This is a genomic window from Zoogloea sp. LCSB751, assembly GCF_002028455.1.
Lineage (GTDB): Bacteria > Pseudomonadota > Gammaproteobacteria > Burkholderiales > Rhodocyclaceae > Zoogloea.
Genome location: NZ_MWUM01000002.1, coordinates 229,803 through 286,066, shown reverse-complemented (window position 1 = coordinate 286,066; position 56,264 = coordinate 229,803). Strand labels below are relative to the sequence as shown.

General features: G+C 63.8%; 58 protein-coding genes and 1 tRNA gene (2 of these 59 cut by a window edge). 32 read left to right on the top strand and 27 right to left on the bottom strand.

Annotation, left to right across the window (positions count from 1 at the left end):
* The 3 genes from radC to rpmG form a co-directional block, all read left to right on the top strand.
* Positions 1-117, top strand: partial view of a DNA repair protein RadC gene (radC, locus tag B4920_RS04220; protein ID WP_079433362.1) — the 3' portion only. The gene continues 567 nt to the left of window position 1, outside the view; 117 of the gene's 684 nt are visible here — the last part of the coding sequence; its start codon lies off the left edge, out of view; it ends in the stop codon at positions 115-117.
* Positions 118-229: 112 nt separating this feature from the next.
* A complete protein-coding gene (gene rpmB, locus B4920_RS04215) occupies positions 230-466 on the top strand; it encodes a 50S ribosomal protein L28 (protein WP_079433361.1) in 237 nt (78 codons plus the stop codon).
* Positions 467-493: 27 nt separating this feature from the next.
* A complete protein-coding gene (gene rpmG, locus B4920_RS04210) occupies positions 494-661 on the top strand; it encodes a 50S ribosomal protein L33 (RefSeq protein WP_015434855.1) in 168 nt (55 codons plus the stop codon).
* Positions 662-1,033: 372 nt separating this feature from the next.
* Here the strand turns inward: rpmG and B4920_RS04205 are convergent, their stop codons facing one another.
* On the bottom strand, positions 1,034-1,237 hold the full coding sequence (locus B4920_RS04205; protein ID WP_079433360.1) for a cold-shock protein: 204 nt from the start codon (positions 1,235-1,237) through the stop codon (positions 1,034-1,036).
* A 391-nt stretch (positions 1,238-1,628) separates the two neighbouring features.
* On the opposite strand from B4920_RS04205, the gene clpS reads away from it, so the two are divergent.
* The 10 genes from clpS (at position 1,629) to B4920_RS04155 (ending at position 11,123) form a co-directional block, all read left to right on the top strand.
* Positions 1,629-1,937: an ATP-dependent Clp protease adapter ClpS gene (gene clpS / locus B4920_RS04200; protein ID WP_079433359.1), complete on the top strand. Its 309-nt coding sequence runs from the start codon at positions 1,629-1,631 to the stop codon at positions 1,935-1,937.
* Between the two features lies 1 nt (position 1,938).
* Positions 1,939-4,215 (top strand): ATP-dependent Clp protease ATP-binding subunit ClpA, encoded by a 2,277-nt coding sequence (gene clpA, locus B4920_RS04195; protein ID WP_079433358.1) that lies wholly within the window; start codon positions 1,939-1,941, stop codon positions 4,213-4,215.
* Between the two features lie 80 nt (positions 4,216-4,295).
* The gene (gene rraA, locus B4920_RS04190; RefSeq protein WP_079433357.1) at positions 4,296-4,775 is read left to right on the top strand and encodes a ribonuclease E activity regulator RraA; all 480 of its coding nucleotides are present in this window, start codon (positions 4,296-4,298) and stop codon (positions 4,773-4,775) included.
* Between the two features lie 308 nt (positions 4,776-5,083).
* On the top strand, positions 5,084-6,397 hold the full coding sequence (gene aceA, locus B4920_RS04185; RefSeq protein ID WP_079433356.1) for an isocitrate lyase: 1,314 nt from the start codon (positions 5,084-5,086) through the stop codon (positions 6,395-6,397).
* Between the two features lie 142 nt (positions 6,398-6,539).
* Positions 6,540-7,403: a DMT family transporter gene (locus B4920_RS04180; RefSeq protein ID WP_079433355.1), complete on the top strand. Its 864-nt coding sequence runs from the start codon at positions 6,540-6,542 to the stop codon at positions 7,401-7,403.
* 61 nt (positions 7,404-7,464) lie between these two features.
* Positions 7,465-7,827 (top strand): STAS/SEC14 domain-containing protein, encoded by a 363-nt coding sequence (locus B4920_RS04175; protein ID WP_079433354.1) that lies wholly within the window; start codon positions 7,465-7,467, stop codon positions 7,825-7,827.
* 26 nt (positions 7,828-7,853) lie between these two features.
* A complete protein-coding gene (locus B4920_RS04170) occupies positions 7,854-8,711 on the top strand; it encodes a sulfurtransferase (protein ID WP_079433353.1) in 858 nt (285 codons plus the stop codon).
* 61 nt (positions 8,712-8,772) lie between these two features.
* Positions 8,773-9,435, top strand: a complete 663-nt coding sequence (rpiA, locus tag B4920_RS04165) for a ribose-5-phosphate isomerase RpiA (protein WP_079433352.1) — start codon at positions 8,773-8,775, stop codon at positions 9,433-9,435.
* A gap of 71 nt (positions 9,436-9,506) precedes the next feature.
* Positions 9,507-10,205, top strand: coding sequence for a phosphate signaling complex protein PhoU (gene phoU / locus B4920_RS04160; RefSeq protein WP_079433351.1), 699 nt, complete (start codon positions 9,507-9,509; stop codon positions 10,203-10,205).
* A 150-nt stretch (positions 10,206-10,355) separates the two neighbouring features.
* Positions 10,356-11,123 carry a flagellar brake protein gene (locus tag B4920_RS04155; protein ID WP_079433350.1) on the top strand — a complete coding sequence of 256 codons (768 nt, stop codon included), beginning with the start codon at positions 10,356-10,358 and terminating at the stop codon, positions 11,121-11,123.
* A gap of 65 nt (positions 11,124-11,188) precedes the next feature.
* On the opposite strand, the gene fliE is transcribed toward B4920_RS04155, so the two are convergent.
* The 3 genes from fliE to B4920_RS04140 all read right to left on the bottom strand — a co-directional run bounded on the left by fliE (position 11,189) and on the right by B4920_RS04140 (position 14,109).
* Positions 11,189-11,509 (bottom strand): flagellar hook-basal body complex protein FliE, encoded by a 321-nt coding sequence (fliE, locus tag B4920_RS04150; RefSeq protein WP_079433349.1) that lies wholly within the window; start codon positions 11,507-11,509, stop codon positions 11,189-11,191.
* Between the two features lie 63 nt (positions 11,510-11,572).
* Positions 11,573-12,970: a sigma-54 dependent transcriptional regulator gene (locus tag B4920_RS04145; RefSeq protein WP_079433348.1), complete on the bottom strand. Its 1,398-nt coding sequence runs from the start codon at positions 12,968-12,970 to the stop codon at positions 11,573-11,575.
* A gap of 35 nt (positions 12,971-13,005) precedes the next feature.
* Positions 13,006-14,109: a PAS domain-containing sensor histidine kinase gene (locus B4920_RS04140; RefSeq protein ID WP_079433347.1), complete on the bottom strand. Its 1,104-nt coding sequence runs from the start codon at positions 14,107-14,109 to the stop codon at positions 13,006-13,008.
* A gap of 152 nt (positions 14,110-14,261) precedes the next feature.
* Between B4920_RS04140 and fliF the strand changes: the two genes are divergently transcribed.
* From fliF to fliN, 9 genes are all read left to right on the top strand, one after another.
* Positions 14,262-15,971, top strand: a complete 1,710-nt coding sequence (gene fliF / locus B4920_RS04135; protein WP_079433346.1) for a flagellar basal-body MS-ring/collar protein FliF — start codon at positions 14,262-14,264, stop codon at positions 15,969-15,971.
* Positions 15,955-16,956 carry a flagellar motor switch protein FliG gene (gene fliG, locus B4920_RS04130; RefSeq protein ID WP_079433345.1) on the top strand — a complete coding sequence of 334 codons (1,002 nt, stop codon included), beginning with the start codon at positions 15,955-15,957 and terminating at the stop codon, positions 16,954-16,956. The genes fliF and fliG overlap by 17 nt, the downstream gene beginning before the upstream one ends.
* Positions 16,957-16,971: 15 nt before the next feature.
* Entirely contained in the window at positions 16,972-17,715 is a 744-nt protein-coding gene (locus B4920_RS04125) for a flagellar assembly protein FliH (RefSeq protein ID WP_079433344.1), read from the top strand.
* On the top strand, positions 17,715-19,118 hold the full coding sequence (gene fliI, locus B4920_RS04120; RefSeq protein ID WP_079433343.1) for a flagellar protein export ATPase FliI: 1,404 nt from the start codon (positions 17,715-17,717) through the stop codon (positions 19,116-19,118). Before B4920_RS04125 ends, fliI begins: the two co-directional genes overlap by 1 nt.
* A gap of 80 nt (positions 19,119-19,198) precedes the next feature.
* Positions 19,199-19,648 carry a flagellar export protein FliJ gene (gene fliJ, locus B4920_RS04115; protein ID WP_079433342.1) on the top strand — a complete coding sequence of 150 codons (450 nt, stop codon included), beginning with the start codon at positions 19,199-19,201 and terminating at the stop codon, positions 19,646-19,648.
* Positions 19,649-19,737: 89 nt separating this feature from the next.
* Complete coding sequence (locus B4920_RS04110) at positions 19,738-20,976, top strand: flagellar hook-length control protein FliK (RefSeq protein ID WP_161493232.1); 1,239 nt, start codon at positions 19,738-19,740, stop codon at positions 20,974-20,976.
* 93 nt (positions 20,977-21,069) lie between these two features.
* Positions 21,070-21,639, top strand: coding sequence for a flagellar basal body-associated protein FliL (fliL, locus tag B4920_RS04105; RefSeq protein ID WP_079433340.1), 570 nt, complete (start codon positions 21,070-21,072; stop codon positions 21,637-21,639).
* A 12-nt stretch (positions 21,640-21,651) separates the two neighbouring features.
* On the top strand, positions 21,652-22,644 hold the full coding sequence (gene fliM / locus B4920_RS04100; RefSeq protein ID WP_079433339.1) for a flagellar motor switch protein FliM: 993 nt from the start codon (positions 21,652-21,654) through the stop codon (positions 22,642-22,644).
* Positions 22,645-22,653: 9 nt separating this feature from the next.
* Positions 22,654-23,115, top strand: a complete 462-nt coding sequence (fliN, locus tag B4920_RS04095) for a flagellar motor switch protein FliN (RefSeq protein WP_079433338.1) — start codon at positions 22,654-22,656, stop codon at positions 23,113-23,115.
* Positions 23,116-23,179: 64 nt separating this feature from the next.
* Here the strand turns inward: fliN and B4920_RS04090 are convergent, their stop codons facing one another.
* Positions 23,180-23,395 (bottom strand): hypothetical protein, encoded by a 216-nt coding sequence (locus B4920_RS04090; RefSeq protein ID WP_079433337.1) that lies wholly within the window; start codon positions 23,393-23,395, stop codon positions 23,180-23,182.
* Between the two features lie 173 nt (positions 23,396-23,568).
* Here B4920_RS04090 and fliO point away from each other — a divergent pair, with 173 nt between their 5' ends.
* The 6 genes from fliO (at position 23,569) to B4920_RS04060 (ending at position 30,074) form a co-directional block, all read left to right on the top strand.
* Positions 23,569-23,985, top strand: coding sequence for a flagellar biosynthetic protein FliO (gene fliO / locus B4920_RS04085; protein ID WP_254050826.1), 417 nt, complete (start codon positions 23,569-23,571; stop codon positions 23,983-23,985).
* The gene (gene fliP, locus B4920_RS04080) at positions 23,982-24,728 is read left to right on the top strand and encodes a flagellar type III secretion system pore protein FliP (RefSeq protein WP_079433336.1); all 747 of its coding nucleotides are present in this window, start codon (positions 23,982-23,984) and stop codon (positions 24,726-24,728) included. The genes fliO and fliP overlap by 4 nt, the downstream gene beginning before the upstream one ends.
* A gap of 14 nt (positions 24,729-24,742) precedes the next feature.
* Positions 24,743-25,012 (top strand): flagellar biosynthesis protein FliQ, encoded by a 270-nt coding sequence (gene fliQ, locus B4920_RS04075; RefSeq protein WP_079433335.1) that lies wholly within the window; start codon positions 24,743-24,745, stop codon positions 25,010-25,012.
* Positions 25,013-25,026: 14 nt separating this feature from the next.
* Positions 25,027-25,806, top strand: a complete 780-nt coding sequence (gene fliR / locus B4920_RS04070) for a flagellar biosynthetic protein FliR (RefSeq protein WP_079433334.1) — start codon at positions 25,027-25,029, stop codon at positions 25,804-25,806.
* A gap of 111 nt (positions 25,807-25,917) precedes the next feature.
* Entirely contained in the window at positions 25,918-26,961 is a 1,044-nt protein-coding gene (locus B4920_RS04065) for an HD domain-containing phosphohydrolase (RefSeq protein WP_079433333.1), read from the top strand.
* Complete coding sequence (locus tag B4920_RS04060; RefSeq protein WP_079433332.1) at positions 26,958-30,074, top strand: response regulator; 3,117 nt, start codon at positions 26,958-26,960, stop codon at positions 30,072-30,074. The genes B4920_RS04065 and B4920_RS04060 overlap by 4 nt, the downstream gene beginning before the upstream one ends.
* A gap of 8 nt (positions 30,075-30,082) precedes the next feature.
* On the opposite strand, the gene gloA is transcribed toward B4920_RS04060, so the two are convergent.
* Genes gloA through glyQ form a run of 6 tightly spaced genes read right to left on the bottom strand, consistent with a single transcriptional unit; the run spans position 30,083 to position 35,504 of the window.
* On the bottom strand, positions 30,083-30,469 hold the full coding sequence (gloA, locus tag B4920_RS04055; RefSeq protein WP_079433331.1) for a lactoylglutathione lyase: 387 nt from the start codon (positions 30,467-30,469) through the stop codon (positions 30,083-30,085).
* A 14-nt stretch (positions 30,470-30,483) separates the two neighbouring features.
* Positions 30,484-31,206 (bottom strand): M48 family metallopeptidase, encoded by a 723-nt coding sequence (locus tag B4920_RS04050; RefSeq protein ID WP_079433330.1) that lies wholly within the window; start codon positions 31,204-31,206, stop codon positions 30,484-30,486.
* Positions 31,203-31,955 carry a 1-acyl-sn-glycerol-3-phosphate acyltransferase gene (locus B4920_RS04045; RefSeq protein ID WP_079433329.1) on the bottom strand — a complete coding sequence of 251 codons (753 nt, stop codon included), beginning with the start codon at positions 31,953-31,955 and terminating at the stop codon, positions 31,203-31,205. Before B4920_RS04045 ends, B4920_RS04050 begins: the two co-directional genes overlap by 4 nt.
* 13 nt (positions 31,956-31,968) lie before the next feature.
* The gene (gene gmhB / locus B4920_RS04040; RefSeq protein ID WP_079433328.1) at positions 31,969-32,502 is read right to left on the bottom strand and encodes a D-glycero-beta-D-manno-heptose 1,7-bisphosphate 7-phosphatase; all 534 of its coding nucleotides are present in this window, start codon (positions 32,500-32,502) and stop codon (positions 31,969-31,971) included.
* Positions 32,503-32,511: 9 nt separating this feature from the next.
* Entirely contained in the window at positions 32,512-34,596 is a 2,085-nt protein-coding gene (gene glyS / locus B4920_RS04035; protein ID WP_079433327.1) for a glycine--tRNA ligase subunit beta, read from the bottom strand.
* Positions 34,596-35,504: a glycine--tRNA ligase subunit alpha gene (gene glyQ, locus B4920_RS04030; protein WP_079433326.1), complete on the bottom strand. Its 909-nt coding sequence runs from the start codon at positions 35,502-35,504 to the stop codon at positions 34,596-34,598. The genes glyS and glyQ overlap by 1 nt, the downstream gene beginning before the upstream one ends.
* A 236-nt stretch (positions 35,505-35,740) precedes the next feature.
* Between glyQ and B4920_RS04025 the strand changes: the two genes are divergently transcribed.
* Positions 35,741-37,366 (top strand): methyl-accepting chemotaxis protein, encoded by a 1,626-nt coding sequence (locus tag B4920_RS04025; protein ID WP_079433325.1) that lies wholly within the window; start codon positions 35,741-35,743, stop codon positions 37,364-37,366.
* Positions 37,367-37,501: 135 nt separating this feature from the next.
* On the opposite strand, the gene B4920_RS04020 is transcribed toward B4920_RS04025, so the two are convergent.
* The 8 genes from B4920_RS04020 to miaB all read right to left on the bottom strand — a co-directional run bounded on the left by B4920_RS04020 (position 37,502) and on the right by miaB (position 48,317).
* Positions 37,502-38,464, bottom strand: coding sequence for a polysaccharide deacetylase (locus B4920_RS04020; RefSeq protein ID WP_079433324.1), 963 nt, complete (start codon positions 38,462-38,464; stop codon positions 37,502-37,504).
* Positions 38,465-38,811: 347 nt separating this feature from the next.
* Positions 38,812-41,505: an HAD-IC family P-type ATPase gene (locus B4920_RS04015; protein ID WP_079433323.1), complete on the bottom strand. Its 2,694-nt coding sequence runs from the start codon at positions 41,503-41,505 to the stop codon at positions 38,812-38,814.
* Between the two features lie 41 nt (positions 41,506-41,546).
* On the bottom strand, positions 41,547-42,917 hold the full coding sequence (locus B4920_RS04010) for a TrpB-like pyridoxal phosphate-dependent enzyme (RefSeq protein WP_079433322.1): 1,371 nt from the start codon (positions 42,915-42,917) through the stop codon (positions 41,547-41,549).
* Positions 42,918-43,057: 140 nt separating this feature from the next.
* Positions 43,058-44,539, bottom strand: coding sequence for an apolipoprotein N-acyltransferase (gene lnt, locus B4920_RS04005; protein ID WP_079433321.1), 1,482 nt, complete (start codon positions 44,537-44,539; stop codon positions 43,058-43,060).
* The gene (locus tag B4920_RS04000; protein ID WP_079433431.1) at positions 44,539-45,381 is read right to left on the bottom strand and encodes an HlyC/CorC family transporter; all 843 of its coding nucleotides are present in this window, start codon (positions 45,379-45,381) and stop codon (positions 44,539-44,541) included. The genes lnt and B4920_RS04000 overlap by 1 nt, the downstream gene beginning before the upstream one ends.
* 96 nt (positions 45,382-45,477) lie before the next feature.
* A complete protein-coding gene (gene ybeY, locus B4920_RS03995; protein ID WP_079433320.1) occupies positions 45,478-45,960 on the bottom strand; it encodes an rRNA maturation RNase YbeY in 483 nt (160 codons plus the stop codon).
* Positions 45,957-46,928, bottom strand: a complete 972-nt coding sequence (locus B4920_RS03990; protein ID WP_079433319.1) for a PhoH family protein — start codon at positions 46,926-46,928, stop codon at positions 45,957-45,959. Before B4920_RS03990 ends, ybeY begins: the two co-directional genes overlap by 4 nt.
* Before the next feature lie 54 nt (positions 46,929-46,982).
* Positions 46,983-48,317 (bottom strand): tRNA (N6-isopentenyl adenosine(37)-C2)-methylthiotransferase MiaB, encoded by a 1,335-nt coding sequence (gene miaB, locus B4920_RS03985; protein WP_079433318.1) that lies wholly within the window; start codon positions 48,315-48,317, stop codon positions 46,983-46,985.
* A 52-nt stretch (positions 48,318-48,369) separates the two neighbouring features.
* Here miaB and B4920_RS03980 point away from each other — a divergent pair.
* Positions 48,370-48,446, top strand: a tRNA-Met gene (locus tag B4920_RS03980).
* A 177-nt stretch (positions 48,447-48,623) separates the two neighbouring features.
* Here B4920_RS03980 and arsA read toward each other — a convergent pair.
* Genes arsA through B4920_RS03955 form a run of 5 tightly spaced genes read right to left on the bottom strand, consistent with a single transcriptional unit; the run spans position 48,624 to position 52,670 of the window.
* A complete protein-coding gene (gene arsA, locus B4920_RS03975; protein WP_079433317.1) occupies positions 48,624-50,372 on the bottom strand; it encodes an arsenical pump-driving ATPase in 1,749 nt (582 codons plus the stop codon).
* Positions 50,373-50,386: 14 nt separating this feature from the next.
* On the bottom strand, positions 50,387-50,764 hold the full coding sequence (arsD, locus tag B4920_RS03970; protein ID WP_079433316.1) for an arsenite efflux transporter metallochaperone ArsD: 378 nt from the start codon (positions 50,762-50,764) through the stop codon (positions 50,387-50,389).
* A 19-nt stretch (positions 50,765-50,783) separates the two neighbouring features.
* Positions 50,784-51,851 carry an ACR3 family arsenite efflux transporter gene (gene arsB, locus B4920_RS03965; protein ID WP_173862636.1) on the bottom strand — a complete coding sequence of 356 codons (1,068 nt, stop codon included), beginning with the start codon at positions 51,849-51,851 and terminating at the stop codon, positions 50,784-50,786.
* 5 nt (positions 51,852-51,856) lie between these two features.
* On the bottom strand, positions 51,857-52,270 hold the full coding sequence (locus tag B4920_RS03960) for an arsenate reductase ArsC (protein ID WP_079433315.1): 414 nt from the start codon (positions 52,268-52,270) through the stop codon (positions 51,857-51,859).
* 58 nt (positions 52,271-52,328) lie between these two features.
* Positions 52,329-52,670, bottom strand: a complete 342-nt coding sequence (locus B4920_RS03955) for a helix-turn-helix transcriptional regulator (protein WP_079433314.1) — start codon at positions 52,668-52,670, stop codon at positions 52,329-52,331.
* Positions 52,671-52,902: 232 nt separating this feature from the next.
* On the opposite strand from B4920_RS03955, the gene B4920_RS28625 reads away from it, so the two are divergent.
* The gene (locus B4920_RS28625) at positions 52,903-53,142 is read left to right on the top strand and encodes a hypothetical protein (protein ID WP_139379415.1); all 240 of its coding nucleotides are present in this window, start codon (positions 52,903-52,905) and stop codon (positions 53,140-53,142) included.
* Between the two features lie 194 nt (positions 53,143-53,336).
* Positions 53,337-54,269, top strand: coding sequence for a DUF535 family protein (locus B4920_RS03950; protein WP_079433313.1), 933 nt, complete (start codon positions 53,337-53,339; stop codon positions 54,267-54,269).
* Between the two features lie 70 nt (positions 54,270-54,339).
* Here the strand turns inward: B4920_RS03950 and B4920_RS03945 are convergent, their stop codons facing one another.
* From B4920_RS03945 to B4920_RS03935, 3 genes are all read right to left on the bottom strand, one after another.
* On the bottom strand, positions 54,340-54,561 hold the full coding sequence (locus B4920_RS03945; protein WP_079433312.1) for a hypothetical protein: 222 nt from the start codon (positions 54,559-54,561) through the stop codon (positions 54,340-54,342).
* A 115-nt stretch (positions 54,562-54,676) separates the two neighbouring features.
* Positions 54,677-55,237, bottom strand: a complete 561-nt coding sequence (locus tag B4920_RS03940; protein WP_139379414.1) for a hypothetical protein — start codon at positions 55,235-55,237, stop codon at positions 54,677-54,679.
* A 147-nt stretch (positions 55,238-55,384) separates the two neighbouring features.
* On the bottom strand, positions 55,385-56,264 hold the 3' portion of the coding sequence (locus B4920_RS03935; protein ID WP_079433310.1) for a leucine-rich repeat-containing protein kinase family protein. It continues 470 nt past the right edge of the window; only the last 880 of its 1,350 coding nucleotides appear in the window; its start codon lies off the right edge, out of view — the gene reads right to left on this strand; it ends in the stop codon at positions 55,385-55,387.

Genomic DNA, 56,264 nt, shown 5'->3' with positions numbered 1-56,264 from the left:
ACCCGCAGCCTCAGCCAGGCCCTCTCTCTCGTCGATGTACGGGTGCTCGACCATTTCATTGTCGCCGGCAACAGCCGGCCATTGTCCTTCGCTGAACGGGGCCTGCCACTCAATTGAGTACCCGGATCGTGCAAGCATTCACTTTGAAAGGCACCAAGGTATTGATTTGAGTACACATAGTTGTCTATAATCGACGGTCTTATCGAATCAAACCAGTTTGGAGCAACAAATGGCTCGCGTTTGCCAAGTGACCGGAAAAGCACCGATGGTGGGCAACAACGTTTCCCACGCAAACAACAAGACCAAGCGCCGCTTCCTGCCGAACCTGCAAAACCGCAAGTTCTGGAGCGAAGCCGAGAACCGCTGGGTGCGCCTGCGCGTATCCAATGCAGCGCTGCGCACGATTGACAAGAAGGGCATCGACGCCGTCGTCGCCGAGCTGCGCGCTCGCGGCGAAAAGGTCTAAGCCTTTTTAACCAGGAGATAAATCAAAATGGCAAAAGGCGGCCGCGAAAAGATCAAGCTCGAGTCCACCGCTGGGACCGGGCACTTCTACACCACGTCCAAGAACAAGCGCACCACCCCGAACAAGCTGGAATTCAACAAGTACGACCCCGTTGCCCGCAAGCACGTGCCGTACAAGGAAGTGAAACTCAAGTAATTGCTTCCGGCACGCGATTACCGCTTGTTGCACATTCAAAAAACCCGCCTTGAGCGGGTTTTTTGTTGCCCATATTTCCGCCCCCCTCACTCGCAACACCGGCAGCTGTCGCATTTCCGACAATACGCATCAAAAATGTGCGGAGTGCTGTCGCCCATGCACCACCCGACAGCGTGACATCACATCTTGAACACTTAACTCCCACCCACTCGTCGCCCCGAGGCGACACACGCCGTTGCCCCTAGCATGCATACTCAGGGCGAGAAACTCAGCCAGGAAACTCAAGCCCAAAAAGGAACCGCCGATGCACTGACGCGCATCGGCGGTTCAGGTCACGACGCCGAGGTGATCAACCCCGGCAGGTCGAGAGCATCAAGCGCGCTGGATGTTCGACGCTTGCTTACCCTTCGGGCCTTGAGTGACTTCGAATTGAACTTTCTCCCCTTCCTTCAGCGACTTGAAGCCGTTCATGTTGATCGCGGAAAAGTGGGCGAACAGGTCCTCGCTACCGTCATCCGGCGTAATGAAGCCGAAACCCTTGGCGTCGTTGAACCACTTAACAGTACCAGTTGCCATATTGCAAATTCCTTCTTGATTTCAGTAATACGATCCGGACATCCAGCGTGCAATCGAGTCAAGACAAGCGAGAACTTTCGAAGGCATATCTTCAAATACGCGACGCAAAAACCCGCCGCTTCAAACTTGGCGCGAACACAGTTTTGCTTTTACGTGACTTGAATCTTGCCGTCAACGCATTTGTGAACCGGCACGGTTGTTGCAATACAGCAGGCGAGTGGGTCCTATTTGTCGCATTTAATTCCTCCAAGGGGCAAAGCCTCTGTTTTTCCGCGACTTAATTCCCTCTTGCAGCGCACCACGGAAGGGCCGGTGCGCAGCCCCAGGTTCCCCTGGATGTGCGTGCCGGGTGGCTCTTGCACAATCATCGGGGTTGTTTAGAATGGTTCGCATGGTCATCAAAAAGCAGGAAGAGTCGGTACTGGATACAGAGGTCACGCGGGTCAAGCCGCCACCGCTGTTCAAAGTCATGCTCCTTAACGACGATTTCACCCCGATGGATTTCGTGGTGGCCGTGGTACAGAAATTCTTTGGGATGGACCGCGAACAAGCCACGCGGATCATGCTCAAAGTGCACAGAGAGGGCGTTGGTGTGTGCGGAGTCTTCCCGCGGGACATCGCAGCCACCAAGGTCGAGCAGGTCATCGCGTACGCACGCCAGAACCAGCACCCCCTGGCTTGCGTCATGGAGGAAAACTGAAATGATCGCGCAAGAGCTTGAAGTCAGTCTGCACATGGCCTTTGTCGAAGCCCGGCAGAAGCGCCATGAGTTCATCACCGTGGAGCACCTCCTGCTTGCGCTCCTCGACAACCCTTCAGCCGCCGAAGTGCTGCGCGCCTGCGCCGCCAAAACCGACGAGCTACGCAAGGAATTGACGAACTTCGTCAATGAGCACACCCCAAAGGTGGAAGGCACCGAGGATATCGACACGCAGCCGACCCTCGGATTCCAGCGGGTCATCCAGCGGGCCATCCTTCACGTCCAGTCTTCCGGCAAGAAGGAAGTCACTGGCGCGAACGTGCTGGTCGCGATCTTCGGGGAGAAAGACTCCCACGCCGTGTATTTCCTCCAGCGGCAGAACATCTCCCGCCTGGATGTGGTGAATTTCATCTCCCACGGCATCACCAAAACACCGCAACAAGGCGCCAATCCTTCGCGGCCGTCGGGCGACTCCGAACAGGGCGAGCAGGAACAGGAAGGCACCAGTGCCGGCGGCGCCCTCGACAACTACACGCAGAACCTCAATCAGCAGGCCTTGCTCGGCAAGATCGACCCGCTGATCGGCCGCGAAAAGGAAGTCGAGCGCGTCATCCAGACCCTGTGCCGTCGTCGCAAGAACAACCCGCTGCTGGTCGGCGAGGCCGGTGTCGGCAAGACGGCCATCGCTGAAGGCCTCGCCCGCCGCATCGTCGAAGGGCGCATCCCGGACATCCTGGCGGATGCCCAGGTGTACGCCCTCGACATGGGCGCCCTGCTGGCTGGCACCAAGTACCGCGGTGACTTCGAGCAGCGCCTGAAGGCGGTGTTGAAGCAGCTGGTCGAACACCCCAACGCGATTCTGTTCATCGACGAAATCCACACGCTGATCGGCGCAGGTGCGGCCTCGGGCGGCACCCTCGATGCATCCAACCTGCTGAAGCCGGCCCTGTCGTCGGGGCAGCTCAAATGCATCGGCGCCACCACCTACACCGAGTTCCGGCAGATCTTCGAGAAAGACCACGCCCTGTCCCGGCGTTTCCAGAAAGTGGATGTGGTCGAGCCCTCGGTGCCCGAAACCGTGGAGATCCTCAAGGGCCTCAAGTCGCGCTTCGAGCAGCACCATGGCATCAAGTACTCGGCGTCAGCATTGTCCAGCGCGGCAGAGCTGTCGGCCCGCTATATCAATGACCGTCACCTGCCCGACAAGGCCATCGACGTCATCGACGAAGCCGGTGCAGCCCAGCGCATCCTGCCCAAGTCGCGCCAGAAAAAGCTCATCGGCAAGGCCGAGATCGAGGAAATCGTCGCCAAGATCGCCCGCATCCCACCGCGCAGCGTCTCCAACGACGACCGCGCCTCGCTGAAGACCCTCGAACGCGACCTAAAGAACGTCGTATTCGGCCAGGACGCCGCCATCGAAGCCCTCGGCAAGGCCATCAAGATGTCCCGCTCTGGACTCGGCAATCCGCACAAGCCCATCGGCTCCTTCCTGTTCAGCGGCCCGACCGGCGTCGGCAAGACCGAAGTCGCCCGCCAGCTCGCCTATACGCTGGGCATTGAGCTGGTGCGCTTCGACATGTCCGAGTACATGGAACGCCACGCGGTGTCCCGGCTGATCGGCGCTCCGCCGGGCTATGTCGGTTTCGACCAGGGCGGCCTGCTCACCGAGCAGGTCAACAAGAAGCCGCACTGCGTGTTGCTGCTCGACGAGATCGAAAAGGCCCACCCGGACATCTACAACATCCTGCTGCAGGTAATGGATCACGGCACACTGACCGACAACAACGGGCGCCAAGCGGATTTCCGCAACACCATCATCATCATGACCACCAACGCTGGCGCGGAAACCATGCAGAAGGCGGTCATCGGCTTCTCCGCGAAGCGGGAGCAGGGTGATGAGATGTCCGACATCAAGCGTTTGTTCACACCGGAGTTCCGCAACCGTCTGGACGCGATCATCTCCTTCAAGAACCTGGACCACGACATCATCACCCGCGTGGTCGAAAAGTTCCTGATGCAGCTGGAAGCCCAACTGCACGAGAAGAAGGTCGAGGCCCACTTCACCGACAAGCTGCGGGACTGGCTTGGCGAGAAGGGTTTCGATCCGCTGATGGGCGCCCGTCCGATGGCCCGCCTGATCCAGGACACCATCCGCTCCGCACTGGCCGACGAGCTGTTGTTCGGTCGTCTGGCCAACGGCGGCACGGTCACAATCGACCTGGACGAGAACGGCAAGGTAAAACTCGTGTTCGAGGAAATGGCGGAAGCTACGGTATAGTTTTTCCAACTGCGCTTTGCACCCATGACGGGCGGCTGACAGGCCGCCCGTTTTATTTTCACCGCTCTGATGGAGTCAGCATGGAATTCCAGACTACCGACCTCTGCGATGGCAACGAAGGCAAGGTCCGCGCCGTCGCCCCGATGTTCCGCAGCTTTGGCGGCAAGACCCGCTTCGCCGGCCCGATCCGCACCCTGAAGGTTTTCGAGGACAACGCCCTCGTGCGCTCGACCCTCGAAACCCCGGGCAACGGCAACGTGCTCGTCGTAGACGCCGGCGGCTCCCTGCGCTGTGCAATGCTGGGTGATCAGCTCGCCCTGCTGGGCGTCAAGAACGGCTGGGCCGGCGTCGTCATGTATGGCTGCATCCGTGACTCGGGCCCGATCGCCAGCATGGACATCGGCGTCTTCGCGCTGGCCACTCACCCGATGAAGAGCATCAAGAAGGGTGCCGGCGACGTGGACATTCCCGTCACTTTCGGCGGCGCAACCTTCGTTCCGGGGCAATGGCTATACGCCGACGAAGACGGTGTGATCCTGTCGGAAACCCCATTGCTGTAAACCCGTAGAAGGAACCGCAGCGCAGCGAGGCTTCATTTCACAATCGCCGACACGGTTTCACGATATAAAAACAGGAGTTCAAGCTCCTGTTTTTATTTATAAATTTATTTCTTATATCTTATATAAGACCTATTGCTGCCATGCACGATCATCCCTATACTTTCTCCCACTGATCGACGTTTCCGAAGCGCTCCAAAGCCTACGGCAGCAGGATCAAGCGGCTCAGGAGTGAGCGCGAAGCACAGCCCGCAAGAGCAGACTTCCGCACCCCGGCTTCCCCTCCCCACTTGGTTAGAAAAGGATTACGTATGTCTCTGACTCGCGAACAGCAAATCGCCGCCCTGGAAAAAGACTGGGCCGAAAACCCCCGCTGGAAGGGCGTCAAGCGTGGTTACTCCGCCGCTGACGTCGTGCGCCTGCGTGGCAGCCTGCAGCCTGAGTACACCCTGGCCCAGCGCGGCGCCAAGGTCCTGTGGGACAAGGTGAACGGCGGCGCCAAGAAGGGCTACGTCAATGCTTTCGGCGCCATCACCGCCGGTCAAGCCATGCAACAGGCCAAGGCTGGCCTGGAAGCCGTGTATCTGTCCGGCTGGCAAGTCGCTGCCGATGGCAACACCTCCGAAACCATGTACCCGGACCAGTCGCTGTACGCCTACGACTCCGTCCCCACCATGGTTCGCCGCATCAATAACACCTTCAAGCGCGCTGACGAAATCCAGTGGTCCCGTGGCATCAACCCGGGCGACGAAGGCTTCATCGACTACTTCCTGCCGATCGTTGCTGACGCTGAAGCCGGTTTCGGTGGCGTTCTGAACGCCTTCGAACTGATGAAGAACATGATCGCTGCCGGTGCTGCCGGTGTGCACTTCGAAGACCAGCTGGCTGCCGCCAAGAAGTGTGGTCACATGGGCGGCAAGGTGCTCGTGCCGACCCGTGAAGCCGTCGAGAAGCTGATCTCCGCTCGTTTCGCTGCCGACGTCATGGGCGTTCCGACCCTGATCCTGGCTCGTACCGATGCCGAAGCAGCCAACCTGATCACCTCCGACTACGATGCCAACGACAAGCCGTTCCTGACCGGCGAGCGTACCCAGGAAGGCTTCTTCCGCGTGAAGAACGGTCTGGAGCAGTCCATCTCCCGCGGCGTGGCTTACGCTCCGTATGCTGATCTGGTCTGGTGTGAAACCGGCGTGCCCGACATCGGCTTCGCCCGCGAATTCGCCCAAGCCGTGCTGGCCGCCTGCCCGGGCAAGCTGCTGTCCTACAACTGCTCGCCGTCCTTCAACTGGAAGAAGAACCTCAACGACTCGCAGATCGCCTCCTTCCAGGAAGAACTGTCGGCCCTCGGCTACAAGTACCAGTTCATCACCCTGGCCGGTATCCACGTCAACTGGTACAACACCTTCAAGTTCGCCCACGCTTACGCTCGCGGCGAAGGCATGAAGCACTACGTTGAAATGGTTCAGGAACCGGAATTCGCCGCTCGCGAACAAGGCTACACCTTCGTGTCCCACCAGCAGGAAGTGGGTACCGGTTACTTCGACGACGTGACCACCGTGATCCAGGGCGGCTCTTCCTCCGTGAAGGCCCTGACCGGTTCCACCGAAGAAGAACAGTTCCACTAAGAAATCCGGTTGCCGGCATCCCTCGCCGGCACGCTTGGTTGAAGACCCCTGCGGGCATATGCCCCGGGGGTTTTTTCGTCTTGGCCAGGCCGGCCTGCACTCATTCAGTAAAATACTGGGGTTTACTTCAGCCCAACTCCCCATGCAATCCCTCTGGATGATCGTCGCCAGCCTGCTGTTCGCGTGCATGGGAGTGTGCGTCAAACTCGGCTCCGCGTTGTTTTCGACCGGCGAGCTGGTCTTCTACCGGGGATTCGTGGGCCTACTGATGATGGGGGTCGTGCTGCGCGTGCAAGGCACGTCCTACGCGACCCCGCACTGGCGCCTACAACTGTCCCGCGGCCTGTCCGGCACCATCGCGCTGATGTGCTATTTCTTTGCCCTCGGCATCCTGCCGCTTGCTACTGCGGTCACCCTCAACTACACCTCACCGCTCTTTGTTGCCGTGCTGCTTGCGCTGTGGTTCAAGGAACGGGTCGGCACCACCTTATTCGGCGCCGTCGGATTGGGCTTTCTCGGCGTGATCCTGCTCCTCAAGCCCACCCTGCTCCCCAGTCAGTGGCTTGGGGCGCTGAGCGGCCTGGGAGCTGGGCTGATCGCCAGCCTGGCGTATGTCAACGTCCGCGAGCTGGGGCGTGCCGGCGAACCGGAAGCCCGCACGGTGCTGTGGTTCTCCCTGATCACCAGTCTCTTCGGTCTGCCCTGGGCGCTATTCGCCGGCGGACTTCATCCCATTTCAATCGAAGGGGCGGCCATTCTGCTCGGTGTGGGTGGCTTCGGCGGTTGCGCCCAGCTCGCCATGACCCGGGCCTACCGCTACGGCAAGACGCTGGTCGCCGCCAACCTGGCTTACAGCACGGTGGTCTTTTCGAGCTTGTTCGGCGTCGCCTTATGGCAAGAGCACCTGCCCTGGACGTCCGTGCTGGCCATCAGCATCATCATTTTCAGCGGCGTTCTCGTCTCCCTGGCCTCCCGCAAGCCAACCCCCGCCCTGGAAGCCGATTGAAGCGGAACGCCGTCCGGCGCTACACTGCCGACATACAGTCAGCCCAGAAAGGAAGCAGGCGATGATCACCACCGACAACAAGGACAGCCGCATCAACGTAACTGTCTTTGGCGAGTTTACCCTGGCCGACTACAAGGAATTCGAAGAACTCGTCAATTACAAGGTGCAGTTCGAAGGCCCCGTCAGCCTCTTTTTCGATCTGCGTGAAATGACCGGCTTCACCGTGGACATGGCCCTCGAGGAACTCCGCTTCGCCCGCGCGCATGCCCATGACTTCGCACGCATCGCGATCGTCACCGACGACCAGTGGATCACCTGGAGCGCCTGGCTGTCGCAGATCTTCGTAGATGCCGAAGTCCGCGTATTCGAAGACGCAGACGATGCCGAAGCGTGGATCAGCGGCATCCCGTCGCCGGTCGCCTGACAAGGACGCCTGAGGACGCCACCACCGTGCTACCGCTTTTCACGACGCTCATCACGCCGCAGGAACTGGCCGAGTCGGCAACGCCCGCCTGGCGCATCTTCGATTGCCGTTTCGACTTGCGCAACCCAGCCTTCGGGCAACAGGCCTACGCCGACGGACATCTGCCCAACGCCCTCTTCCTCGACCTGGAAGAAGATCTGTCGGGCCCCTGTACAGGTCGTAACGGTCGCCACCCGCTGCCGGACCCGCAGCTGCTCGCCAACAAGCTGGCCGCCCGCGGGGTTTCTGACGCAACGCAGGTTGTCGCCTATGACGACGTCGGCGGCATGTTCGCCGCACGCCTGTGGTGGCTGCTGCGCTGGCTCGGGCACGACCGCGTCGCCGTGCTCAACGGCGGCCTGCAGGCGTGGACCGGCGCGTCCCATCCGCTCAGCACCACAATCCCGACGGTGCCAACGGCGCAAGCCTTTACCGTCAGGCTCCAACACACCATGAAGGTGGACGCCGACTACGTGCTCAACCATCTGCATAGTCCGGACATGCAGCTCATCGACGCACGCGCCCCCGACCGCTTCCGTGGCGAGAACGAAACCCTCGATCCGGTCGGCGGGCACATTCCTGGCGCCATCAACCGCTTCTTCAAGGACAACCTTGCCGCCGATGGCAGCTTCAAGCAGCTGTCGGAACTACAGGAAGAATTCGGCGCCCTCATCAAGGGCGGCGATGCCCACAACGTGGTGCTCCAGTGCGGCTCCGGTGTCACGGCCTGCCACAACCTGCTCGCCATGGAGGCCGTCGGCCTCGATGGTGCCAGGCTCTACGCCGGCTCCTGGAGCGAATGGTGTTCCGATCCGGCCCGGCCGGTGGCAAGCGGCCCCGCCTGATCGCGGCATCCAATCGGCCCGGCCCGGTTAAAATCATGGTTTTGCCTTCCGGCTGTACATCATGACCCAGGACGAACTCAAGCAACAGGCGGCGCTGCGCGCACTCGACTACGTGATCGAAGGCGCAGTGGTCGGCGTCGGCACCGGCTCGACAGCCAATTTCTTCATCGACGGACTGGCCGCCTTCAAGGACCGCATCGCCGGTGCCGTACCCTCCTCAGAGGCGTCGGCACGCCGCCTGGCTGCCCACGGCATCCGACTGCTCGACCTCAACGACGTCACCTCCCTGCCGGTCTATATCGACGGCGCCGACGAAATCGACCACTCCCTCGCCATGATCAAGGGTGGCGGTGGTGCCCAGACCCGCGAGAAGATCGTCGCCGCAGTGGCTGACAAGTTCATCTGCATCTGCGACGCCTCCAAGCGGGTCACCCAGCTCGGACGCTTCCCGCTACCGGTGGAAGTCATTCCAATGGCACGCGCCCAGGTCACCCGCGAGCTCACCCGCCTTGGCGGTCGGCCGGTCGTCCGGGAAGGCTTCGTCACCGACAACGGCAATCTGATCCTCGACGTGCATGACCTTGCCATCAGCGAACCGGCCGCCCTCGAGACCACAATCGACGGCATCGTCGGTGTCGTGACCAGCGGCCTATTCGCCAAACGTGGCGCCGACATCCTGCTGCTGGCCACCGCCCAAGGCGTGGAAACCTTCGCGCGAGCCTGATTGACACAAAAGGATCATCTTTCCCTGCTAGCCTTCGGCAGTTTCCATTGCCTTCACCCACAGGACTTGCCATGACCGAGCACACCTCCAAGAAGTTTGATTCCGAGCTGGAAGGAATCCGCAACCGGGTCCTCCAGATGGGGGGCATGGTCGAACTGCAGATCGTGAAGGCGATGGAAGGCCTTGCCGAAGGCGATCTGCTGCTGATCGATCAAGTGATCGAAAACGACAACCGGGTCAACATCCTGGAAATCGAGCTCGACGAAGCCTGCAACCAGGTCATCGCCAAGCGCCAGCCGACGGCCGTCGACCTGCGCATGATCAGCACTGTGCAGAAGACCATCACCGACCTGGAGCGGATTGGCGACGAGGCCAAGAAGATTGCCAAGACGGCCAAGCAGCTTCACACCGGCGGCTCCTCATTCATGCCACAGATCCGCCTCGGCCACATCGCCGACGCAGTGGTGGACATGCTGCGCACCGCGCTGGATGCCTACGCGCGCCTCGACACCGTAGCTGCAGCCCAGGTGGTGCGCCAGGACAAGGAAGTGGATGCCGAGTTCAAGGGCATCATGCGCCAGCTGATCACCTACATGATGGAAGATCCGCGCACCATCTCCCAGGCCATCGAGCTGATGTTCGTGGCCAAATCGGTGGAGCGCATCGGCGATCACGCCAAGAACATTGCCGAATACGTGGTGTACATGGTCAAGGGGCGTGACGTCCGCCACACCAGCCTCGAAGAGATCGAGCGCGAAGCCACCCGCTGAGGGCTGGCCGAACCTCGAAGGCGAGCCCGGGGCATCACTACCCGGGCTCCAGCTTGCCTTGCGGCAGAACACAAGTCTTACGGCAGCGCGGAGAGAAGGGAGCGGACTGTTAAAATCGGTCCACTTTCCGATTGCGGACCTACCGACACCATGCCGCTCAAGTTCGAACTCCTGCAGGCTGACGACTATTCCCGTTATCTGCTGCGCGGGAAGACAGACATTCTCTACAACCTGCGCGGACTCCTGCACAAGCGCGCAATGCTGAGCGCCTTCATCGACGCCAGCGCGGACTCCTTCCTGACCGCCATCCTGGCGATCACACCGGATGAACGCCACCTGATTCTCGACTCGACCAACGACGAAGCCCTCAATCAACGGGTGGGCTCGGCCGAACAGCTGATCTGCGTCACCCAGCTCGACAAGGTCAAGATCCAGTTTGCCGCACGCCAGATAGAACGTTTTCCCTTCGAAGGGCACGAGGCTTTCCGGGTCCCCGTACCCGATGTCCTGCTGCGCTTGCAGCGACGCGAGTACTTCCGCCTGACCACACCGAGCAATCACGGCCTGTCATGCCTGATCCCGGTAGGCGAGGCGGAAAGCGACAAGATGGTCTCGCTGGAAGCCAGCGTACTCGACATCAGTGGTGGGGGGCTCGCGGTCGTGATTCCCCCCAACGGCGTACACTTTACCGCCGACATGGAATTCCATGACTGCCGCCTGATGCTGCCGGAGATTGGCCCGATTGCCGCCTCCCTGCGGGTTCGCAACGTCTTCCGCATCACCAATCGGGATGGCAGCATCACCGTGCGTGCCGGCTGTGAGTTCATCAACCTGCCCAGCAACATGGCATCCACAATCCAGCGCTACATCCTGAAAGCCGAACGGGAACGCAACGCGCGGGAACGCCAACATCTCTGATGCCCGTGCCCCACAAACGAAAAAGCCGGCAATGCCGGCTTTTTTCATTCAATCCATACGCCCTGTCAGACCGACATGTTCATGATGTCCTGATAGGCGGTGACCAGCTTGTTGCGAACCTGCACCATCTGCTGGAAGGACAGGTTGGCCTTCTGCAGATTGACCATGACGTCCTGAAGATTGACGTTCGGGTCACCGGACGAGAAGCCCTTGGCCATTTCCTGAGCCTGCATCTGGGCCGAACTGACCTGATCGATCGCGCTCTGCAGGACCTGTCCGAAATCCGTCTCGCCAGCCGCGCTCGCCGCCTGGGCAGGCTTGCCCGACGCCACCTGTGACGTGGCGCGCAGCTCCGACAACATCTGATCGATCCCGCGGGTATCCATGGTTCGGCTCCTTTTTCTCCACTATAGCAGAGCAAAGCACGTGCCAAGCGACGGGCACCCACCTCAGTCGCTGAAAAGCCCCTCTTCCCGGTACTGCTGGAGCTTGTAACGCAGGGTCCGTTCGGAGATGCCGAGCTGCGCCACGGCTCGCTTGCGCGACCCACCCACCTCCTTGAGCACCTGCAGGATGTGCTCCCGCTCCAGATCCTTCATGTTGGCCGGGCGGGGCGCCTCCTTGTGCATCGGCGCCATTTCAGCGGCAGAATTTGCCACTTCACCGGCAAAGACCACCGGCAAAACGGGAGGGGGCGGCACCAAACGTACCGGCTCGCCATTCCAGTGCGGAAGACACAGGCGGATCGTATCCGCAGATACCGCCTCGCCGCCGCTGAGAATCAAGGCCCGCTGCACGGTGTTTTCCAGCTCCCGCACGTTGCCCGGCCAATGATAGGTGACCAGCACCGACTCCGCCTCCGGCGACAGGCGCGCGGTGCGCTTCAGGCGCTCACCGTGCATCGTCGCAAAGTGACGGGCCAATGGGATGATGTCGCCGGGACGCTCGCGCAGGGACGGGATCTGCAGCGGAAAGACATTGAGTCGATAGAACAGGTCTTCCCGGAAACGTCCTGCCGCCACCTCCTTGGTCATGTCCCGGTTGGTGGTGGCCAACACACGGATATCGAGGGCGATCGCCTTCTTGCCGCCGACCCGCTCCACCTCCCGCTCCTGCAGCACCCGCAGCAGCTTGGCCTGCAAACCCAGCGGCATCTCGGAAATCTCGTCGAGCAGCAGCGTGCCGCCCTCGGCCTGTTCGAACTTGCCGGCCTGGGAGGTGGCCGCGCCTGTGAAGGCCCCCTTCTCGTGGCCGAACAAGGTCGCCTCCAGCAGGGAATCGGGAATCGCGGCGCAGTTGATGGCCACAAAAGGGCCGTTGCGGCGCGGCGAGTGTTCGTGGAGGTAACGAGCGAAGACCTCCTTGCCGGTTCCCGACTCACCGTTCAGGAGCACCGTTGCATCGGTTTCGGCCACTTTGTCAGCCAGCGCGAGGAGCTTGCGGGTATGCGGATCGGCCGCAATCATCCCCTCTTCCTGATGGGTCCGCGCGTAGCGCTGCACGTGATCCAGCAGCACCCTGGGCTCGAAGGGCTTCATCAGGAAATCGCAGGCACCGCCGCGCATCGCATCCACCGCTTTTCCCACATCACCGAAGGCAGTCATGAGCAGCACCGGCAGTTGGGGCAGGCGCTGGCGCAGTTCGGCCAGCAACTGCAGGCCATCCATCGGTTGCATCTTCAGATCGGACAAGACCAGGTTGAAGGCCTGCAGCTCCACTTCGGCCAGCGCAGCCGGCCCGTCACCGACACCGGTGACCTTGTGACCGGCGACTTCCAGCGTCAAGCACACCGCATCGCGCAGGGGAGCATCATCTTCGACGACCAGGATGTTCAGGGTATCGGGCATTGGACTTTTCTCTAAAACTGGGGTGCGACAGGGCGTCAGCCGCCTGTGGCGAGGGTCAGGGTGAAGGTGGTGCCACGGCCTGGCTCGGACTGGATGCCGATGTCACCACCATGGGCACGAGCCACTCCCCGTGCGATCGCCAGACCCAATCCCGTACCATCGGGTCGAGTTGTAAAAAACGGCTCGAAGAGCCTTGACTGAAGAGCGGGATCGATCCCCTTGCCGGTATCGGTCACGCTGAAGCGCACCAGCCCTCCGTCCAGCGCGGCGTCGAAGCGGACACGCCCGCCCGCCTCGGTGGCCTGCACGGCATTCTCCAGAAGGTTGGTCAGTGCCCCCACGATAGCCTTGCGGTCGCCCACCACCTGAGAGGCACCGCAATCGCAGGCCGGCTCGAAGCCCAGTCCCTTGGCGCGGGCCACCGGCTCCAGCGTCTGCGCCAGCTCGGCCACCAGGTCACAGATGGCGAAGGGCTCGCGCCCCAGAGTCTCGCCGCGCGCAAACAACAACATGTCGCGGATCAGCTTTTCCAGATGCCGGAGCCGCTCGATGGCCCGGTTGCCGATCCGCTCCCGGTCGGCCGGCCCCATCTCCTGCTGGACCATCGTGGCGGTATACAGAAGCGCCGCAGACAGCGGCGTACGCAGCTGGTGGGCCAGTCCCGCCACCATTTCACCCATTGCCGCCAACCGTTCCTGGCGTTCGGCGGCCAGTCGCATACGGTGGGCCTCGGTGACATCGGTCAGCAAAACGATGTGGCCGTCACCGGACTCCAGGGGGGCATCGACGCGGGTGACCCGCAGGGTGTCGGTCCCGCAGGCGAGCTGCCACTCGCCCGGCGTCTCGGTGGCCATCAGGCGAGTGGCGCAAAACGCTTCCCACAGGACACCGGCCAGCGAAGTCGCGAACATCGCCTCCACGACCCGGTTGGCCTGCACCACCCGTCCCTCCCGGTCGAGGACCACTACGCCGGCCGGCAAGGCCCCCATCAGCACGCTGAGGCGCTCGGTCAGCTGACCAACCTGGGTCTGCAGGCCGGCATAGGCACCGGTCAGCGCCTCCGAGGCCTCACTGAACTGGCGAAAGGCTTCGGCCAGCTGACGGGCATCGAGACGGTCATCGGTGGCAGGCAAGGTCATGAGTAATCCGGGGCGTAATTCACCGCTTCGCAGCTTAGGCCTCCCTCGCGCACGGCAAGGCGGCAAATAGGCGGCAAAAACCGCCGCTTATCGCTGCCTTAAAATGCCTTTAGTGAAGGACAATGCGGCATCCGATAAGAGGAAGTGTGTCCATGGCAGCAGAAGACGCCGCCGCCGCTCCAGTTCCGCCGCCCGCTTCGCCACTGGCCCAGGTGCTGGAAAACATCCGCAATCTGTCCCAGCGCCAGAAGATCGCCGCCGGCGCTGCGCTGGCGTTCGGTATTGCGTTGATCGTCGGCGTTCTGCTGTGGAGCCGGCAGCCGGAATATTCCGTGCTGTTCTCCAACCTTGCCGAGAAGGACGGTGGCGCCGTCGTAGCCAGCCTCCAGCAGCAAAACATCCCCTACAAGTTCTCGGACAACGGCAACGCCATCCTCGTCCCTGCCACCCAGGTCCACGACTTGCGCCTGCGTCTGGCCGCCCAGGGCATCCCCAAAGGCGGCCTGGTCGGCTTCGAGCTGATGGAGAACCAGAAGCTCGGCCTGTCCCAGTTCCACGAACAGATCAACTACCAGCGCGCGCTCGAGGGCGAGCTGTCGCGCACCATCTCGTCCATCGCCAGTGTTGCCGGCGCCCGTGTCCATCTGGCCATTCCCAAACAGACGGCCTTCCTGCGCGACGAGCAGAAACCCACCGCATCAGTGATGGTCAACCTGCACACCGGCCGCGCCCTCGACCCGTCGCAGATCGCCGGCATCGTGCACCTGATCGCCTCCAGCGTCCCCAACCTGACCAACGACAACGTCAGCGTCATCGACCAGGACGGCGCCCTGCTGACCAAGAAGCCCGACCCGCTGCGTGGCAACCTCGACGCCAGCCAGCTCAAATACACCCACGAACTCGAGGAAGGCTACATCGAGCGGGTAAACTCGATCCTCACCCCGCTGTACGGCAAGGGGAACTTCCGCGCCCAGGTGTCCGCCGACGTGGACTTCAACCAGACCGAGCAGACGGCCGAAACCTACCGCCCCAACCCGTCGCCGGAACAGGCCATCCGCAGCCAGCAGAGCAACGAAAGCCAGACTCGCGACCAGGGTCCGCAAGGGGTGCCGGGCGCACTGACCAACCAGCCGCCGGTCCCCGCCACCGCACCGGTCACCACGCCGGCGGTGCCGCCGACCACCGCCAGCGGCCAGGCACCGCTGACCTCCACCAAGAGCGCCACGATCAACTATGAAGTAGACAAGACCATCCAGCACACACGCAAGGCGTTGGGCCAGATCAAGCGCCTGTCGGTGGCGGTGGTGGTGAACAACAAGGAAGAGAAGGACAAGAACGGCAACGTCAAATCGGTGCCGATCCCCGAAGAAGAGCGCCAGCGCATCGAGAACCTGGTCCGCGAGGCCGTCGGCTACAGCAAGGACCGGGGCGACACCATCAGCGTGGCCAGCAGCGCTTTCGTCACCTCCGACAAGGATCTGCTCGAGACGCCGTTCTGGAAGGATCCGGACAACCTCGCCCTGTTCAAGGAGTTGACCAAGTACCTGGTCATCGCCGGCGTGATCGCCTTCGTGGCCTTCGGCGTCATCCGCCCGCTGATGAAGCAGGTGCTGCCGCAGCCGGAAGTCAAGGACGAGGAAGAAGGCGCGGGCACCGAACCCGGTGAGGGTGAGGAAGGCGCCGAGGGCGAGGGAGGCGAAGAAGGAGAGGAAGGCACCCGCGTCGCGCTGTCGCCCGAAGCCGCGGCACGCCTCGCCTATGAAGAGAAACTGGCCAAGGCGCTGGCCCTCGCCAAGGAAAATCCGCGGGTCGTCGCCAATCTGATCAAGGAATGGATGGGAGCCAATGAGCAGCAACGATGAAGGGCTTGAAAAGGGTGCCCTGCTCCTACTGACCCTCGGTGCCGACGAGGCGGCCGAAGTGCTCAAGCTGCTCGGTCCACGGGAGGTCCAGAAACTCGGTGCGTCCATGGCCTCCATGCAGGCCCAGCCGCGGGAGCGGGTCGAGGGCATTCTAGATGAACTGATCGCCTATGCCGAGAAGGGCTCGCCGATCGAGGCCGACCACGAGCACATCAAGGAGATGCTCACCAAGGCCCTCGGCGACGAGCGCGCCACCCATCTGATCAGCCGCGTGCTGCAGGGCTCGGACACCGCCGGTATCGAGAGCCTGAAGTGGATGGATGCCGCCACCGCGGCCGACATGATCAAGAACGAGCACCCGCAGATCATTGCCACGATCCTGGTGCACCTGGAGTTCGATCAGGCCGGCGACATCCTCAAGCATTTCACCGATCGTCTGCGCAACGACGTCCTGCTGCGGATCGCCACCCTCGACGGCGTCCAGCCGATTGCGCTGAAGGAGCTCAACGAAGCCCTCACGCGCATGCTGTCGGGCGCCTCGGCAGTCAAGAAGACCGCCATGGGCGGCGTCCGCCACGCGGCCGAAATCCTCAACTTCGTCGGTTCGGCGGCGGAAACCGCCATTCTCGACAACGTACGCGAATACGACCCGGACCTGGCCCAGAAGATTCTCGACGAGATGTTCGTCTTCGAAAACCTCCTCGACCTGGACGACCGCGGCATCCAGACCCTGCTGCGGGAAGTTCAGAGCGATTCGCTGGTGGTTGCCCTGAAGGGTGCCCCACCCGAACTGCGCGAGAAGATCTTCAAGAACATGTCCCAGCGGGCCGCCGAAATGCTGCGGGAAGACCTGGACTCCCGCGGGCCGGTACGCCTGTCCGAGGTCGAGGCCGAGCAGAAGGAAATTCTCAAGACCGCCCGCCGCCTGGCGGAAGAGGGTCAGATCGCCCTGTCCAGCAGCGGAGGCGACGATGCCTTCGTCTAGGCCCGGGGGCCTCCCATGAGCATGGATCGCCACCAGGCTGTCGGCATCTACCGGCGCTGGACCCCACCGTCCTTCGACGAACCGGCGCCGCCGCCCGCGCCGCAGGAGCTTGCGCCGCCAGAGCCCGAGCCGGCCACGGAGCCCCCGGTGGTCGAACCGCCACCGATCGAAGCGGCCCCGGAGCCCGAGCCCATTCCCGAACCCTCGCCCGAGGAGCTGCTGGACGAAGAACCCGTTTTCCAGCTGCCCACCGCGGAAGACATCGAACGCATCCACGAGGAAGCGCGCAAGGAAGGCTATGCCGCCGGCTACGAGGAAGGCACGGCCCGTGGGCGCATCGAAGCCATGCATTTCCATGGTCTGGTCGAAGGGCTGGAAAAGTCCCTGACGACCCTCGACCAGGAGGTCGCCGAGGAAATCCTCGCCATGGCCGCCGAACTGGCGCGCCAGATGGTCCGCCACACCATCACCGCCCGACCGGAGACGATCACGGACCTGCTGCGCGAAGCCCTCGGGCAGATGCCCCAGACCCACGCCCAGATCCACCTCAATCCGGAAGACGTGGAGATGGCACGAGAGTATCTCGGCGAGCACATGGCCCACGCCGGCCATCGGCTGGTCGAAGACGCAACCATCAGCCGCGGCGGTGTACGCATCGAAGCGGCCGGCAGCCAGATCGACGCCACGGTGCAGACCCGCTGGCGCCGCATCATGGACAACCTCGGCCGACACATCCCGTGGGATGGAGATGAGCCCTGATGGATCACGGCACCGACACCTGGCGCGCCTTCCTGGCCGACGGGCGCAAGCTCATTGGCGCTACGCCCCCTTACCAGGTGGCTGGCCGCCTGACCCGCATCAATGGCCTGGTCATGGAGGCCTCCGGCCTCAAGCTGCCCCTCGGTTCGGGCTGCAAGATCGTCATTCCGGGCGGCAGTTCGGTCGAGGCCGAGGTCGTCGGCTTCAACGGCGAAAAGATCTTCCTGATGCCCACCGACGACGTCTTCGGCCTGTCGCCGGGCGCCCACGTCTTCCCGATCGAACCGACCCAACCGCCGCTGATCGCCGGAGAACGTATCGAGCCCCGCCGCCGCGCCTCCGACCGGGCCAAGCACCTGCCGATGGGCGACGAGCTCCTCGGCCGCGTGGTGGACGGTGCAGGCCGTCCGCTGGACGGCCTCGGCCCGCTGAACACCCGTCACTCCCGCTCCCTGCAGTCCCGCCCCGTCAATCCACTACAGCGGGCCCCGATCGATCAGTCCCTCGATGTCGGCATCCGCGCCATCAACGGTCTGCTGACCGTCGGCCGCGGCCAGCGGATGGGTCTGTTTGCCGGCTCCGGCGTCGGCAAATCGGTACTGATCGGCATGATGGCGCGCTTTACCGCTGCCGACGTGATCGTCGTCGGGCTGATCGGCGAGCGGGGCCGCGAAGTAAAGGAGTTCATCGAGCACAACCTGGGTGCCGACGGCCTGGCCCGCTCGGCCGTCATTGCCGCGCCGGCCGACTGCAGTCCCTTGATGCGCCTGCAGGGTGCCTCCTATGCCACCACGGTGGCCGAGTACTTCCGCGATCAAGGCAAGCAGGTCCTGCTGATCATGGACTCCCTGACCCGCTACGCGATGGCCCAGCGGGAAATCGCGCTGGCCATCGGCGAGCCCCCGGTGACCCGCGGCTATCCCCCATCGGTCTTCGCGCGCCTGCCGGCTCTCGTCGAACGTGCCGGCAACGGCCCGGAGGGCGGCGGTTCGATCACCGCTTTCTACACGGTACTGGCCGAAGGCGACGACCAGCAGGACCCGATCGCCGACTCGGCGCGGGCCATCCTCGACGGCCACATCGTGCTGTCGCGCAACCTTGCCGATCAGGGCCACTACCCGGCGATCGACATCGAGCAGTCCATCTCCCGGGCCATGCACAACCTGGTCAAGAGCCAGCATTTCGACGTCGTGCGGCGCTTCAAGCAGCTGTTCTCCCGTTACCAGCGCTCCCGCGACCTGATCGCCGTCGGTGCCTACCAGGCCGGCGCAGACCCGATCCTCGACCAGGCGGTAGCAATGTATCCGCGCCTGGAAGCCTTCCTGCAGCAACGCATCGACGAATGCGAACCCTACGACTCGGCGGTCGAGAAGCTTTACACACTCTTCGGCGCAACGCCGTAACCCAGGCGCCGCAGCAAGGCTATTCTTGGCCCCCGTAAAGATTCCGACCTACGGTCCGATAACGTAGAAAGCACCTGAAAATGTCCGAGCCTTTCCCGCTACAGACCTTGCTGGACTTGGCCAACAACCGGATGGATGACGCCGCACGCAAGCTGGGCGAGCTGATCGCCAGCGAACGGGCGGTCGAAGAAAAGCTCACCCTGCTGGTGGACTACCGCAAGGAGTATCAGGCCCGCTTCGTGGAGGCCGCGCGCAACGGCATTGGCCCGGACGCATGGCGCAACTACAGCGCCTTTCTCCTCAAGCTTGACGATGCAATCACCATCCAGCAACGGGCGGTGGCCGACTCCCGGCGGCGTGTCGAACAGGGGCAGCAGGCATGGGTGGACCAGCGCAACAAGGTCAAGGCTTTCGACACCCTCTCCCAGCGCCACCAGAGCCAGCAAGCCCGCAAGGAAGCGAAACAGGAACAGAAACTCACCGACGAACACGCCGCCAAACAGTTTCGCGACCGGGACCAGGACGACTGATCGAGTTGCCGGTCCACAGCTGGCATGCAGCTTGCTGAAAGGTGGTGTCTGCATCCTTCCACGGGAACATCATCATGTCCGGACCGGCTTTGAACCCTCTCGCGAACATCGCCACCACAGCCAAAAGCGCCGACCTTCCGCGCGCCGACGGCACCGCTGCATCCGGTGCAGATGCAGCCGACACCGGCTTCTCCCGCGAACTGCAACGTCAGATCGACCGCGACACCAAACCCACCGGCACACCCACGGGTTCGCCCCCGGCGACATCCGGCAAGACCACCAACGAAAAGAGCGCCGACAGCAAGGCTGGCACCGCAGCTGACGCCACGACGGAAGACACGGCGGCAGACTCCCAGGCCACAAGCCCCGACGTGGCGGCCCTGCTCGGCAGCCTGCTGACCACAGGCACTAGCACTGGCACGGGCGCCCCCTCTTCCCGCCAGAGCGATGACGAGGAAGCCACACCGCTTGCCGCCCTGCCCCAGGAATCCCTTCCAGCCGCGACGGATGCGGCTCTCGCAGCGCTCGTCGCTGCCGGACAACGCCCGGCGGCAACGTCGCCAGGCGGCACGGTGACGCTCGCCAGCGAACAGACGGATGCCATTGCCGACGGGTCGGACCTCGACCTCACCGCCGGAGGCCGGCACCCGGGGGCAACCGGTCTGGCCTTCGCCGATTCGGGAAGCAACCCGCACCTGGCCGATCCGGCCACGGGTAGCCTCCCTCTGGAGGCAGCGCTTACCGACTCCGCGGCAAAACTTGCCGCCTCGGGCGAGACTGCCGGCAAACGCCCGGAGCTCACCACCGAAACGGCTCCCGTCAATGCCTTCGCCGGTATCCATGCAGCAGCCCTCGCCAACCTGCGCGGGGAGTCTCCAACACAGGTCGCCTCACCCATTCCAATGCACGTGGCCACCCCTGCCGGCAGCCCCGGCTGGCCCGAAGAGGTCGGCAGCCGCGTGAGCTGGATGGTCGGACACGAGGAAAGTCACGCCCAACTCACCCTCACGCCGCCGCAACTGGGCAAAATCGAAGTGTCGATCACTGTCAGCGGCGACCAGACCAGTGCACAATTCGTGGCCGCGACACCGGCAGCCCGGGAACTGATCGAACAGAGCTTGCCGCGTCTACGCGAAGTCCTCGAACAAAGCGGAATCAACCTCGGACAGACCGACGTCGGGACCTCGGGCCAGTCGAACAACTCCGGTGAAGGCCAGCGTGGCAAGGCCTGGGGCGACCAACGCGGCGCGGATGACGGGACGACGCCCCGCGTGGCCGCCCAGCAATGGGTCCGGCGCGGGGACGGTCTGGTAGACACGTTTGCCTGAAATGAGGTAAATGGCGGGCGATCACGCCCCTATTTCCGGCTTGGCAGGCGGACGTGATGGATAACAATGCAGTGAGATAAGGAGCGATCCAGCATGTCGAAAGCACCTGCCAAGGCGGAAGCCGCCGAAGGCGAAGCGCCCGCCAAGGGTGGCAAGAAGAAACTCATCGTCATCATCGCGGCCGTGCTGATCCTGGCGATCGCCGGCGGCGGCGCATTCTTGCTGCTGGGCAAGAAGAAGCATGCGGATGGCGAAGAGGCCGAGGAAGAGACTGCGCATGAGCCGCCGAAGGTCAAGGTCGACCCGTCCCACCCGCCGGTTTTCGTCCCGCTGGAGCAGTTCACCGTCAACCTGGCGCCCGAAGAAGGCGAACACTTCCTCCAGTCGACGATGGTGTTGCGGGTGGCGGATGCCAAGATCGGCGACTCCCTGAAGCTCTACATGCCGGAACTGAAGCACCGCATCATCATGCTACTGTCCTCCAAGAAACCCTCCGAACTGGCCACCGCGGAAGGCCGCGAGGAGCTTGCCGACGAGGTCAAGGACGAAGCCAACGACGTGCTCGGCTACACCCCGAACCCCAAAAAGAAGAACAAGCGCAACCGCCCGGAAGACGACGGCCCTGTGCTTGCCGTCCTGTTCAACCAGTTCATCGTGCAGTAACGGGGTTTCATCATGGCCCAGGATTTTCTCTCCCAAGAAGAAGTTGACGCCCTGCTGAAGGGCGTCACCGGGGAGAGTGAGGAAGCCGACAGCGCGGAAGAACATGCGGGCGGGGTACGCGACTACAACCTCGCCACCCAGGAGCGCATTGTCCGTGGGCGTATGCCCACGATGGAGCTCATCAACGAGCGCTTCGCCCGCTACCTGCGGGTCGGACTGTTCTCGTACATGCACCGCAACGTCGAGGTATCGGTCGGGCCGATCAAGGTCCAGAAGTTCAGCGAGTTCGTGCGCAACCTGGTGGTGCCGACCAACCTCAACCTGTTCATCGCCAAGCCGCTGCGTGGCACCGGACTGATCGTACTCGACCCGAACCTGGTGTTTCTGGTAGTGGATAACCTGTTCGGCGGCGACGGACGCTTCCACACCCGGGTCGAAGGGCGCGACTTCACGCCCACCGAACAGCGCATCATCCAGGGGCTGCTGAAGGTCGCCTTCAACGAGTATGAAAAGGCCTGGGCGCCGGTCAAGAAGCTGGAGTTCGAATACGTCCGCTCGGAAATGAACCCCCAGTTCGCCAACATCGCAACGCCCAGCGAAATCGTGGTGGCGGCATCGTTCACGCTGGAGTTCGGCGGCTCCCAGGCGGAGATGCATTTCTGCTTTCCGTATTCGATGCTGGAGCCGATCCGCGAAACGCTCTATTCGACGATGCAGAGCGACCACATCACCCAGGACAATCGCTGGGTCAGCATGATGGGGAAACAACTGCAGAGCGCCGAAGTCACCCTGACGGCACGCCTTGGCTCGGCCAAGGTCACCCTCGGGGACATCGTCAACATGAAACCCGGCGACGTCATTCCGCTGACGATCCCGCCACTCATCCAGGCCGAAGTGGACGGCATTCCCTTCATGGAGTGTCACTACGGCGTCCAGCGCGGCCAATACGCCCTCAAGGTGGAGCGTTTCCTGGCGCAGGAAGAAGAAGTCGCCCCGAAGGGCTAGGAGCACGAGATGTCAGAAACAGACACCCCAGACGACGACAATCAGATCAGCGACGACGATTGGGCTGCCGCCATGCAGGAACAGGCTGCGGCCGAGGGACTGACCGACCCGGCGCAACCCGGTCTGGCCGACGAGTCCCCCTATCAGGCCAAGCCAGCCAGCCAGCTGTTCCCGGATTTTGGCCAGTCGGGGCCCAAATCGGGCTCCATCAACGACTACGACATGATCCTGGACATCCCGGTGCAGCTCACCGTGGAACTGGGGCGCACCAAGATCGCGATCCGCAACCTGCTCCAGCTAGCCCACGGATCGGTGGTCGAACTCGATGGCCTGGCCGGCGAACCGATGGACGTGCTGGTCAATGGCACGCTGATCGCGCAGGGCGAGGTGGTCGTCGTGAACGACAAGTTTGGCATCCGCCTGACCGACATCATCACGCCTGCAGAACGCATCCGCAAACTGCGCCACTAACTGCACGCACGACAATGCCGGCCCCCTGCGGGCCGGCATTTCTTGTCCCTCCGGGAGGCAGTCTTCAAGGGGTCGCGGCATCCCCGTGCAGACGGGACAGCACCGAACGCACGGGCCGCCGGTCGGGCGCATTGGCCCGATGGAGCAGCCAGCGTTCGCCAAGGATCTGCAGCGCGCGCTGACGCTTGGCTTCATAACCTGCGGAAGGCTCGACCGCCCCCTCCGCCTTTCCTTCAGACGCGCCAGCCTCGGGCTGGATGTCACGATGCCAGAGCAACATGATCACACCTCCAGGACGTTATGCTTGGTTTGAGTGTAGGCATAGCATGCCGTTCAGCAGCGTGAACTGAAAAGCATGAAAAAATACCGTTTTGGGCGCCTAATCGTGACTTTGGTCCGAACCACACCCCTCTAAGCTCTTCTATTAGCCTCCCCACCGTGTATCGACCCACCATGCGCCCCACCACGCTCGCCCCCATCGGCCTGCTGGCTCCGAGCCCATTCGCCCTGGCTGCCGACGGCACTCTCGACGTTGCCGGCAGCGTCCTCCAGATGTTCCTGGGCCTGGCACTGATCCTAGGGCTGCTCTACGCCACGCTGCTTTTCCTCAAGCGCTTCGGTGCTGGCGCGTCCGGCGGTGCCAACCTGCTGAAGGTACGCGGCGCCGCCCCGGTCGGCCCCCGCGAGCGTGTCGTACTGGTGGAAGTAGCCGACAAGGTGCTCGTCCTGGGGGTCGCCCCAGGGCAAATCACCACGCTGCACACCCTGGATACCGCCGACCTTCCCCTGAACGCCGGCGATACGGGCGTACGCCCCGGTGGCAAGGACTTCCAGACCTGGCTGAAACAGACGCTGGAGCGCCGGCCGTGACGCGCGTCCTGTCGTTCGTGCGTCGCCTTGCGCCGCTGTGCCTGCTGACCCCCCTGCCGGTCCTGGCCCAGGCCCTGCCCGCCCTCACCAGCACGCCGGCCAGCGGCGGTGGCACCCAGTACAGCCTGTCTATCCAGACCCTGCTGCTGCTCACGTCCCTGAGCTTTCTGCCGGCCATGGTGCTGATGATGACCTGCTTCACGCGGATCATCATCGTCATGTCCCTGCTGCGCCACGCCCTCGGCACCCAGACCTCGCCACCCAACCAGGTGATGATCGGCCTGTCCCTGTTCCTGACCTTCTTCATCATGTCACCGGTGGCCGACAAGGTTTACACGGACGCCTGGGTGCCCTTGTCGGAGAACCGCATCACCTTCAACGAGGCCCTCGACCGGGCCACCGTGCCGGTCAAGGCCTTCATGCTCAAACAGATCCGCGAACCGGACCTGAGCCTGTTCGCCAAGCTCGCCAAGACGCCCCGTGTCGAAAAAGCCGAGGACCTGCCGATGCGCGTCGTCATCCCGGCCTTCGTCACATCAGAACTGAAAACCGCCTTCCAGATCGGCTTCATCGTGTTCATCCCCTTCCTGATCATCGACATGGTGGTCGCCTCGGTGCTGATGTCGATGGGTATGATGATGATGAGCCCGGCCACCGTCGCCCTCCCCTTCAAGATCATGCTATTCGTGCTGGTGGACGGCTGGGACCTGCTGATCGGATCGCTGGTACGCAGTTTCGGCTGACCAAGGATTCCACCATGACGCCCACCACTGTCATCGACCTCGGCCGGCAGGCCCTCGAACTCACCCTGCTGGTGTCGGCCCCGCTGTTCATCGCTGCGCTCGTTACCGGCCTGATCGTCTCGATCTTCCAGGCCGCCACGCAGATCAACGAACAGACTCTGTCCTTCGTGCCCAAGCTGATCGCCACTTTCATCACACTGGTCTTGGCGGGGCCGTGGATGATCACGATGCTGACCGACTTCATCCGCCGCCTGTTCGACAGCATCCCCGCGCTGATCGGCTGAGGCCGGCGCCCCCCATGCTATCCATCACCTCTGCCCAGCTCGATGCATGGCTGGCCATGCTGGCCTACCCTCTGGCGCGCATCCTCGGGCTGGTGAGCACGGCCCCGATCTTCGGCAACGATGGTATTCCGCGGCGCATGCGGCTGCTGGCCGGGCTGGCCATCACCATCGGCCTCGCGCCGGCGCTACCTGCCATTCCCAGCGTCCCCCTGGGTTCCTGGGACGGCCTGCTGATCCTCGGCCAGCAAACCCTGATCGGCCTGGCCATGGGCCTGACCATGCGCGTCGTGATGGCGGCCCTCGAACTGATGGGCGAACTCGCCAGCCTGCAGATGGGCCTGTCCTTCGCCACCTTCTTCGACCCTACGGCAGGTGGCCAGACGGCCGTTGTCAGTCAGTTCCTGACCCTGATGTCCTCATTGATCTTCCTGGCCCTCAACGGACATCTGCTGCTGGTGGACGCACTGGCCCGCAGCTTCGAGTGGCTGCCCATCGCCGCCACACCAGTCCGCAGCGAGGGCTGGCTGTTGCTGGCCCGCTCCGGCAGCATCATTTTCGGCAGCGGCGTGCTGATGGCGCTGCCCATCATCACGGCACTCCTGATCACCAACATTGCCCTCGGCATCCTCACCAAGGCCGCCCCCCAACTCAATCTCTTCGCCATCGGTTTCCCCATCACCCTGACCGTTGGTCTCGGCATGCTGGTCATGACCCTCGAGCGCATGGCACCGCTGTTGCAGCGCCTCTACGACCTGGGTTTCGAGACCATGGCGCAAGTGGTACGCGCGACATAGCGGGTCTGGCGATCCGTCGGCAAATACGGACACTCAATTTCCTCGGGCATTGACCGATATTCTTCCTATCAGCGCCGCTCAACCATCGAACGGCGCACCCGCGGAGCCCCCATGGCCATAGTCATCGTCGACGACACCCCCATCAACCTCACCCTGATCCAGGCCCTGGTGCGCAAGCTGACCCCCGCCGGCACCGAGATCCATGCCTTCGTCTCACCGGTCGAAGGCCTGCAGTGGTGCGGGGAGAACGAACCCGACCTGATCATCGTCGATTACATGATGCCCGACATCAACGGCATCGAATTCATCGAGACCATCCGTCGGCGCCATCCAGCCGATGCGGTACCGATCCTGATGGTGACCGCCGCCCATGAAAAGGAAGTCCGCTACCAGAGTCTGAGCGCCGGCGCCAACGACTTCCTGACCAAGCCCATCGACCGCCACGAGTTCGACCCCCGCGTCCGGACAATGCTGGCCCTGCGCGACAGCCACAAGCGCATGCGCAGTTGGAACGATGATCTGCGCGACGCCGTCATCCACAAGACGGCAGAAATCGTCGCCCGCGAGCGGGAGACCGTGACCCGGCTGGCACGCGCAGCCGAATACCGGGACCCGGAAACCGGCGCCCACATCGTTCGCATGGCCCATTACTCGGAACTCATCGCCCGCCACATGGGCCTCGACGCGGAGTATTGCGAACGCTTGCTCAGCGCAGCCCCGATGCACGACGTCGGCAAGGTCGGCACGCCGGATCACATCCTGCTCAAGCCCGGCCGCCTGACCGACGAGGAAATGGTCATCATGCGCCGCCACGCCACCATCGGCCACGACATTCTCAGCGGCTCCAGCTCGCCGATGATCCAGATGGCCGCCGAGATCGCCCTCAACCACCACGAGAAGTTCGACGGCAGCGGCTATCCTGCCGGGCTGGCAGGCGAGGCGATTCCACTGTGCGGACGCATCGTGGCGGTCGCCGACGTCTTCGATGCCCTCACGTCCTCTCGTCCCTACAAGCTGGCCTGGGAGCTGGAGCGGGCGGTGAGCTTCCTCAAGGACGGACGCGGCAGCCACTTCGACCCAGTGTGTGTGGATGCCTTCCTTGAGCGGTGGCCCGCCGTGCTGACCATTCGCGAACGCTATCAAGACCAGGAATGAGTGCTCCATTTCATGCCCTGGCATCCCGCCTCGGTCTGCGCTCCCTCGGCCAGCAGCTCACCTTCCTGTTCGCAGCGCTGCTGACCCTGTCGATCGGTGCCTATTCCCTTTATATCGGCCTCGAACAGGCCGCCTACGTGGAACGCCTCGAACGGCGCCATGGGGACGAACTGGGGCAACAGATGGCAGCGGCCCTCGAACCCCATATGGCAACCGGCGATGCCACCCGCGTTCAGTCCCACCTGCAACAACTGCAGACATCCCCGAGCATCCGTCGGCTGACGGTCACCGACCGCCGGGGCACGCCCATCGCCAGCGTCATCCGGACACACGACAATGCACCGCTGGAAGCCGAGGCCATCGACGCCACCCCGCTGATGCCCCCGACGGCCAACCGCCAGGCCAGCACATCCCCCGCCCACACCGATAGCGAAACGCTCCTGTCCTGGTCCGGCATTGGCGAACACGCCCCCCTCGGCTGGCTGCGGGTCGAGATGAAGCCCGTCGCCGCCAACGAGAGCTTCCAGCACATCATCGAGGACAGCGCCCTCGCCAGCCTGCTGACGCTTGTAGCCGGCACGACTGCCATCCTGTACTTCCTGCGCCCGCCGCTGCGCAGTCTCGAACGGGCCACCAACTTTGCCGAGTCCCTCGAGAGCAGCCAGGGCAGCGTACTGGCCGAGCCCAGCAGCATCAACGAAATCCGCAAGCTGGTGGATGCGCTCAACTGGACCTCCATTCGCCTGTTCGACGGCCAGGCCGCCCTCACCGCCAGCGAATCCCGCAACCGGGCGATCACCGAGGCGGCCCTCGACTGCATCATCACGGTGGACAGCGAGGGCCGTATCATTGAGTTCAACCCTGCCGCCGAGCGGACCTTCGGCGTTCCTCGCAGCAAGGTGCTTCACCAGTCCTATGCCCTTCTGTTCTTCCCTGAGCGCCTGCGGCAAGCCCAGAGCGCGGAGCTCACCAAACTGCTGACCGACACTCAGCTCGAACGCATCGGACAGCGCATCGAAGGCATCGCGGTACGCCAGAGCGGCGAGGAGTTTCCGGTGGAACTGGCGCTGGTTGCAGTGGAAAGCGACGGCCAGCGACTCGTCACCGCCTACCTGCGCGACATCAGCGAACGCAAGGCGGCCGAGGCCTACATGCGCGACGCCAAGGAAGCGGCCGAAGCCAACAGCCGCTCGAAGAGTGATTTCCTGGCCAACATGAGCCACGAAATCCGCACGCCGATGAACGCCATCCTCGGCATGACCGACCTGGCCCTCGATACCGAACTCGACGACGAACAGCGGGAATATCTGCTGCTGGTGAAGAGTTCCGCCAACGCGCTGCTCAACATCATCAACGACATCCTCGACTTCTCGAAGATCGAGGCCGGCAAGCTGGATTTCGAACACATCGACTTCAGCCTGCGTGACTGCGTCGCCCTGGCCGTGCGCACGCTGCAGCAGCGCGCCGCCGAGAAGGACCTGCAGCTCACCGCCCAGATATCGCCCGACGTACCCGACAGCCTGATGGGCGATCCGCACCGCCTGCGTCAGGTGCTGATCAACCTGCTCTCCAACGGCATCAAGTTCACCACCGCCGGCAGCGTGACGCTGCTTGTCCAGCCCGGCCAGGCCGGGGATGTCGACGGCAAGGCCGCGATCCACTTCCGCGTCCAGGACACCGGAGTCGGCATTCCGGCCGAGAAGCAAAGCCTGATCTTCGATGCCTTCTCGCAGGCCGACACCTCAACGACCCGTCGCTATGGGGGCACCGGGCTGGGTCTGACGATCAGCGCCCAACTGGTTCAGGCCATGGACGGTCATATCGGGGTGGAGAGCACCCCCGGTCATGGCAGCACCTTCCACTTCACCGCCCACTTCGATCGCGGCCAGCACGTGGCAATGATCGACGAAGAAGCGCACCTGGACAATCTGCCGGTTCTCGTCGCGGTGGACAACCCCACCGAACGGGCCATGCTGGTGGAACTTCTCAGCCAATGGCGGATGGCACCGCTGGCCATGCCCGACGCAGCCAGCAGCCGGCGCGAACTGGCCGACGCCTGTGCCAACGACAAGCCCTTCCGGGTGGTCATCGTCAGCACCCAGCTCCCCGACGCCGAGGGTTTCCAGTTGGTCGAGGAAATTCCCCGGGTAACCCGCCCCCAACCCTGTATCGTCATGCTGGCAGGGGAAGGACGGCGCGGGGACGGGGCACGCTGCCGGGAGCTGGGAGTATCCGCCTACCTGCCGATGCCGGTACAGGCCTCGGACCTGCTCAACGCCATTCTGTTGTCGGTCGAACCGATCCACGCCGCCGAGCACGAACGCGCACTGATAACACGCCACACGCTGCGCGAGCAGCGGCGGCAGTTGCGCATTTTGCTCGCCGAGGACAACATCGTGAACCAGACCCTCGCCCTGCGCCTGCTCGAGAAGCTCGGGCACCAGGTCGAAGTCGCCAACAACGGCGCGGAAGCCGTCGAGCTGCACGCCCACGGACATTTCGACATCATCCTGATGGATGTCCAGATGCCCGTCCTCGGCGGCTTCGAGGCAACAGCCAGAATTCGAGAAAGAGAAGCCGCCGGTATGCCCCGCACCCCTATCATCGCCATGACTGCCCACGCCATGAAAGGCGACCGGGAACGCTGTCTGGAGGCCGGCATGGACGGCTACCTGTCCAAACCGGTCCATGCCCCGGATCTTGTCGAGGTCTTGATCAGCAACGTTGGCAACGACGATCCGGCACCACCGCCGGCCACCGAATCCGCCCCAAGCGGAGCCCCCGTTTTCGACAAGGAAAAAGTCCTCGCCAACCTGGGGGACGATGAAGAACTGCTGGGCCAGCTGATCGAGATGTACAGCGAGGACGAGCCGCGCATGCTGTCCAACGTGGATAAGGCTGTTGCAGCCGGCGATGCGGAGTCCCTGTACAGTTCGGCGCACGCACTGAAGGGCGCGGTTTCCAATTTCTGCGCCGAGCAGGCCCAGGCCAAGGCTCAACAGCTGGAGCGCATGGGGCGTGAAAAACAGCTGGCCAACGCACCGGCCGTTCTGGCCGAGCTGCACCAGGAACTGCTCGCCCTGCGGGAAGCCTTCGGCCTCCCGCCCCGGTAACGCAGTCCTCAGGTCCTGGACTGGATCAACTCGACCTTGTAGCCGTCCGGATCCTCGACAAAGGCGATCACCGTGGTGCCATGCTTCATCGGGCCGGCCTCGCGGACGACCTTGCCTCCCCGCGCCTTGATCGTCTCACAGGCGGCGTAGGCATCGGGCACTTCCAGCGCGATGTGCCCGTAGGCCGTGCCCAGCTCGTAGGACTCGACGCCCCAGTTGTGGGTCAGCTCAAGGACCGCCCCCTCCGATTCATCCTGGTAGCCAACGAAGGCCAGCGTGAACTTGCCTTCCGGATAGTCATGCCGGCGCAGCAGGCGCATACCGAGCACCTCGGTGTAAAAGGCAATGGAACGGTCGAGATCGACGACGCGGAGCATGGTGTGCAGAAGACGCATGAGCTTTCCTCGGTTCAAATGTGCGGAAGGGATGTGGCCACCTGACGGAGCGTCTGGCGGGCCGCAAGATGGTCGGGATACAGGGACTCCACTACCGACCAGAAGCGCGGCGAGTGGTTCATCTCAACCAGGTGGGCCACCTCGTGGGCGACCACGTAATCGATCAAGCCCAAGGGCAGATGGATGAGCCGCCAGTGCAGGCGGATGCCGCTACGGCTGCTGCAGCTGCCCCAGCGCGTGCGCGCATTGGTCAGCCCGACGGCAGGCACCGGACGGCCGAGACGCAGGCAGAACTCCTCGACCCGGTTGGAGAACAGTTCCAGCCCACGCCGCTGCAGGCCCCGCAGCAACAACTGGCGGGCATCGCCGCCGTTGCGCAGGGCCAGCTCGAGGATGCGCTCGGGGCCGGACTCATGCCACAAGACCCGGTTGTTGCCCCGCCCGAGGCGAAGATGCCAGGTATCGCCGAGCAGCGGCAGTGTTGCCCCCTCCTCGGGAACGAAGGCCGGCCGCTGGCTGGCCGGAGGGCGCTTGTGCAGCGTGTCCACCACCCAGTCGGCGTGGCTGCGGATGAAGGCTTCCACGTCCCGCAACAATACCCGCTGCGGCACGCCAACCGTCAGGCCACGCTCGTCGATGCGCAGCCCGAGGGTCTTGCGCACACTGCGCCGCAGCCGGTAAACGACCCGCTGACCGTTGAGGACGATCTCGCGGGTCTCGACGGCCACGGCAGTCACGCCTGGACCGATTCCTTGCGGGAATGGCCGCGGTAGTGATGCGGAAACAGGCGGCGCATCTCGGCCTCGATCCACTTCTCGGCACGGGCATTGATCTCGTCGGCGGACAGGCCGGTGGTGTCGATCACCGGCCCGATGCTCACCACCACCTCGCCCGGACGCTTGAAGAAGGCGTTGCGCGGCCAGAACTCGCCGGCATTGTGGGCCACCGGCACCACCGGCGTGCCGGTCTGCGCGGCCAGCCAGGAACCGCCGGCCTTGTAGCGCTTCTTGCTGCCCGGCGCAACGCGGGTACCTTCCGGAAAGATCGTCACCCACAAGCCGTCGGCCAGGCGCTCACGCCCCTGGGCCTCGACCTGGGCTAGCGCATCCTTGCCGGCAGCCCGGTCGATGGCAATCATCGGCATCTGGGCGATGCCCCAGCCGAAGAAGGGCACCTTGTGGATTTCCTTCTTCATCACGAAGACCATCGGCGGGAAGATGTCCTGCAGCATGATGGTTTCCCAGGCCGACATGTGCTTGGAGACCACGATGGCCGGGCCCTTGGCCGGAATGTTCTCGGCGCCGATCAGGCGGTAGGGAATCCCGAGCACATGCTTGATAACCCACGCCATGATGCGCGGCCAGCCACGGATGATCTTGTGGCGGGTCTTCGGTCCGAAGGGGAAGGTGGCCATGCCGATCAGCGCATAGAGCGGCGTAAAGAAGCCGAGGGCCAGCATGAACAACAGATTGCGAATCAGAACCACGGGACGGACACCTTCAGGCGGTGAGCTGCGCGACGATGGCCGCCAGATCGGGATGGATTTCAGTGCCCTCGGGCAGCGCCGGGTCGGCCTGGGTCTTGGCGCCCTTGCCGGTCAGCACCAGATAGGGCTTGCACCCCACCGCGACACCGGCCTGCAGGTCGCGCAGACTGTCGCCAACCACCGGCATGCCCGCCAGATCCACATTGAAGCGCTCGGCGATCTGGATGAACATGCCCGGCTTGGGCTTGCGGCACTCGCAGGTGGAGTCTGCCGGATGCGGGCAGAAGAAGATCCCGTCCAGCCGGCCGCCGACCTGAGCCAGGGCCTTGGTCATCTTCTCGTTGATGGCATTGAGGGTGTCCATGTCGAAGAGGCCGCGCCCGACCCCCGACTGGTTGGAGGCCACCACCACCCGCCAGCCCGCCTCATTGAGACGGGCGATGGCTTCGAGGGAGCCGGGAATCGGCTTCCACTCCTCGGGTGACTTGATGAACTGGTCGGAGTCGAAATTGATGACCCCGTCCCGGTCGAGCACGATCAGCTTCATGGACGGACCTCAGGCGGACAGGCGGGAAATGTCGGCCACCTGGTTCATCAGGCCGGCCAGCTGGTTCAGCAGGGCCAGGCGGTTCTGACGCACCAGCGGCTCCTCGGCCATCACCATCACCTCGTCGAAGAAGCGGTCCACCGCCGCCCGCAGGCCGGCAAGGACGCGCAGCGCGTCAGTGTAGGCCTCGTTCTGGAAGTGGGAGCGGGCCAGCGGCGCAACTTCGACGATGGCGTGGAACAGGGCCTTCTCGGCCTCTTCCACCAGCAGCGCCACATCGGGCTCGCCGATCGGGCCTTCGGCCTTCTTGAGGATGTTGACGATCCGCTTGTTGGCAGCGGCCAGCGCGGCAGCCTCCGGCAGTTGCTGGAAGGCCACGACGGCGTCGAGCTTCGGCACCACCAGGTCGATGCGGGTCGGCTTGAGAGCCAGCACCGCGTCCACCACGTCCTGGGCATGGCCGGCGTCGCGCAGGGTGTTGCGCAGACGTTCGAGGATGAAATCGTACAGGGGGCCATCCACCTCGGCGGTCAGCACACCCGGGGTGAAGGCAGCCACGGAGATCTTGATCAGCTCGGCCAGGTCGAGGGGCAGCGGCGCTTCCATCAGGATGCGCAGCACGCCCAGGGCCGCGCGGCGCAGGCCGAACGGGTCCTTGTCGCCGGTCGGGATCTGACCGATACCGAAGAAGCCGACCAGCGCATCGAGCTTGTCGGCCAGCGCCAGCGCACGGCCGATGTTGCTGTCGGGCAGCGCATCGCCGGCGAAACGCGGGCGGTAGTGCTGCTCGATGGCCTCGGCCACCACCGGTGCGGCGCCTTCGGCCAGCGCGTAGTAGCGGCCCATGGTGCCCTGCAGCTCGGGGAACTCGCCGACCATGTCGGTCAGCAGGTCGGCCTTGGACAGCAGCGCGGCGCGGTTGGCCTGGTTCTCGTCGGCACCCAGCAGGCCGGCGACCTTGCGGGCCACGGCGGACAGACGCTCGACGCGGTCGCCGAGGGAACCCAGCTTGTTGTGGTAGACCACCGAGCCGAGCTTGACGACGCGCGGCGTGAGGCCGGCCTTGATGTCCTGCTCGAAGAAAAAGCGCGCATCGGACAGGCGCGGACGCACCACGCGCTGGTTGCCGGCGACGATGTTGGACGGGTCGGCCAGTTCCATGTTGGAAACGATCAGGAAGCGGTTGAGCAGCTTGCCGGCCGCGTCGAACAGCGGGAAGTACTTCTGGTTGGACCGCATCGTGAGGATCAGGCATTCCTGCGGCACGGCCAGGAACTCGGCCTCGAACTCGCCGACGTAAACCGTGGGGTGCTCGACCAGCGCGGTGACTTCGTCGAGCAGGTCGGCGTATTCGCCCAGCGTGGCGTGCTGGCGGCCGGCTTCGGAGACGAGTTGCTTCTCGATGTTGGCGCGACGCTCGGCGAAGTCGGGGATGACCTTGCCTTCGGCCAGCAAGGTCGGCTCGTAAGCATCGGCGGTAGCGATCTCGATGTCGCCCTTGCTCATGAAGCGGTGGCCGCGGGTCGTGCGGCCGGACTGGACGTCGAGCACCGAACCGGGAACCACGTTGGCGCCGTGCAGCAGGGTCAGCTTGTGGGCGGGACGCACGAAGGTCGCGTCACCATCGCCCCAGCGCATCACCTTGGGAATGGGCAGCTGCTTCAGCGCATCCTGCACGATGCCGGCCAGCACGTCGGCCAGCTTGGCACCGGCCACGGTTGACGTGTAGAACAGCGCTTCGGCCTTGCCGTCCTGGCGGCACTCGAAGCTCGCCACGGCAGACAGCGGGATGCCCTTGGCTTCCAGCTTCTTGCTCAGCGCCGGGGTCGGTTGGCCGTCGGCGGTCAGCGCCACGGACACCGGCATGATCTTCTCGGTGACATCCTTGGCGGCGGCCTCGGGCAGCACGTGGGCGATGGTCACCGCCAGCCGGCGCGGCGTGGCGAACCAGCGGAAGGCACCGTCAGCAGCCGCCAGGCCGCGCGCACGCAGGCCAGCGACGATGCCGTTGGAGAAGGCCTGGCCCAGCTTGGGCAGGGCCTTGGGCGGGAGTTCTTCGGTCAGCAGTTCAACGAGCAGGGTCGCGCCGGTCATCACGCGGCCTCCTTCTTCAGCATCGGGAAGCCGAGGGCTTCGCGGGAGTTGTAATAGGCCTGGGCCACTTCACGGGCCAGGGCACGCACGCGGCCGATGTAGGCGGCGCGCTCGGTGACGGAGATCGCCCCGCGGGCATCGAGCAGGTTGAAGGTGTGGGAACACTTCATAACCATCTCGAAGGCCGGCAGCACCAGCGGTACGGCCAGCAGGCGCTTGGCCTCGCCCTCGTACTCGCCGAACAGGCGGAACAGCCATTCGACGTTGGAGTGTTCGAAGTTGTAGGTGGACTGCTCGACCTCGTTCTGGTGATAGACGTTGCCATAGGTCACCGGCGTACCGTCCGGGCCGATCGACCACACCAGGTCATAGACGTTTTCAACGCCCTGCAGATACATGGCCAGGCGCTCGAGGCCGTAGGTGATCTCGCCGAGCACCGGCTTGCAGGACAGGGAGCCGACTTCCTGGAAATAGGTGAACTGGGTGACCTCCATACCGTCCAGCCACACCTCCCAGCCCAGGCCCCAGGCACCCAGCGTGGGCGACTCCCAGTCGTCCTCGACGAAGCGGATGTCGTGGGCGTTGGGATCGATGCCCAGCGCACGCAGGCTGTCGATGTAGAGCTCCTGGATGTTGACCGGCGACGGCTTGAGCACTACCTGGTACTGGTAATAGTGCTGCAGGCGGTTGGGATTCTCGCCGTAGCGGCCATCCTTCGGGCGGCGGGAGGGCTGCACGTAAGCGGCATTCCAGTGTTCCGGGCCGATGGAGCGCAGGAAAGTGGCGGTATGGAAGGTGCCGGCGCCGACCTCGATGTCGTAGGGCTGGAGCAGGGTGCAACCGTGCTCGGCCCAGAAGTTCGAGAGGCGCAGGATGATCTGCTGGAAAGTCGGTTTTTGAACGGACATGGGTGCTCCGCGGCAGGCGCCGCGCGAATTTGGGCAAAACGCGGATTTTACTGGGTTTCTGCGCCCAGGGGAGGCCCGACGGTACGAAGCCGGCGGCCCTCCTGCCCGTCCGGCCGCACCGATTACTGTCAAGAAATTGAACACATCGGCCGTAAATAAGGCGACGGACATATAACATCGGTCAGCCGGTAACCGGCGGCGCCTGAGCAAATTCAGGTTTGAGGAGAGGATCCATCATGAAACTGGAGAACCTGCGCGTATCCACGCGCATGCGACTACTTGTCGCCCTGACCCTGCTCGGTCTCGTTGCGCTATGCGCAGTGAGTCTGGCCCATCTGCACAACAGCATGATGGACGATCGCAAATTGCAGACCCAATACCTCGTGGAAAGCGGTGTCGGCATCGTCGATCATTATTACAAGCTATCCAAAGCCGGTACTCTCAGCGAAGCCGATGCCCAGAAAGCGGCCAAGGACGCCCTGCGCAACGTCCGCTATGCCGGCAACAATTACCTGTTCATCGTCGATAATCGCAGCCATTACGTGATGCTGCCTCCCAAACCGGAACGGGAAGGCACTGACGCCAGCGGCCAGAAGGACACCAACGGCAAGACGATGATCACCGAGATGGTCAAGGTTGCCGCTACCGGCGGTGGTTTTGTCGATTACTGGTTCCCGAAAGCCGGCGAAACGACACCCCAGCCGAAGCTCTCCTACGCCGCCCCCTTTGCGCCCTGGGGCTGGGTGCTGGGCACCGGCATCTATGTGGATGACGTGGATAGCCAGTTCCGCTCGATCGCCACCTTGCTCGGCGGCATCTCGCTGGGTCTGCTGCTCTTGCTTGGAGTCGTCGGCTGGCGAGTCAGCACCAGCGTCACCAGCCAGCTTGGCGGTGAGCCAACGGAGGCCACGGCGGTGATGCAACGCGCAGCCCAGGGCGATCTCACCTCCAATCTGGGTACCGTGGCCAGCGGCAGCATGCTCGGTGCCCTCGACACCATGGTCAGCGCCCTGCGCAGCATGATGGGTGAGATCAACAGCGGCGCCAACCAGCTCGTACACAACGCCGACCACATCAGCCGCGTGTCGAGCGAGGTCGCCGAAGCAGCCGAACGCCAGTCCGACGCCACCACGTCGATGGCCGCCGCGATGGAAGAACTGACTGTCAGCTCCAGCCACATTTCGGCCAGCGCGCTCGAAACCGAACAGAACTCCCAGGATGCCATGCGCCTGGCCGCCGAAGGCACCCAGCGGGTGGACCAAGCCTCCGGCGCGATCCGCAAGATGTCGGAAACCGTCACCAGCGCCTCCAGCCGCATCCTGGCGCTGGAAGAACGCATCGGCCAAGTCTCGTCGATCGCCAACGTCATCAAGGAGATCGCCGGCCAGACCAACCTGCTGGCCCTCAATGCAGCCATCGAGGCCGCCCGCGCCGGCGAACAGGGGCGTGGCTTCGCCGTGGTTGCCGATGAAGTCCGCAAGCTGGCTGAACGCACCTCCTCCGCCACCACCGAGATCGAGCAGATGATCGCCGGCATTCAGAGCGACACCAGCAGTGCGGTCGAAGCGATGAACGCAGCACTGCCCGAAGTGGACCAGGGCGTTGCGCTGGCCGCCTCGGCAGCGGAGGCCCTGCATGCCATCGAGCAGGGCGCCCGCCAGACCCTTGAGCGGGTCCGCGAGATTGCCGACGCAACGCGGGAACAGAGCGCCGCCAGCACCTCCATCGCCCAGCGCGTCGAGGAGATTTCCACGATGGTGGAAAGCACCACCGAGAACATTCGTGGCGCGGCCGATGCCGCCATCGGTCTGGAAAAGATCGCCTTCAGCCTGAAGGATCAGATCGGCCGCTTCCGCGTTTGAATCGCCGGCCAACGGGCGGAGTAAGGCCAGGCAAATACCGAAGCCTTCCCCGCCCTCTCCCGGAGCCGGACAACGGACCGGGGGGGGGGTGCCGGAAAAGGTTTCTGCAAACGCAATCTCAGTTTTGTCAGTCGCTCATCGATATCGCCTTCGATAAAACTGCTCCAGGATACGCTCCGCCGTCTTCCAGCCCGCCGACGGCAATGGCTTCGGCTGAGCCGTCGACAAATTGGGCGTCAGCCCGTGAAACCCCCGCACATTGAAGCAGTCACGATTACGATCAAGGAAAGCACACAATTTCTCAAGACGCCGGACAACCACCGAATCCGGACGGGTCTTGCCACGATTCAGCAATTCGAAATTGTGGGACAACAGAACGAAAGAACGGTATCCGTTTTCGAGGGCGCGCCACAACAAGCCCTCCAACTCCCGATAAGAACAAGCCGACAATTGGGCATGCCTGTGCCCACCGACGCCATCCGAGAATATCGTCATCGGATACTCATAAACACCTTCGCATTCAATGGGCTCCAGCAAGACCTCCCCTGGCGCGACCCCACTGTCCGGCCCTAACAGACAGGCGTTATAGCTGCTATCAAATGGAATACCCAGGGTCGCCAAGGCCCTCAGCGTATCCCTGTTGAACGCAAAACTACCGGCGCGAAACGCATTGATGGTCGGTGCCCCAGCTTCATGGAGCAGCTCCCGTCCCTTGTCGATCAAGATCGTCTGCTCTTCGAGAGTGAAATAGCGCAAATGCTGACGCTTGCCTTCAACCTTATCCAGCAGAGGAACTCGCGATTCGTCCACCCACTCGGTGTGCAAATGCAGTTGCACCTCCTGTCGCTGCTCACGGATCATCGCCACGATCTCACGCAGGGGGTCGACGCCGAATCGCGTGGCAAAAAGTGGCTCGACGAAAAATACCCCGGTCAAACCATGGGAATCGAGAATGTCGACATGACGTGACAAGCCGTAGTCACCGCGCGGAGTCGGCCCATAAACATACTTGCGGAATGCATCGGGAAACTTCTGATCGAGGTCTTTCCAACCATCACACCAGATTTCGACATCAACCGTGATAAACACGTCTAGCATTGTTCAATACCCACATTCCTGAGAGCCATACGCCATTCCTTCAAATATGAATCCCGCGGCACTACGGGGCATTCCTGCAGTTGCAAAGCGAAGCCGTTCCGCTTCAAAAAATCCGGCAAAACAGGGAAAAATCTATATAACAGCGCACACCATGCAAGGTTTGTGCAAGAACCAGGCTCATTCCTTTGGAATTCGCCTGCAACTCTAGCAGAATGAAATCCACGCACAAAACCTTCTTATGTCATGAAATGACTCTTGACGTTCGTGCGTAGACTCTCGGCGCAACGGAGCCGCAATGAGCACACCTGGATTTCCGGAATATTGCGCGAATCCGGGCGCGATCGGGGCTATCCCCCCTCCTTCCGCCCAGTTCCGCGACACAGCAATTTCTCTCCCCCCACAATCAGGGCGATCATGATTGCCGCGAGCAGGATCTCTCCCCATGCACGCGCAGGAATGGGGGCAGAGGCAAAGACACGGTTCATCGCCTCCCCCCAGGTAAACGCGGCCTGTAGAAGCAAGGTCGCACCAATCCCCCACCAGAACCAGGGATTGGAGAACCAGCCACAACGCCAGACAGGGCCACGCAGGTTACGGCAATTGAAGAGATAAGCGATCTCACCGGCCACAAAGACATTTACCGCAATCGTCCGGGCCTCATCGAGCGACGCTCCGAGACCACGCCAGCGGGCGAACAGGCCAAACGCAGCGACCAGCAGGAGTATGCCGACCAGCACGATGCGCCTGACGAGGGTCAGGTCCAGGATAGGGCTGCCGGGGCTCCGCGGCGCCCGCGCCATCACATCTTCCTGAATGGGCTCGAACGCCAGAGGCAGCCCGAGCAATACCGCAGTGGTCATGTTGATCCACAGGATCTGCAACGGCGTAATTGGCAAGGTGACGCCGGCCAGCACGGCAAAGAGGATCACCAACCCTTCACCGAAGTTGGTCGGAAGTGTCCACACGATGAACTTGACCAGGTTGTCGTAGACACCGCGCCCCTCCTCCACGGCGGCCTCGATGCTGGCGAAGTTGTCGTCGGTCAGCACCATCGCCGCGGCCTCCTTGGCCACTTCCGTTCCGCCGGCGCCCATCGCCACACCGATATCGGCTGCCTTCAGGGCCGGCGCATCATTCACGCCATCGCCGGTCATCGCCACCACCTCGCCGTTGGCCTGCAGGGCCTGCACCAGACGCAGCTTCTGCTCGGGCTCGACGCGGGCAAAGACATGGACATCCCGCACCGCGCGGCGGAGACCGTCGGCATCGAGCCGGGCCAGCTCACGCCCACTCAGCACCTTGCCCCCATCCTCGACCAGCCCCAGTTGCCGGGCGATCGCCAGCGCCGTCACCGCATGGTCGCCAGTGATCATCTTGACCGTGATGCCGGCCCGGTGGCAGGCGCGGATGGCACCGATCGCCGCCTGGCGGGGCGGATCGAGCATGGCCTGCAGGCCGAGGAAGCACAGGCCGTCGGCCAGCGCAGCTTCGTCCAGCGTTTCCTCCTCGATCGGCAGGCGGGCAAAGGCCAGCACCCGCAGCCCCTCGGCGGCCAGGCCACGCGCCACCTCATCGATTGCCTGTGCATCGAGTGGAACCACCCGACCATCGCCGTCGAGCATGCTCCGGCAGCGGCGCAGGACGACCTCCGGAGCCCCTTTCAACATCACCGCGCCGCCGCTGTCGATGCGGTGCAGGCTGGCCATGAACTGGCGCACCGAGTCGAAGGCGATCTCATCCAGCCGGGGCATGCCTGCCCGCAGCCCGTCCTCATCCAGGCCGGCCTTGCGAGCAGCAACCAATAGCGCCGCCTCGGTAGGATCGCCGGTGATCTGCCAGCTGCCGTCCTCCTCCCGCAGGCCGGCATCGTTGCACAGGACTCCGGCCACCAGCAGCTGGCGCAGGGCCACCGGCGGTTCAGCCAGTTCGACACCCCCGACACTTACCGCACCCCGCGGCGCATAGCCGTCTCCGCCGAAGTCGTAACGCTGCCCACCCGCCAGCGCCGCACGCACGGTCATCTGGTTCTCGGTGAGGGTGCCGGTCTTGTCGGAGCAGATCACCGTGGTGCTGCCGAGGGTTTCCACTGCCGGCAGGCGGCGGATGATCGCGCGGCGGCGTGCCATGCGCGCCACGCCGATGGCCAGGGTCACCGTCACCGCTGCCGGCAGGCCTTCGGGAATCGCCCCGACCGCCAGCGCCACGGCCGCCATCAGCATGTCGAGCCAGGGTTCGCCGCGCAGGCTGCCGACCACGAAGCCCAGCGCCGCCAGCGCCAGGATCAGTACCAGCAGGGCGCTGGAGAAACGCGTCATCGCCCGGGTCAGCGGCGTCGCCAGCGTGTCGGCCTGCTCCAGCATGTCGGCGATGCGCCCGGTTTCGGTGCCCCGGCCGGTGGCCACCACCAGCCCCGCCGCCTGGCCAACCACCACCAGCGTTCCGGCAAAGGCCATGCAAGTGCGCTCGGCCAGGCCGCTGTCGGCCGGCACCGGCTCCGTGCCCTTGCCGACCGCCGTTGACTCGCCGGTCAGGGAAGCCTCGGTAATCTGCAACGCACGCGTATCAAACAGACGCAGGTCGGCCGGCACCTTGTCGCCTGCGGCCAGCCACACCACGTCGCCCAGTACCAGTTCGGCCGCGGAGAGGCGTCGCCGTTGGCCAGCCCGCAGCACCGTCACCTCACTGGCAACACTGCGGGCCAAAGCCGCCAGCGCGTCCTCGGCGCGCCCTTCCTGAATGAAGCCGATCAGCGCATTGACCAGTACCACGCCAAAGATGACGCCGGCGTCGGCCCATTCATGCAGGAAGGCGGCGATCGCCCCGCTGACGAGCAGGATGTAGATCAGCGGCTGATGGAACTGCAGCGCGAAGCGCAGCACGGCCCCGCGCCCCAGGCGAACCTCGATGCGGTTCGGACCGTGGACACTCAGGCGCTCGGCCGCGACCTCCTCGGCGAGCCCGTCAACCGGGCTCGACTGGAAAGTCTCGAAGGCCTCCTGATGGGAGCGGGCATGCCAGCCCGGCGGAACGGCAGGCGTCATGACAATGGGCGCTAACGGGATGGCCCGTCCGTCTGGCGCCTTTATCCGACCTTGGGCAGCCCGGACAAGGCCATCGCCAGTTCCTTCTCGTCGTAGTCCTGATCGACCAGCTTGCCGGACAGGTAGTTGGTATAGGCACTCATGTCGAAGTGGCCGTGGCCGGACAGGCAGAACAGGATCGTCTCGCTCTTGCCCTCGGCCTTGCAGCGCAGGGCTTCGTCGATGGCTGCGCGTACCGCATGGTTGGACTCCGGCGCCGGCACGATGCCCTCGCTGCGGGCGAACATCACACCGGCCTCGAAACAGGCGGTCTGGTGGTAGTTGCGCGCTTCGATCAAGCCCAGTTCCTTAACGTGGCTGACCAGCGGCGCCATGCCGTGGTAGCGCAGGCCGCCGGCGTGCAGGCCGGGCGGCGTGAATTCACTGCCCAGCGTGTGCATCTTGACCAGCGGCGTCATGCGGCCCGTATCGCCGAAATCGTAGGCGTACTGGCCGCGGCTGAGGGACGGACAGGCCGACGGCTCCACGGCGACGATGCGCCGCTTTTTGGCATTGGCACCGCCACGCAGTTGCAGGCCGATGAACGGGAAGGCGATGCCGGCGAAGTTGGAGCCACCGCCGGTACAGCCGATCACCACGTCCGGATCGTCACCGGCCATTTCCAGCTGGGTGATCGCCTCTTCGCCGACGATGGTCTGATGCAACAGCACGTGGTTCAGCACCGAGCCGAGGGCGTACTTGGTGTCGTCGTTCTTGGCCGCCACCTCGACGGCTTCGGAGATGGCAATGCCGAGGGAGCCGATGTGGTCCGGATACTGGGCCAGCACCGCACGGCCGTACTCGGTTTCGTTGGACGGCGAGGCCACGCAGCGGCCGCCCCAGGTTTCCATCAGGGCCCGGCGATAGGGCTTCTGGTCGTAGGACACGCGCACCTGGAAGATCGTCACGTCCAGCCCGAACAGGCCGCCGGCGTAGGACAGGGACGAACCCCACTGGCCCGCACCGGTTTCTGTGGTCAGCCGCTTCACTCCTTCCTGGGCGTTGTACCAGGCCTGGGGTACCGCGGAGTTGGGCTTGTGGCTGCCGGCCGGCGACACGCCTTCGTACTTGTAGTAGATCTTGGCCGGCGTATCGAGCAGCTTTTCGAGGCGGCGGGCGCGGAACAGCGGGCTCGGCCGCCACTGGCACAGCACCTCGCGCACCGGCTCTGGAATGTCGATCCAGCGCTCGGTGGACATTTCCTGCTCGATGACCGCATTCGGGAACAAAGGCGCCAGGTCGGACGGGCCGAGCGGCTGCAGGGTGCCGGGATGCAGCGGCGGTGGCAGCGGCACCGGCAGGTCGGCGGCAATGTTGTACCAGGACTTGGGCATGCGGCTTTCGTCGAGCTGGTACTTGATCCTATCGGTCATGGCGATCTTCCTTGTCGTATTGGTCTTGTTATCGCGCGGACCGGCCCACCGCCGGAACACGGCGGACGAGCCGCCGCGTGGGCGCACGGCTGCAGCGCACTGAATTGAAACTGAATACCTCGAATGATAACCCGTCGAACTCAGACGCGCCGACGAGCCCCTCCCACCATGACCGCTACGGCCAGCAACGCAAACCCCACCGCCGGCCAGTTGCCCCAGCGGGCATAGGGCGTCAGCCCCTGGTAACCACGTACCTGTGCATGCAGGGCGCCGGCCTCGAAGGGCGGCAGCACCGCCTGCACGCTACCATCCGGCCGGATCACCGCGGTCATGCCGGTATTGGTGGAGCGCAGCATCGGCCGCCCGGTTTCCAGCGCGCGCATGCGGGCGATCTGCAGGTGCTGGGGCTGGGCCCAGGAATCCCCGTACCAGGCCAGGTTGGAGAGATTGAGCATCAGCGTCGCCTCCGGCAAGCTGCGGATCAGCTCCTCGCCGAAAACGTCTTCGTAGCAGATGTTGATGGCAACCTTCTGCCCCGCCAGGTGCAGCGGCGGCTGGCGCTGGGCACCACGGGTCTGGTCGGCCATCGGGATGCTGACCAGGTCGTAGAACCAGCGGAACATCGGCGGCGAATACTCGCCGAAAGGCACCAGATGCTGCTTGGCATAGTGGCCGGACGGCGACAGGCCCAGGCTGATCGCCGCATTGAAGATGTGCCCGCCCCCATCCCGCGTGAAGGTACCGAGCACCGCATCCGCACCGTTCGCCACGGCAATCTGCTGCACGGCATCCAGGTAGCCGCGCGGCAGATCGTCCACCAACAGCGGGATGGTGGTTTCCGGCAGCACGACCAACTGGGCCGGGTTGTCACGCAGCATCGTCAGATTGCGCTCCAGCCAGTGGCGCAGCATCTCGGGGCGCCACTTGAGGCTCTGCTCCACGTTGGTCTGCAGCAGGGCGACCTTGATCGGCTCGCCGACGGGCTCGGTCCAGGCCACCTGGCGCAGACCTGCGCCCACCACCAGCATGGCCGCGATCCCCGTCAGCAGACGCCCACTGCGTCGCCGCAGCGCTTCGACACCCAGGGCCGCCAGCAGGGCTAGCAGACCACCGACGCCATACACGCCGAACAGCGGTGCGAAGCCCGCCAGCGGGCTCGGCGGGCTCTGGCTGTAGCCGCTGGCCAGCCACGGGAAGCCAGTGAACACCCAGCCGCGCAGCCATTCGGAGAGCAGCCAGAGGACGGCGAACAGCGCTGCGTCCCAGCCGGGCCGCCCGCGCCGCAAACGGGCGAACAGGACGCCCGCCAAGCCCGCGTAGAGCGAGACGAAGGCGCAGAACAGCAGGATCGCCAGCGCCGCCAGCGCCACCGGCATGCCGCCGAAACGATGCAGCGCCACGTACAGCCAGGAAACGCCGGCCAGCATCGCGCCGAGCTCCCAGGCCCAGGCGATGGAGAAGCCAGTCCGCAGGGGACGCCGGCTGTCGGCCACCGCAGTGCCAAGCAGCCAGTACAGCAGGCCCAACGCCAGCGCGGTAACGGGGAACAGTTCGAATGGGGCGTAGGCAAAGACTGACGCGCCCCCCGCCAGCAGGGCCGCGCCCTGACGCCGCCAGCCCATCAGCCGCCGACCGCTTCCGGATCGGGCAAACGCTCGACGAGCAGGGAGTGCACACGCCGGCTGTCGGCGCGCAGGATCTGGAAGCGCAGGCCTTCCAGGTCCACCACTTCGTTACGCTTGGGCAGGCGCCCGAGCTTGCGGATCAGCAGGCCACCGACGGTGTCGTACTCGGAGTCGCTGAAGGTGGTGCTGAAGGCCTCGTTGAAGTCCTCGATCTCGGTGCCGGCCTTGACCCGGTAACGGCCCGCCTGGTCGAGGCGGATGTTGTCCGCGGTCTCGTCGAAATCGTATTCGTCCTCGATGTCGCCGACGATCTGCTCCAGCACGTCCTCGATGGTCACCAGTCCCGCCACGCCGCCGTATTCGTCCACGACGATCGCCATGTGGTTGCGGCTCACCCGGAAGTCGCGCAGCAGCACGTTGAGGCGCTTGGACTCCGGCACGAAGACGGCCGGACGGAGCATGTCGCGGAGATCGAAGGCTTCGCCGGCGAAGACCCGCAGGAGGTCCTTGGCGAGGAGGATGCCGACCACGTCGTCCTTGCCTTCACCGATGACCGGGAAGCGCGAGTGGGCAGCGTTGATGGCGAAACGGGTGATGTCTTCGATGGAGTCGTCCACATTGACGACATCCATCTGCGCCCGGGGAATCATCACGTCGCGCACCTTCATGTCGGAGACCTGCAAGGCTCCCTCGATGATGGCCAGGGCATCCGCGTCGAACAGGTTACGGTCGTGGGCGGAATGCAGCAGGTGCAGCAACTCTTCCCGGTCTTCCGGCTCCCGGGTCAGGAGCGCGGAGAGCCGTTCGAGCAAAGACGGTTTACTACTATAGGGTTCCATAAAAAGGGTGGATGAGAAATGGGCCATGGGCAATGGCCGACCCATCGGTCTGACATTGCCCATGGCGCATTGCTCAGCCCACCGTCGAGTCTCCGGCTAGCGTTCGCCCGCGTAAGGGTCGGCGTAGCCCAATTCAGCCAGGATGCTGCGCTCCCGCGCTTCCATCTCCTCGGCCTCGGCATCCTCTTCGTGCTCAAAGCCCTGCAAATGCAGCATACCATGCACGCTTAAGTGAGCGTAATGCGCGTCCAGGGCCTTGCCCTGCTCCGCCGCCTCGCGCTCGACCACCTGCCGGCACAGCACCAGATCGCCCATCAGCGGCAGGCCTTCCGGCAGGGGCATGTCCTCGCCTTCATCATAGGCAAAGGTCAGTACATTGGTGGCGTAGTCCTTGCCCCGGTAATCCCGGTTGAGCTCCCGCCCTTCGGCCTCATCGACGATGCGCACCGTGATCCGCGCCGCGCCGGGCTCGGCTGCCCGTAGCCAGCGGCGGAAATCGGTGCGGGAAGGTACGCCCTCCCTGTTGCAGGCGTATTGCACGGAAAGATCGAGGCGGCGGGGCAGCTTGATGTCGCTCATTGCTGATTCTGGCTCTGCTGTTGCTGGTTGCGGTTCTGGGTGTGGCTCTCATAGGCGGCGACGATGCGTGCCACCAGAGGGTGGCGCACCACGTCTTCCTTGAGGAACTGGGTAAAGGCGACGCCACGCACGTCGGCGAGCACCTGCACGGCTTCGCCGAGGCCACTCTTCTGGCCGCGCGGCAGATCCACCTGGGTCAGGTCGCCGGTGATCACCGCCTTCGAGCCGATGCCGATGCGGGTCAGGAACATCTTCATCTGCTCCGGCGAGGTGTTCTGCGCCTCGTCGAGGATGATGAAGGCCCGCGACAGCGTGCGCCCGCGCATGAAGGCCAACGGTGCGATCTCGATGCAGCCGCGCTCGAACAGCTTGGTCACGCGGTCGAAGCCCATCAGGTCGTAGAGCGCGTCGTACAGCGGACGCAGGTACGGATCCACCTTCTGAGCCAGGTCGCCGGGCAGGAAGCCGAGGCGCTCGCCCGCCTCCACCGCCGGGCGGGTGAGCACGATACGCTCCACGTGCTCCCGCTCGAAGGCATCCACCGCACTGGCCACCGCCAGGTAGGTCTTGCCGGTGCCGGCCGGACCGATGCCGAAGGTGATGTCGTGCTCCTGGATCTGGCGCAGGTAATCCACCTGGCGCGGCGTGCGGCCATGCAGCTCACTCTTGCGGGTCAGCAGGGCCGGCGCCGGCTGGTTGGCCTGGGACAGGTTGGACAGTTCGATTAGACCGAGCTGGATGTCGTCCACCGACAGGGGGTTATCGGCGCGGCCATAAAAATGGCGTAGCGCCCGCGCCCCGATCTGGGTCTGCGGCGGCTCACCGTTCAGCGTGAAGCGCTCGCCACGGCGGGCGATGATCACGTCGAAGGCGGTTTCGATCTGGCGGATGTTCTCGTCGAGCGCCCCGCACAGATTGGCGAGGCGCACGTTGTCGAGAGGATGCAGGACGATTTCGGTCGGTTTCATCGGACGCATGCTGCCAGAGCCGCGCCCGCGGGGGAAGACAGGATCATCGACGGCTCAGTCCCGGGTGACGATCGCGCCACGCAGGGAATGGGGCAGCGCCGACACGATAGTGACGTCCACGAAATTCCCGATCAGACGCGGATTACCGGCGAAATTGACGACGCGGTTGTTGTCGGTGCGCCCGGCCAGCTCGTTCGGATCCTTCTTCGACGGCCCTTCCACGAGGATGCGCTGCACCGTGCCGACCATGCTCTCACTGATCTTCGCGGCGTTCTCCTCGACGCGCTTCTGCAAGCGGGACAGGCGCGCCAGCTTGACGTCCTGCGGCGTGTCGTCGGCCAGGTCGGCGGCCGGCGTGCCGGGGCGCGAGCTGTAGACGAAGCTGAAGGAGGTGTCGAAGCCCAGATCGTCGATCAGCTTCATCGTCGCCTCGAAATCCGCCTCGGTTTCGCCGGGGAAGCCGACGATGAAATCGGACGACAGGGAGATGTCCGGCCGCGCACCGCGCAGCTTGCGCACCAGCGACTTGTATTCGAGCACCGTGTAGCCGCGCTTCATCGCCGCCAGCACCCGGTCGGAACCGGCCTGCACTGGCAGGTGCAGATGCGACACCAGCTTGGGCAGCTTGGCGTAGGCATCGACGACTCGCTGGGTCATCTCGCGGGGATGGGACGTGGTGTAACGGATCCGCTCGATGCCCGGGATTTCATGCACACATTCGAGCAGGAAGGCAAAGTCGGCCATCTCGCCACCGTCGCCATCCACCGGCGCGCGCCAGGCATTGACGTTCTGGCCGAGCAGGGTCACTTCCTTGACACCCTGGGCAGCCAGCCCCGCCACCTCGGCCAGCACGTCGGCCAGCGGGCGGTAGATCTCGTCGCCGCGGGTATAGGGCACGATGCAGAAGGTGCAGTACTTGGAACAGCCCTCCATGATCGACACGAAGGCGCTCGCCCCTTCCACGCGGGCCGGCGGCAGGTTGTCGAACTTCTCGATCTCCGGAAAGGAGATATCCACCTGCGAGCGCCCCGACGCCTTGCGCTCAGCGATCAGCTTGGGCAGGCGGTGCAAAGTCTGCGGCCCGAACACCAGGTCAACATAGGGCGCGCGCGCCACGATGGCCTCGCCCTCCTGGCTCGCCACGCAACCGCCGACGCCGATGATCAGGTTGGGGTTCTGCTGCTTCAGATGCTTGACCCGCCCCAGGTCGTGAAAGACCTTCTCCTGCGCCTTCTCGCGCACCGAACAGGTGTTGAAGAGGATCACGTCCGCCTCTTCCGGGTTGTCCGTTTTTTCCAGGCCGTCGGCCGCACCGAGCACATCCGCCATCTTGTCCGAGTCGTACTCGTTCATCTGGCAACCGAAAGTCCGGATATAAAGTTTTTTCATCGCATGTTGACCAACAACCATCAAGTCACTATTATAGCGGGCTTCTTCGGTCGGTGATGTAGCTCAGATGGTTAGAGCGATGGATTCATAACCCATAGGTCGGCGGTTCGACTCCGCCCATCACCACCAACAGATTCAAGCAAAAAGGCCAATCCGCAAGGGTTGGCCTTTTTGCTTGTCAAGCTCCGGGAGGTCCCTCCCTGACGAAATAGAAATAGCGTGCCATGTAGCGGGGCCTGACGGATCTGTTCCCGGCCTTCGCCACTCAGATGGCAAAACGAAATCCGCCGGGAGCAAATCGCGCAGCTAGCGCACCAGCTGCTCCAGCCCCATCCTGCCCACGGGTACCTCGGCCAACCAAGGAATCAGCGCGCAGCGGCCTGCCAGTTCATCAGCCACCCGCCGCACGAACGGGATTTCGTAGGTGCCGCGCTGACACAACAAAGGGTCGGCAGTTCCGCTGGCCAGCAGGGACTGGTTGATGATCCAGGCGTAGGGCGTGATGCCGGCCCGGGCCAAGTCGCCCTGCAGGCGCTCGGCTTCATGCACGGGCGTCGCTTCCGGCAGCGTCACGATCAGCACGTGGGTGTAAGCCGGGTCGCGCAGCCGCGGCAGCAGCTGGCGCACCGACTCCGGCATGTCGCCCTGGGTGCGCATGACCTCCCGGTGGTAGGCCTCGGCGGCATCGAGCAGCAGGATGGTGTGGCCGGTCGGCGCGGTGTCGAGCACGACGAAACCGTCCTTGCCTTCATCCACGGTGCGGGCAAAGGCCCGGAAGACTGCAATCTCCTCGGTACAGGGCGAACGCAGGTCTTCCTCGAGCATCGCCAGGCCACCGGCGTCGAGACTCTTGCCAGCCTTGGCGAGGACTTCAACGGTGTAATCGGCCACTTCCCGGCGCGGGTCGATGCGCGTCACCGACAGGCCTGGGATGACGCCATCCAGCGTCGCCGCCACATGGGCGGCCGGGTCGGTGGTGGATAGCACGACCTTGCCGCCGCGCCGGGCAAGGGCGACCGCAATTGCCGCGGCGACCGAGGTCTTGCCGACGCCGCCCTTGCCCATGGTCATCACGACGCCGTGGCCAGCGCAGGCCATCTCATCCACCAGGCCGGCCAGCCCGGGAGGCAGTGCCGTGGCCGGCATGTGGTTCGACGTGGCGGGGGCTGCCGCTTCCGGACGGGCCATCACCCGCAGCGCATCCAGGCCAACCGTGCCTTTGGGCAGGAAGGGTATCGTGCAGCCGGGCAGTCTGCAGAGCTCGGCCGGCATCTGGGCCAGGGCTTCGGCAGCACGACGTGACATGGCGGTGGCAATTGCATCGTCCGACTGCTCGACGGCAAACAGCCCATTGATAGCCAGCACCTGGTTGCGGATACCCAGCTCCGCCAGTTCGCCCCGCGTGCGCTCGGCCTCCCGCAGCGAGGCTGTTTCCGGCCGGCTCACCAGGATCACCGTGGTTTCCGCCGGGTTCGACAGGCGCGCCACCGTGGCCGCGTACAAGGCCTTCTGCTTCTCGAGGCCGGCCAGCGGGCCGAGGCAGGATGCACCACCGGTAGACGAGGAGATGAACTCGTCCCAGGCCGATGGCAGCGTCAACAGACGCAGCGTATGGCCCGTCGGCGCGGTGTCGAAGATGACGTGCGCGAAGTCGGCTGTCGCCGCCGGGTCGCCGAGCAACTTGGAAAACTCGTCGAAGGCGGCAATTTCCACCGTGCACGCCCCGGAGAACTGCTCCTCCATGCTCTGGATGGCCGCCGCCGGCAGGATGCCGCGGTACGGCGCGACCATCCGCTCCCGGTAGGCATGGGCCGCCGCCTCCGGGTCGATATTGAGGGCGAACAGGCCCGGCGCTCCGGAAATGGCCGTCGGCACCTGGCTCAACGGCACCCCAAGCACCTCGTCCAGATTGGAGGCTGGATCGGTGCTCACGATCAGCACCCGTTTACCGGCTTCGGCCAGGGCCAGGCCGGTGGCACAGGACAGGGACGTCTTGCCGACACCGCCCTTGCCGGTGAAGAACAGGTAACGCGTCTCGGCGCGCGGGAGAGCCATGATGCCTCTCCGGGTCAGCAGCAACCGGACTTCGGATCGCAACAGCCACCGGCCGCGCTGATCTTGATACGCGGCTTCTCTTCCGTCTTCAGCACGATGCCAAGCTTGTGCACCAATTGCTGGCGCGACGGATACATGCCGGTAGAGACGATATGGCCATCCACCGTGACGATGGGCAGGCGGTCCATACCGGCCTCCATCTCCTTGAGCACTGCCGGGTTGGCGGCGAAGGCCTGGGGTTCCTGGCCGAGGTTATGACGGCTCACCGCCACGCCGTGGTCTTCGACCCACTTCAGGTCGGCAGCGAACTGGGCCAGTACCGGGTCCACCTCCACGCCACACACACCGGTCGAACAACACATGGCCGGGTCGAACACTTCGAGCTTTTTCATGATGGACTCCTCGGAAAATTCAGCGGGCCTCGTACCAGCCCTTGGATGCATTGACGACCCTCACCACCAGCAGCATTACCGGCACCTCGATGAGCACGCCGACCACGGTGGCCAGCGCCGCACCAGACTCGAAGCCAAAGATGCTGATGGCGGCCGCAACGGCAAGCTCGAAGAAGTTGGACGCACCGATGAGCGCCGATGGGCAGGCTACATCATGCTTCTCGCCCACCGCGCGGTTGAGCCAGTAAGCCAGCGCCGAGTTGAAGAAAACCTGGATGAGGATGGGCACGGCGAGCAGCGCAATGACCAAGGGTTGCTTCAGGATGGCCTCACCCTGGAAGGCGAACAGCAAGACCAGCGTCAGCAGCAACGCCGAAATGGACCATGGGCCAATTTTTTCCATGGCTGCATCGAAAGCCGCCAGCCCCTTGGCCAGCAACCTTTTGCGCCAGAGTTGGGCAAGGATGACGGGAACAACGATGTACAGCGCCACGGACGTCAGCAGCGTGGCCCACGGCACCGTAATGGCCGAGATGCCAAGCAGCAGTCCAACCAGTGGTGCGAAGGCAAAAACCATGATGGTGTCGTTCAGTGCGACCTGGGACAGCGTAAACAGCGGGTGACCGTTGGTGAGGCGGCTCCACACGAAAACCATGGCGGTGCACGGTGCCGCAGCCAGCAGGATGAGGCCGGCGACGTAACTGTCGAGCTGCTCGGCGGGGAGCATCGGCGCAAAGAGGTTGCGGACGAAGAACCAGGCGAGGAAGGCCATCGAGAACGGTTTGACCAGCCAGTTCACGAACAGGGTGACGCCGATGCCCCGGACGTGCTGCCGCATCTCCTTGAGGGCACCGAAATCAACCTTGACCAGCATCGGGATGACCATCACCCAGATGAGGAGGCCGACCGGCAGATTGACTTGGGCGTACTCCAGGCGACCAATAGCCTGAAAGAAGGCTGGGGCCTGCTGCCCCAGAGCAATACCGGTCACGATGCACAGGAAAACCCAGACGGTCAGGTAGCGCTCAAAGACGCTCATTGACGCGTCGGCAGCGGCCTTGGTGGTGACTTCACATTGGGCGGACATTGGGGTTACAGCTCCAGGGCGGTGCGAACCACGGGGACCAAGCGCTCACGGATTTCGTCGCGCACCCGGATGAAGCTCTCCAGCGGCTCGCCATGGGGGTCGTGGAACGGCACGTGCATGCGCGGCACGGGACGCGGGAAGATGGGGCAGCTCTCCTTGGCGTTGTCGCAGACGGTCAACACCAGGTCGATTTGCTCGTCCATCACCGCATCGATGGTCTTCGGATGGAGCCCTTCGGTGGGCAATCCTGCGGCCTTCAGGGCTTCGATGGCGCCATCTGCAACCTTGGGTTGCGGCAGCGTACCGGCCGACAAGGCACGGACTTGACCAGCCAGTTCGTGATTGAGGATGGCTTCGGCCATCTGCGAGCGACAGGAATTACCGGTGCACAGCACCAGCACGGTTTTGAGTTGGGACATGATCGTTTCTCGGAGTGGTCGGCTTACTCGTCGGTCTTGCGCAGGACACCGCCGGTATTCAGGTCGTGCTGCGCTTTTCAATGTTGCTGCAGGCCGAGGTCTTGGGCAGGCAGGCCCGGCCCTGGCAGCAGTTGCTGGTCAGGAAAGCGATGAGATCTTCCATCGTCGCGTACTCAGCCAAGTAGCGGATGAAGCGGCTCTCTTTCTGCCCACGGATGAGCCCCACCCGGCTCAGATGGGCCAGATGGAAGGACAAGGTTGGCGCGGGAAGACCGAGCTTCTCGCCGATGGCGCTGGCGATGATGCCCTCCGGCCCAGCCTCCACGAGCAGACGAAAGATGCCCAAACGGGACTCATGCCCTAGAGCGGCAAGCAGTTCAGCGGCGTTTAAAGTTTCCATAGTTTTATTATTATGGAAATATGGAACAGAAGTGTGAAGGTTTTGTTTCAGCCTTGCCAGGCAATACAGCCACCAGCATCGGCGGCCCAGAACCCGAAACCAGCCGGTCCTCGCCCCATTCTGCAAATCCCTGCAACAGCCGCTCCACCACTTTCCGCCGCGAGACATAGTTCTCGAAAAAAAACGGACAAGCACTGGAAAATACGTACAACAACGCCATAGGGAGAAGCAGATGGGCTCAGTTCACTCAACAGCAAAGCGCTGGAATGGCGCGGAGCGCCGCACCGGGGGCGAGCGTCGGCAGCGCGACGGAAAATCACCTACCGGCGTCGAACGACGCAAGCGGGTCGAGCCGCGACAGATGGAGGTCGTCGAACTGTTCCTGTCGCCGGAGCAGTGGCAAGTTGCCCGTCGGCACTGGTTTCCCGCCGACACCACGTACGCAGCGCACGGCAACCATTCGGCCAAATGATCCCGCAGGGCCGCTCTGCGGTCGATCACCCGAAGACTCGCCAGACTCCGGAGAGACTCCGGAGAAAACCCGACACCCCGCCACAATCTCGCAATCTTTCACTGCCAATCAACAAATTTAAAGATTTTGTCAGTAAAAGTTAAGACTTCGCCCGTAGGATCGCCGGCTCAACGCATTCGCTTCGAGCCCGCCCCATGGCCCAGACTTTCGATCGTTTTCTGCACAAAAGCCTGAATCCCAGCTACCGCCTATACAAGCTGAAACGTCGCATACGCCGCCTTGGGCAGGATCTGCAATACCGACGACTCGGAGCGGAGACACGTTCGCTGGAGTCCATCTTTCTCCACGAACGCCTGCTCTGCCTTTTCTCCCGCACATCCCCGCGCCTGCACCACGGATACTACCGGGACTACCTGTCACGTCGCTGGTCGGTCGAGGAATCCCTGCGCCACATCCACGACCACTACCGCTTTCTGCTCGACCGTTTTCCCCCCTCCCTGCTCGACAACCTGACGGAGGGGGAAGTCAGCCTGTGGACGGCCCAATACCCGACCATAAGGGCTGAAGTACGACTGGTACTGCTGACCCGGGACACGATCCGCAACGAAGGGGAGTTCCAGTTGGTACTTTTCATCGACGGCGCCTGGAGCCACGCCCTCGGTTTCCTCTTCCAGTCCCAAGCGGACGGCAGCCATAGCGCCCTGATCTGCCGGAACCAGGGCTGCATCGGCCAGCAGGAGCGGATCAAGGAATTCCGCAAGCAGCACTTTCAGCTGGTGCCGCTGTTTCTGCTGATGGACAGCCTGATCGCACTCCTTTCATTTCTGAAGCTGGATCAGATCCGGGTCATAGCCCCCGACGAGCACTACCAGACCCCACTCGGACAGGCACGCCTGGAGGCTTTGTATCGGCAGGCCTTCGAACCGTTCCAGGCTCAGGCGGAAACCGACGGACGCGCCACCATACGGCTGCCACTGGTGGAAAAACCCCTGGAGAGCATAGACCGCCACCACCGCAAACGCACTCAGCAAAAGCGGCAGGCCCGGGAACAGATGCGGGAGGCGGTGCGCCAGCGCCTCGAGGACCTCAGCGCGTATTCGACGGAAGCCACCCCATTGGCCGCCTGAAACCCGGCCTTTGAAAAGACAAACCCCGGCGCCGACCGGGGTTTGTCTTGATGCCGCCGATGCGGCAGGATCAGGCGAAGGTATTGATGACCTGACCGACAACCTGCCCGTTCAGATTGGACGTGGGTTCCGGCGCGGTCTGGGCGGCCTGCGCAGCCTGGGCCTGCTGCTCCTCTTTCTTGCGCACATCCTCCGGGGCTTGCTGCTGCTGAACCTTGCTGGCTTCGGCCTGCTGCTGGAGGGCCTGGGTGAAGGCAGCGCTGGAGGCGCCGCTGACCGAACTAACGCTCATGATGTACTCCTGGTAGATCCACCACCCGGACTTCCAAGTGGCGCGCTTTTTTCATTTTACGGCAGGCTGTCCAAAAACATGAGGCTCAAAGATCAGCCACGTGATCGATTTCCGGCTACGGCGACGGCCGTAGCGCCTCACCAACACCCTGCAACGGCCCCAGGGGGTTGTGGCGCACTTCGGTTTCCTCGATGCGCGGCTGACCGCTCCATTGTTTATAGACGACCTTGTCGTCGATAACGACAATCAACGCGCCAAAACGCCAGCCCGTCACCAGTGTATTGCGTTTGAAATTGAGGAAATCGAGCATGAAATTACCGACCCGCTTGCGGTCCACATTGCTCGGCTCCATGAAATAGCCCACGCAACCATCCAGCACCTTCATGCACTCCTGGATCCCTTTCGGGATCGTCGCCGGATCCTGCAGCGGGGACGGCAGCACCGCGCGCACCACCTGGGAGTGGTTGAGGATCTGCATGTTGGGCGTCGTATACGGATCGAAGCCCAGCTTGCGCACCACCGCCATATCAGTCTGGTAGGGCACGATCTGGTCGAAGGTCTTCTTCACATCGTCGAAGTCGCGCCAGCGCTTGCCGACCTCCTGCTGGGCAGTAGGAAGCATGCCGCCGCAGCCCGCCAGCAGCCCGGCCATCAGCATGGACACGATCGCCTTCACCGCACACATCCTTTCCGCCACCAAGGCTGGAGCCGGACACGCCCGTCTATCCTGCTTCTCAGCGTAAACCGCCCGCCCCGGCATATCAACCGCCGCCCATCACCAGCCGTGGCGGAGCACACGCGGAGACGCGCTCCAGGCCAACCTTCAACTGAAGCGGGACGGTAGCGCCGCGATGCGTGCCAGCTCGGCCTCCACCTCCGCAAACAAGGGGCGCGACGAGGGCTGCGGATCCGCGCAACGCCGCTGCAGACTGGCCAGCGCCTGCAGCTTCAGGCTGGTCGGGCTGGGCACCTCGCAGCGCGCAACCAGTTCGTCCAGCAGACAGGCGAAGGCACGCACCTCGATGCGCTGCAGCGCTGACGCAGTGCGCTCGTCTTCCGGCGCAAAGAAGGAGGCCGCACCGAAATCGCCCAGCAGCGCGCGGCCCTCACCGGCATGCAGGATGTTGTGGGCATACAGATCGCCATGAAGAATACCCCGCCCATGCAGGTGCGCCGCCGCCGCCGCAATCCCTGTCGCAATGCGCAGCACCGCATCGACGGTGAACGCCGCCCCGTCCGGATAGATGTCACGGGTACAGGAGGCCAGACTGGGCGGCCCCGCCAGGCTCTCAAAGGCCTGATCGATCAGCGCCATCACCAGCCCCTCCCCCACCTGCCCTGCCCCTTCGAGGCGCCCCAGCACCGGAATCAGGCTCGCATGGGAGCCCGCCTCCAGGCAGGCCGCCATCTCGTGCGAGGGAAGGCCGTCGCTGGTCATACTCCCCTTGAACAGCTTGACCGCCACCTGGCGTCGTTCACCGTCGCCACGCCATGCGGCACGGTGAATCACCCCGGACGCGCCCTCGCCGAGGCGCTCTCCCAGCGACAGATCGGCAAACGGAATACGGATCGCCGCATCACCGCCCAGCCGCGGCATCTCGACGGACGCACAGAACGGATTGCCCGCGTAAGCCAGCCACGCCAGGCGCGGCAGATCGAACAGCCACGGCGGCAGGACAGTCAGCCGGTTGGCCGCGATGCGC

Coding starts and splice junctions, on each gene's coding strand:
- rpmB (WP_079433361.1), top strand. CDS start 230: ATGGCTCGCGTTTGCCAAGTGACCGGAAAAGCACCGATGGTGGGCAAC.
- rpmG (WP_015434855.1), top strand. CDS start 494: ATGGCAAAAGGCGGCCGCGAAAAGATCAAGCTCGAGTCCACCGCTGGG.
- B4920_RS04205 (WP_079433360.1), bottom strand. CDS start 1,237: ATGGCAACTGGTACTGTTAAGTGGTTCAACGACGCCAAGGGTTTCGGC.
- clpS (WP_079433359.1), top strand. CDS start 1,629: ATGGTCATCAAAAAGCAGGAAGAGTCGGTACTGGATACAGAGGTCACG.
- clpA (WP_079433358.1), top strand. CDS start 1,939: ATGATCGCGCAAGAGCTTGAAGTCAGTCTGCACATGGCCTTTGTCGAA.
- rraA (WP_079433357.1), top strand. CDS start 4,296: ATGGAATTCCAGACTACCGACCTCTGCGATGGCAACGAAGGCAAGGTC.
- aceA (WP_079433356.1), top strand. CDS start 5,084: ATGTCTCTGACTCGCGAACAGCAAATCGCCGCCCTGGAAAAAGACTGG.
- B4920_RS04180 (WP_079433355.1), top strand. CDS start 6,540: ATGCAATCCCTCTGGATGATCGTCGCCAGCCTGCTGTTCGCGTGCATG.
- B4920_RS04175 (WP_079433354.1), top strand. CDS start 7,465: ATGATCACCACCGACAACAAGGACAGCCGCATCAACGTAACTGTCTTT.
- rpiA (WP_079433352.1), top strand. CDS start 8,773: ATGACCCAGGACGAACTCAAGCAACAGGCGGCGCTGCGCGCACTCGAC.
- phoU (WP_079433351.1), top strand. CDS start 9,507: ATGACCGAGCACACCTCCAAGAAGTTTGATTCCGAGCTGGAAGGAATC.
- B4920_RS04155 (WP_079433350.1), top strand. CDS start 10,356: ATGCCGCTCAAGTTCGAACTCCTGCAGGCTGACGACTATTCCCGTTAT.
- fliE (WP_079433349.1), bottom strand. CDS start 11,509: ATGGATACCCGCGGGATCGATCAGATGTTGTCGGAGCTGCGCGCCACG.
- B4920_RS04145 (WP_079433348.1), bottom strand. CDS start 12,970: ATGCCCGATACCCTGAACATCCTGGTCGTCGAAGATGATGCTCCCCTG.
- B4920_RS04140 (WP_079433347.1), bottom strand. CDS start 14,109: ATGACCTTGCCTGCCACCGATGACCGTCTCGATGCCCGTCAGCTGGCC.
- fliF (WP_079433346.1), top strand. CDS start 14,262: ATGGCAGCAGAAGACGCCGCCGCCGCTCCAGTTCCGCCGCCCGCTTCG.
- fliG (WP_079433345.1), top strand. CDS start 15,955: ATGAGCAGCAACGATGAAGGGCTTGAAAAGGGTGCCCTGCTCCTACTG.
- B4920_RS04125 (WP_079433344.1), top strand. CDS start 16,972: ATGAGCATGGATCGCCACCAGGCTGTCGGCATCTACCGGCGCTGGACC.
- fliI (WP_079433343.1), top strand. CDS start 17,715: ATGGATCACGGCACCGACACCTGGCGCGCCTTCCTGGCCGACGGGCGC.
- fliJ (WP_079433342.1), top strand. CDS start 19,199: ATGTCCGAGCCTTTCCCGCTACAGACCTTGCTGGACTTGGCCAACAAC.
- fliL (WP_079433340.1), top strand. CDS start 21,070: ATGTCGAAAGCACCTGCCAAGGCGGAAGCCGCCGAAGGCGAAGCGCCC.
- fliM (WP_079433339.1), top strand. CDS start 21,652: ATGGCCCAGGATTTTCTCTCCCAAGAAGAAGTTGACGCCCTGCTGAAG.
- fliN (WP_079433338.1), top strand. CDS start 22,654: ATGTCAGAAACAGACACCCCAGACGACGACAATCAGATCAGCGACGAC.
- B4920_RS04090 (WP_079433337.1), bottom strand. CDS start 23,395: ATGTTGCTCTGGCATCGTGACATCCAGCCCGAGGCTGGCGCGTCTGAA.
- fliO (WP_254050826.1), top strand. CDS start 23,569: ATGCGCCCCACCACGCTCGCCCCCATCGGCCTGCTGGCTCCGAGCCCA.
- fliQ (WP_079433335.1), top strand. CDS start 24,743: ATGACGCCCACCACTGTCATCGACCTCGGCCGGCAGGCCCTCGAACTC.
- fliR (WP_079433334.1), top strand. CDS start 25,027: ATGCTATCCATCACCTCTGCCCAGCTCGATGCATGGCTGGCCATGCTG.
- B4920_RS04065 (WP_079433333.1), top strand. CDS start 25,918: ATGGCCATAGTCATCGTCGACGACACCCCCATCAACCTCACCCTGATC.
- B4920_RS04060 (WP_079433332.1), top strand. CDS start 26,958: ATGAGTGCTCCATTTCATGCCCTGGCATCCCGCCTCGGTCTGCGCTCC.
- gloA (WP_079433331.1), bottom strand. CDS start 30,469: ATGCGTCTTCTGCACACCATGCTCCGCGTCGTCGATCTCGACCGTTCC.
- gmhB (WP_079433328.1), bottom strand. CDS start 32,502: ATGAAGCTGATCGTGCTCGACCGGGACGGGGTCATCAATTTCGACTCC.
- glyS (WP_079433327.1), bottom strand. CDS start 34,596: ATGACCGGCGCGACCCTGCTCGTTGAACTGCTGACCGAAGAACTCCCG.
- glyQ (WP_079433326.1), bottom strand. CDS start 35,504: ATGTCCGTTCAAAAACCGACTTTCCAGCAGATCATCCTGCGCCTCTCG.
- B4920_RS04025 (WP_079433325.1), top strand. CDS start 35,741: ATGAAACTGGAGAACCTGCGCGTATCCACGCGCATGCGACTACTTGTC.
- B4920_RS04020 (WP_079433324.1), bottom strand. CDS start 38,464: ATGCTAGACGTGTTTATCACGGTTGATGTCGAAATCTGGTGTGATGGT.
- B4920_RS04015 (WP_079433323.1), bottom strand. CDS start 41,505: ATGACGCCTGCCGTTCCGCCGGGCTGGCATGCCCGCTCCCATCAGGAG.
- B4920_RS04010 (WP_079433322.1), bottom strand. CDS start 42,917: ATGACCGATAGGATCAAGTACCAGCTCGACGAAAGCCGCATGCCCAAG.
- lnt (WP_079433321.1), bottom strand. CDS start 44,539: ATGGGCTGGCGGCGTCAGGGCGCGGCCCTGCTGGCGGGGGGCGCGTCA.
- B4920_RS04000 (WP_079433431.1), bottom strand. CDS start 45,381: ATGGAACCCTATAGTAGTAAACCGTCTTTGCTCGAACGGCTCTCCGCG.
- ybeY (WP_079433320.1), bottom strand. CDS start 45,960: ATGAGCGACATCAAGCTGCCCCGCCGCCTCGATCTTTCCGTGCAATAC.
- B4920_RS03990 (WP_079433319.1), bottom strand. CDS start 46,928: ATGAAACCGACCGAAATCGTCCTGCATCCTCTCGACAACGTGCGCCTC.
- miaB (WP_079433318.1), bottom strand. CDS start 48,317: ATGAAAAAACTTTATATCCGGACTTTCGGTTGCCAGATGAACGAGTAC.
- arsA (WP_079433317.1), bottom strand. CDS start 50,372: ATGGCTCTCCCGCGCGCCGAGACGCGTTACCTGTTCTTCACCGGCAAG.
- arsD (WP_079433316.1), bottom strand. CDS start 50,764: ATGAAAAAGCTCGAAGTGTTCGACCCGGCCATGTGTTGTTCGACCGGT.
- arsB (WP_173862636.1), bottom strand. CDS start 51,851: ATGTCCGCCCAATGTGAAGTCACCACCAAGGCCGCTGCCGACGCGTCA.
- B4920_RS03960 (WP_079433315.1), bottom strand. CDS start 52,270: ATGTCCCAACTCAAAACCGTGCTGGTGCTGTGCACCGGTAATTCCTGT.
- B4920_RS03955 (WP_079433314.1), bottom strand. CDS start 52,670: ATGGAAACTTTAAACGCCGCTGAACTGCTTGCCGCTCTAGGGCATGAG.
- B4920_RS28625 (WP_139379415.1), top strand. CDS start 52,903: ATGGGCTCAGTTCACTCAACAGCAAAGCGCTGGAATGGCGCGGAGCGC.
- B4920_RS03950 (WP_079433313.1), top strand. CDS start 53,337: ATGGCCCAGACTTTCGATCGTTTTCTGCACAAAAGCCTGAATCCCAGC.
- B4920_RS03945 (WP_079433312.1), bottom strand. CDS start 54,561: ATGAGCGTTAGTTCGGTCAGCGGCGCCTCCAGCGCTGCCTTCACCCAG.